This is a genomic window from Streptomyces sp. WAC03905 (genome assembly GCF_057371075.1).
Genome location: NZ_JBXYDZ010000003.1, coordinates 1,477,154 through 1,533,438, shown reverse-complemented (window position 1 = coordinate 1,533,438; position 56,285 = coordinate 1,477,154). Strand labels below are relative to the sequence as shown.

The window sequence follows — 56,285 nt, the reverse complement described above, 5'->3', positions numbered from 1 at the left end:
TCTTCCCGGGCCAGTGCTTGTAGACCGCGCCGACCTCGAACTCTTCGTACGTGCGTCCGAACTGCATGGCCTCAGCCCTCCGGGATCTCGAACTTGGTGGTGCGCTGCATGCCGGCGGCCCGGCCCTTGCCGGCGATGACCAGGGCCATCTTGCGGCTGGCCTCGTCGATCATCTCGTCGCCGAGCATCGCGGAGCCCTTCTTGCCGCCGGCCTCCGAGGTGCACCAGTCGTACGCGTCGAGGATCAGCTCGGCGTGGTCGTAGTCCTCCTGCGAGGGGGAGAAGACCTCGTTGGCCGCGTCGACCTGGCCGGGGTGGAGCACCCACTTGCCGTCGAAGCCCAGCGCCGCCGCCCGGCCGGCCACCTCGCGGTAGGCGTCCACGTCGCGGATCTGGAGGAAGGGGCCGTCGATCGCCTGGAGGTTGTGCATGCGGGCCGCCATCAGGATCCGCATGAGGATGTAGTGGTAGGCGTCCGCCGGGTAGCCGGGCGGCTGCATGCCCACGACGAGGGACTTCATGTTGATGGAGGCCATGAAGTCGGCGGGGCCGAAGATGATCGTCTCCAGCCGGGGGGAGGCGGCGGCGATCTCGTCGACGTTCACCAGGCCCTTGGCGTTCTCGATCTGCGCCTCGATGCCGATCTTGCCGACCTCGAAGCCCATCGTCTTCTCGATCTGCGTGAGCAGCAGGTCCAGGGCGACGACCTGCTGGGCGTCCTGGACCTTCGGCAGCATGATGCAGTCGAGGTTCTGGCCGGCGCCCTCGACGACGGTGACGACGTCGCGGTAGGTCCAGTGGGTGGTCCAGTCGTTGACGCGCACGACGCGGGTCTTGCCGGTCCAGTCGCCGTTGTTGAGCGCGTCCACGATGGTGTGGCGGGCGCCTTCCTTGGCGAGCGGCGCGCAGGCGTCCTCCAGGTCCAGGAAGACCTGGTCGGCCGGCAGGCCCTGGGCCTTCTCCAGGAACCGCGGGTTCGAGCCGGGCACCGCGAGGCAGGAGCGGCGCGGGCGAAGGCGGTTCACCGGGTGGACTGGCGTGGTCATGCGGGGACCTCCGTGCTTGCAATGAGTGCGGCGTTGTCGAGCGGGTCGAGCTTGTTGGCCTTGCGGATCTCGTCGACGATACGGCCGATGATCTCCGTGATGCCGAAGTCCTTCGGCGTGAAGACGGCGGCGACCCCCGCGGCCTTGAGCGCGACGGCGTCGGCGTTGGGAATGATGCCTCCGACGATGACGGGGATGTCACCCGCCCCTGCCGTGCGCAGCCGTTCCAGGACGTCCGGGACGAGGGCGCTGTGCGATCCGGACAGGATGGACAGTCCCACGCAGTGCACGTCCTCGGCCAGCGCGGCGGAGGAGATCTCCTCGGGCGTCAGCCTGATGCCCTGGTAGACCACCTCGAAGCCGGCGTCGCGGGCGCGGACGGCGATCTGCTCCGCGCCGTTGGAGTGCCCGTCCAGGCCCGGCTTGCCGACCAGCAGGCGCAGTCGGCCCGAGCCGAGCTCGTCGGCCGTGCGGGCCACCTTCTCGCGGACCTCGTGCATCGGCGTGCCCGGCTCGGCGGCCACGGCGACGGGGGCCGAGGAGACCCCGGTGGGTGCGCGGAACTCGCCGAAGACCTCGCGCAGCGCGCCCGCCCACTCGCCGGTGGTGACACCGGCCCGGGCGCACTCCAGGGTGGCCTCCATGAGGTTCTCGGTGCCCGCCGCGGCCTCCTTCAGGCGCTCCAGCGCCTGCTGGGTGGTGGGGTAGACGAAGGGGTCGCCGTTCCCCTGGCGGTCCGAGGACTCCTGGCGCTCGGTGCGCCAGCGGCCGATCCGCTCGACGGTGACGGCCTCGACGGCCGCGTCGACCGTCATGATGGCGCCGTCGAGGTCGGCCGTGAGCGGGTTCTCCTCGGTCTGCTCGAAGCAGTTCACGCCGACGATCTTGTCCTCGCCGGCTTCGATCCGCGCGCGCCGTTCGGCGTGCGAGGAGACCAGCTGGGCCTTGAGGTAGCCGGACTCGACGGCGGCCATCGCGCCGCCCATCTCCTGGATCCGGTCGATCTCGGCCAGGCAGTCGGCGACCAGGGAGTCGACTTTGGCTTCGATGACGTGGGATCCGGCGAAGATGTCCTCGTACTCCAGCAGGTCGCTCTCGTGGGCGAGGACCTGCTGGATGCGCAGTGACCACTGCTGGTCCCAGGGCCGGGGCAGGCCCAGCGCCTCGTTCCAGGCGGGCAGCTGCACCGCGCGGGCGCGGGCGTCCTTGGAGAGGGTGACCGCGAGCATTTCCAGCACGATGCGCTGGACGTTGTTCTCGGGCTGCGCCTCGGTGAGTCCCAGGGAGTTGACCTGGACGCCGTAACGGAAGCGGCGCTGCTTCGCGTTCTCGATGCCGTAGCGCTCCTTGGTGACCTTGTCCCAGATGCGGCCGAAGGCGCGCATCTTGCACATCTCCTCGATGAAGCGGACGCCCGCGTTCACGAAGAAGGAGATACGGGCGACCACTTCGCCGAAGCGGTCCTCGGGGACCTGCCCCGAGTCGCGCACCGAGTCGAGGACGGCGATCGCCGTGGACATCGCGTACGAGATCTCCTGGACCGGGGTGGCCCCGGCCTCCTGCAGGTGGTAGCTGCAGATGTTGATCGGGTTCCACTTGGGGATGTGGTTGACCGTGTACGCGATCATGTCGGTCGTCAGCCGCAGGGACGGCCCAGGCGGGAAGACGTGCGTCCCGCGCGAGAGGTACTCCTTGACGATGTCGTTCTGGGTGGTGCCCTGGAGCTGGGCGATGTCCGCGCCCTGCTCCTCGGCGGCCACCTGGTAGAGCGCCAGCAGCCACATGGCGGTGGCGTTGATCGTCATCGAGGTGTTCATCTGTTCCAGGGGGATGTCCTGGAACAGCCTCCGCATGTCGCCCAGGTGGGAGACCGGGACCCCGACCCGGCCCACCTCGCCGCGGGCGAGGATGTGGTCGGGGTCGTAGCCGGTCTGCGTCGGCAGGTCGAACGCGACCGACAGGCCGGTCTGGCCCTTGGCGAGGTTGCGGCGGTACAGCTCGTTGGACGCCTCGGCCGTGGAGTGGCCGGCGTACGTCCGCATGAGCCACGGACGGTCCTTCTGGCGCTCTGTCATCTCAGGCTGTCCCTTAGGCCTTTGAACGGACTCAGACGTTGCGGAAGCGGTTGATGGCGTCGAGGTGCTCGGCGCGCATCTCGTGGTTGCGGACGCCGAGGCCCTCCTCGGGGGCGAGCGCGAGGACGCCGACCTTGCCCTGGTGGAGGTTGCGGTGCACGTCGTAGGCGGCCTGGCCGGTCTCTTCCAGGGAGTAGACCTTCGACAGGGTGGGGTGGATCTTGCCCTTGGCGATCAGGCGGTTGGCCTCCCACGCCTCGCGGTAGTTGGCGAAGTGCGAGCCGACGATCCGCTTCAGCGACATCCACAGGTAGCGGTTGTCGTACTGGTGCATGTAGCCCGAGGTCGAGGCGCAGGTGGTGATGGTGCCGCCCTTGCGGGTGACGTAGACCGAGGCGCCGAAGGTCTCGCGGCCCGGGTGCTCGAAGACGATGTCGATGTCCTCGCCGCCGGTCAGCTCGCGGATCTTCGAGCCGAAGCGCTTCCACTCGCGCGGGTCCTGGGTGTTCTCGTCCTTCCAGAACTTGTAGCCCTCGGCGTTGCGGTCGATGACCGCGGTGGCGCCCATGGAGCGGCAGATGTCGGCCTTCTCGGGGGAGGAGACGACACAGATCGGGTTGGCGCCGCCGGCCAGGGCGAACTGGGTGGCGTAGGAGCCGAGGCCGCCGCTGGCGCCCCAGATCAGGACGTTGTCGCCCTGCTTCATGCCGGCGCCGTTCTGGGAGACCAGCTGGCGGTAGGCGGTGGAGTTGACCAGGCCGGGGGAGGCGGCCTCCTCCCAGCTGAGGTGGTCGGGCTTGGGCATCAGCTGGTTCGACTTGACCAGGGCGATCTCCGCGAGGCCGCCGAAGTTGGTCTCGAAGCCCCAGATGCGCTGCTCGGGGTCGAGCATCGTGTCGTTGTGGCCGTCGGAGGACTCCAGCTCGACGGAGAGGCAGTGCGCGACGACCTCGTCGCCCGGGTTCCAGGCGTTGACGCCGGGGCCGGTGCGCAGGACGACGCCCGCGAGGTCGGAGCCGATGACGTGGTACGGGAGGTCGTGGCGCTTGGTGAGCTCCGACAGGCGCCCGTAGCGCTCCAGGAAGCTGAAGGTGGAGACGGGCTCGAAGATCGAGGTCCACACCGAGTTGTAGTTGACCGAGGAGGCCATGACGGCCACCAGCGCCTCGCCCGGGCCCAGCTCGGGGAGCGGGACGTGGTCCAGGTGCAGGGACTTGCGCGGGTCCTTCTCGCGCGTGGTGAGTCCGGCGAACATCTCCGCCTCGTCCTTGTGCACGGTGACCGCGCGGTAGGAGTCGGGCAGGGGCAGGTTCGCGAAGTCTGCGGCGGTGGCGGACTGCGACTGAATCGCGTCCAGGATGTCCTTCACGGTGAGCCTCCGGCTAGCGCTGATGAGGGTGCGCTGAGGTGAACGGGGTGCGTGGAGCGGTGCGTGTGCCGTCGGTCCGGCTGTGCTGTGGTGCTGGGCGCCGCCCGTGGTGGGGCGTGCGGGTGCCTGGTGACGCAGGCGTCCGGGGCGCGTTCCGTGCCCGGTCGGGCGTGGGTCGCGGGGACATCCGGACGAGATTCAACGTATGGCACCCCGTGTCACCCGGCAAGGCACCGCGTGCCAAAACTTTCTCTCATTTGCCTATTGACCTGCGCAGATGAGCGATGATCGATCAGAGTTACCGCCGAGTAGGGGCAAGCCGGACATACGAAAGCGGCCGCCCCCGGTTCGGGGACGGCCGCTGTGACGAGCATCGCTTCCTGCGGGCTACCTCGGACGCAACGCCTCTTCGATGGTCCGCATGACCTCGTCCAGGGGCGCGTCGGTGCGGGCCACCGCCACCAGCACCTCGCCCTCGGTGCGGACGGCCGCGGGAGCGGACGGCGCCGCCGGGCTCAGGGTCCGGCCCGCGCCGATCCCCGTACCGAAGGTCTTGCGGACGATGGAGAAGGCGTGGTCCAGCTGCGCCTCCACGTCGCCCTGTCCGCCGGCCCGCAGCCAGCGCCGCAGCACGTGGTTGTGGGCCGTGACCACCGCCGAGGCGGCCACCTCGGCCAGCAGCGGGTCGTCGTTGCCGTCGTGGTGGTCGGTCTCGTCGAAGTGCGCCAGCAGGTAGCGCGTGAACAGCCGCTCGTAGCGGGCCACGGAGGCGATCTCCCGCTCCCGCAGCGCCGGGACCTCGCGGGTCAGCCGGTAGCGCTCCACCGACACCGCGGGCGAGGCGGCGTACATCTTCATGACTTCCTTGATCCCGCGGCACACCGTGTCGAGCGGGTGCTCGTGCGCCGGGGCGACGTCCAGGACGGCCTCGGCGCGGATCAGGGTGTCGTCGTGATCGGGGAAGATCGCCTCTTCCTTCGACCGGAAGTGCCGGAAGAAGGTCCGCCGGGCGACCCCGGCCCGCGCGGCGATCTCGTCGACCGTCGTCGCCTCGTACCCCTTGGTCGCGAACAGCTCCATGGCCGCGGTCGCGAGCTCGCGGCGCATCTTGAGCCGCTGGGCGGCAGCCCGGGTGCCGGCCGCGCTCTCCGGCGCGTCGGAGGCAGAGGAGGCGCGGGGCGAGGTCTTGGCGGGCTGGGACATAGAGCGAAAGTACTTCATTCGCGCGGGGGAGCGCGCCTGAGGGGGGTGGGAGAGGGGTGGATGCGGGGGAGAGCCCGCACTGGGCTCGGGAGGGTCAGTCCGCCGTGAGGGTCCGGCGGACCCGAGCAGCCCTCCCCACGCATCCGGCTCGTGGCCCGCTCGGTCAGCGCCGGGCGTACTCACGGAATCCGCGGCCGGTCTTCCGGCCCAGGCAGCCCGCCGCCACCAGGTGCTCCAGCAGCGGGGACGGAGCCAGGCCCGGGTCGCGGAACTCCTGGTGGAGGACCTTCTCGATGGCCAGCGAGACGTCGAGGCCGACCACGTCGAGCAGCTCGAACGGCCCCATCGGGTAGCCGCCGCCGAGCTTCATCGCCGCGTCGATCTGGTCGAGGCTCGCGTAGTGCTCCTCGACCATCTTGATCGCGTTGTTGAGGTACGGGAACAGCAGCGCGTTCACGATGAAGCCGGCCCGGTCCCCGCAGTCCACCGGGTGCTTGCGCACCTTCACGCAGATCTCGCGGACCGTGGCGTGCACGTCGTCGGCCGTCAGGACGGTCCGGACCACCTCGACCAGCTTCATCGCCGGGGCCGGGTTGAAGAAGTGCATGCCGATCACGTCCTGCGGACGCGAGGTCGCCCGGGCCACCGCGATCACCGGCAGCGAGGAGGTGGTGGTGGCCAGCACCGCACCCGGCTTGCAGACCTTGTCCAGCGACGCGAACAGCTCCTGCTTGACCGCCAGGTCCTCGGCGACCGCCTCCACCGCCAGGTCCACCTCGGCGAAGGCGTCCAGCGACCCGGCCGGGGTGATCCGGCCCAGGGTCTCGTCCGCCGCCTCCTGCGTCAGCCTGCCCCTGGACACCGCACGGCCCAGGGACTTGCCGATGGCGGCCTTGGCGGCCTCCGCCTTCTCCTGGCTGCGCGCCGCCAGGACCACGTCGAACCCGGACTGGGCGAAGACCTGCGCGATGCCGCTCGCCATGGTGCCGGAGCCGGCCACGCCGACCGAGCTCACCGGGCGGCCCGCGCCCAGCAGGGACCCGTCCAGCGGGGTCTGCAGGTCACGCACGATCACCGAACTGCCCGGAGCCTCGTACGTGTAGAAGCCGCGCCCGGACTTCTGCCCCGCCAGGCCCGCCTCGGCCAGCTGCCCCAGGATCGGGGCCGGGGCGTGCAGCCGGTCGCCGGAGGAGGCGTACATGGCCTCCAGGACCGTGCGGGCCGTGTCCACGCCGATCAGGTCGAGCAGCGCCAGCGGGCCCATGGGCAGGCCGCAGCCGAGCCGCATCGCCGCGTCGATGTCCTCGCGGGAGGCGTACTTCGCCTCGTACATGGCGGCGGCCTGGTTCAGGTAGCCGAAGAGCAGGCCGTCCGCGACGAATCCGGGCCGGTCGCCGACGGCCACGGGCTCCTTGCCCAGCTCGCGGGCCAGCTCCGTGACCGCCTCCACGGCCGTCGGGGCGGTCAGGACGCAGGAGACGACCTCGACCAGCTTCATCGCCGGGACCGGGTTGAAGAAGTGCAGGCCCAGCACGCGCTCGGGGCGCTGGGACTCGGCGGCCAGCCGGGTCACCGACAGGGCGTTGGTGCCCGTCGCCAGGATCGTGTCGGGCCGCACGACCGCGTCGAGCTCGCGGAAGACCTGCTGCTTGATCTCGTACGACTCCGGCACGACCTCGATGACGAGGTCGGCCTCGGCCGCGGCGGCCAGGTCGGAGAAGGTGCGGAAGCGGGCCAGGACGTCCGCGCGCTCCTGCTCGGTGAGGCGCTCCCGGGCGACGGAACGCGCCGTGGCGGCGGCGAGGGAGGCCGAGGCCCGGCGGGCGGCGGTCTCGCTGATGTCGATGCCGATGACCTCGCGGCCGGCCCGGGCGAGGACCTCGGCGATGCCGGTGCCCATCGTGCCGAGGCCGACGACGGCGATGGTCTGGAGGGTGGGCTGACTGGACTGACGGTCCATCGAGGGACTCCAGTGGAAGAGGGTGACGACTGAGGGGAGCGCGCGGCGCACGGCGCGCGCGGAGGCCGTACGGAAGTGCCGTGCGGTGAGGAGCCCGGGCAGGAGCGGCCCGGACGGGAACCCGGCGGGACCGAGTCCCGGGGGTGGAAGCGGCACGACCCTGTCCCGGGGCCCCGCCGTGCATGCGAAAACGAACCGACCGGCACGAGGCGGCTGCGTCACCAGGCCGCCCTCGTACGTGTTGCAACGACAGTAACTCGCCGGTAACTCGTGCGCCAGAGCGCGGAGATGTGACCTGTACCGCCGAAATGTACCGATCATCGATCATCGATCAGCAGGCACCGGTCATCTCCGCGAACCGGGCGTGGCGACGGCCCCGCCGCCCTAGGGTGGGCCGGGTGAACGACGTGCTGGAGCGCCTGCGGGCGGAGGCGGGCGGCTCGCCCGAGTACGAGGTGCTGCTCGCGGCCGGCCCCGACGCGCTCGCGGGCTCCCTGACCTCCACCGGGCTGCCCCTGTGGGCCCGCGAGCTGGCCGCGTACCGGCTCGGCCTCGCCGGGGACCGGCGTGCCTTCGAGCCGCTCGTCCTGCTCCTCAACCACCGCGACCCGCCTCGCTGCGCGGCCGCCGCCGAGGCCCTGGCGGTCCTGGACGACCCGCGCACCGCCCGCGCCGCCGCGGCCCTCGCCACCAACGCGCTGCGCACGGCCTACGCCCTCCAGCCCGTCCGGCTGCTCACCGCGCTGCGCGCTCCCGAGTCCGTACCGGCCCTGATGGCCACGCTGTCCCGGCTGCTGTCCCCGAACGACCCCTACTGGCGGGTGGCCCTGGCCTGCGTCGAGGGTCTGGGCGCCCTCGCCGATCCCCGGGCCCGCGAACTCCTCGCCCGCGCCCAGTCCCACCCCCGCCTGGCGGTGGCGGCGACGGCCGCCCTGCGCGGCCTGGACGCCTGACCCGACCGGGCGGGCGGGCCCGCCGGACCCCGTCGGGAAGTCCTGCGGGCCCGGAGGGTCAGCCGCGGAAGCCCAGGAGGCCGTGCAGGGCCGCGCCGCCCGACGACGGGGGGACGGCCCGGGTCGCGGACGTCGGCTGCGGGGCCGCCTGCGCCGGGCAGGTGGCGTCCGCTGCCCGCCCGGTCCGCAGGTAGGCGGCCACCTTCTCGTCCAGGCACTTGTTCCCGCTCAGGGCGATGCCGTGGTTGCCGCCGCCCTCCTCGACCACGAGGGCCGAGCCCGCCAGCTTCTCCCGCATGCTGACCGCACCGTCGAAGGGGGTCGCCGCGTCGTCCGTCGCCTGGAGCAGGAGGGCCGGCGGCAGGTCGGCGTTGGTCACGTCCGGCGCCCGCAGCGGCTCCGTCGGCCAGAACGCGCACGGCGCGTTGTACCAGGCGTTGTTCCAGGTCATGAACGGCGCCTTGGCGTGCGTGCGCCACATGTCCGCACGCCATGCGTTCCAGTCCCGCGGCCATGCCGAGTCCCGGCACTGGACCGCCGTGTAGACGCTGTAGCTGTTGCCCGCCGAGGGTTCCACCGCGCCGAACCGCTCGTACGCCGCCACCAGGGGCTTGGGGTCCTTCTTCACCGTGTACGCCGCGAAGGCCTCGGCCAGGCTGGGCCAGTAGCCGTTGTAGTAGCCGCCCGGCATGTAGGTGTCCTCCAGCTCCGCCGGCCCCAGCTTGCCGCCGGCCGGGGTCCGGCGCAGCGCCTGCCGCATCGCGTACCAGCGGGTCTCGACCGCCGCCGGGTCGGTGCCGAGCCGGTAGGTGGCGTCGTGCTGCGCGACCCAGGCCAGGAACGCCTTGTGGCGGGCGTCGAAGGCCAGGTCCTGGGAGAGGTTGTCCCGGTACCAGACGCCGGTCGGGTCGACGACGGAGTCCAGGACGAGCCGGTGGACCCGGCCCGGGTGGAGCTTGGCGTACACCGCGCCCAGATAGGTCCCGTACGAGTAGCCGAAGTAGCTGATCCGCTCCGCGCCGAGGGCGGCCCGCAGCACCTCGATGTCGCGGGCGGCGGACACGGTGCCGATGTGGGGCAGCACGTCCGCGTGCTTGGCCCCGCAGGACCGGGCGAAGGCCCGGACCCGGTCGAGGTTGGCCCGCTCGGTCGCCGCGTCCTGCGGGACGGAGTCGGGGCGGACGGGGTTGAAGTGCCCGGCCCCGCAGTCGAGGGCCGGCTCGCTCCTGCCGACCCCGCGGGGGTCGAAGCCGATCACGTCGTACTGCGCGGCGACGTCCTTGGGCAGGGCGGAGGCGACGAACCCGGCGAGGGCGCGTCCGCTGCCGCCGGGGCCGCCGGGGTTGACGAGGAGGGGGCCCTGGGAGGTCTTGGCGGTGTGCGGGACCCGGGTCAGCGCGAGCGTGATCGTCCGGCCGGCCGGACGGTCGTGGTCGAGGGGCACCGTGAGGGACGCGCACTGGAGCGTCGGGTAGCGGGGGGTCGCGCAGCCGGTCCAGCGCAGTGCGGCGGCCCGCGCGGCCGTCCCCGCCGGGGCGGGCGCGGCCGGGGCGGCCGTCACCGGGGTCGCGAGCGCGGCGGTGACGGTGGAGATCGCCAGCAGGACGGCGGCGCGCTTCTTCAGGGGGTGGAGCATGGGGCCTCCCAGCCGAGTGTTCTGGGCGGAATCGTCCCGGAAACCTCGCCTGGAAGACGGCATTGGACGGCCTATTGGCCCGATGTGATGACCGTTCAGGGCGCGCGGGGCGTCACAGGAGCGTCAGCTGGGTCGCCCCGGCGGGCGCTGACCCGTCCGGACGGTCGGGGGCCGCGATCCGGCGCGACGTGCCGCGCCCGGCCGGGCCGATGCCGAATTCGGCCGCCAGTTCGTGGACTTGGCGGGTGATCATCCGCTGGTACCAGGTGGGCGCGTACGCGCCGCCCGCGTACATCCGCTCGTACCGTTCGACGAGGCGCGGGTGGTGCTCGCCCAGCCAGGCGGTGAACCACTCGCGGGCGCCGGGCCGCAGATGGAGTACCAGGGGTGTCACGGAGGTGGCGCCGGACTCGGCGACGGCCCGGACGGTGGCCCGCAGCTGCGCGGGGGAGTCGCCGAGGAAGGGGATCACCGGCGCCATCAGTACCCCGCACTCGATCCCGGCGTCGGTCAGCGTCCGTACGGCGTTCAGCCGGGCGGCGGGGGAGGGTGTGCCGGGTTCCACGGTCCGCCACAGGGCGGTGTCGGTGAAGCCGACGGACACGGAGATCCCGACCTCGGTGACCTCGGCGGCCTCGCGCAGGAGGGGGAGGTCGCGCAGGATCAGCGTGCCCTTGGTGAGGATGGAGAAGGGGTTGGCGCGGTCGCGCAGGGCCTCGATGATCCCGGGCATCAGCCGGTAGCGGCCCTCGGCCCGCTGGTAGCAGTCCACGTTGGTGCCCATGGCGATGTGCGCGCCGCTCCAGCGGGGCGCGGCGAGCTCGCGGCGCAGCAGCTCCGGGGCGTTGGTCTTCACGACGATCTGGGAGTCGAAGCCGAGGCCGGTGTCGAGGTCCAGGTAGCTGTGCGTCTTGCGGGCGAAGCAGTAGACGCAGGCGTGGCTGCAGCCGCGGTAGGGGTTGACGGTCCATTCGAACGGCATGCGCGAGGCGCCGGGGACCCGGTTGACGATCGAACGGGCCCGCACCTCGTGGAAGGTGATCCCCCTGAACTCGGGGGTGTCGATCGTGCGGGTGACGACGGCGTCGGCCCCGAAGAGCGCGGCCGGCCCCGCGGGGCCCTCGGTCAGGTTCTCCCAGCGCATGGTGCGCCTCCCTCGGTAGCTCTGCCGAAAGAATAGAACAAACGTTCCCATGATCGTGCGGTGCCGGACCCGCCGGGGCGGCGGGCCGCGTGCGTCCGCCGCTCCGTCCGACCCGGATTTGGGCCACCGCCCCGGAGGTGGTTGGCTTCGCCGTGACGAGCGGACACAACTGCTGGAGGAACAGGTATGGCGCAGGTCGAGGCCACCACGGAGCGCATCATCGGGGCCGACGCGGAGACGGTCTTCGACGCGCTGGCCGACTACAGCGGGACCCGGGGCAAGCTGCTGCCCGAGCACTTCAGCGAGTACGAGGTGCGCGAGGGCGGCGACGGCGAGGGCACCCTCGTGCACTGGAAGCTGCAGGCCACCAGCAAGCGCGTGCGCGACTGCCTGCTGGAGGTCACCGAGCCCACCGACGGGCAGCTCGTGGAGAAGGACCGCAACTCCTCCATGGTCACCACCTGGCTGGTCACCCCGGCCGGCGAGGGCAGGTCCAAGGCCGTCGTCACCACCGTGTGGAACGGTGCCGGCGGCATCGGCGGCTTCTTCGAGCGCACCTTCGCCCCCAAGGGCCTCGCCCGGATCTACGACACCCTGCTGGCCAACCTGGCCGCGGAGGTCGAAGGCAAGGCCTGAGCACGGCTGTTGCCCGGGCCCCGGCGGGCCCGGGCCGGGTCGGGCCCCTCACCGGTTCGGGTGGAGTTCGCGCCCCGGCCGCGCCCGCGCGCTGATCCGCCCCGGACGACGGGGCAGCCCTTAGGCTGGGCGCAGTGCGTGCCGTCCGCGTCGCGCGCGACCGCGCAACCGACCGCACGGGGGCCCGATGAAGATCCTCATCTCCGCCGACATGGAAGGCGCCACCGGCGTCACCTGGCCCGCAGACGTGCTGCCGGGCACGCCCCAGTGGGAACGCTGCCGGGCGATGTTCACCTCCGACGTCAACGCCGCCGTACTCGGCTTCTACGACGGCGGCGCCGACCAGGTCGTCATCAACGAGGCGCACTGGACCATGCGCAATCTGCTGCTGGAGCGGCTCGACGCCCGCGCGGAAATGCTCACCGGCCGCCACAAGTCGCTCTCCATGGTCGAGGGCGTCCAGCACGGCGACGTCGACGGCATCGCCTTCGTCGGCTACCACACCGGCGCCGGCTCCGAAGGGGTGCTCGCCCACACCTACCTCGCCAACTCCATCACCGGCGTCTGGCTCAACGGGACCCGCGCGAGCGAGGGGCTGCTGAACGCCCACGTCGTCGCCGAGTACGGCGTCCCGGTCGTCCTGGTCACCGGCGACGACCTGACCTGCGTCGACGCCGCCGGATACGCCCCGGAGGCGATGACCGTCGCGGTCAAGGACCACGTCTCGCGCTACGCCGCCGTCTGCCGGACCCCGGCGCGCACCGCCGCCGACATCCGGACCGCCGCCAAGCAGGCCACCGCCCTCGCCGTCCGGCGCGACCCCGTGCCGGGCCGCGGCCCGTACACCGTGGAGCTGGAGTTCGACGCCGAGCACCTGGCGATGTCCGCGACGGTGGTCCCGGGGGTCCGTCGCAGCGGGGAGCGCAGGGTCGCGTACACCAGCGAGACGATGTACGAGGGGATCCGCACCTTCAAGGCGGTCACGACGGTCGTCTCGGCGGCCGTGGAGGAGCAGTATGGCTGACATGCGCGCAATCGACACCGGGGCTCCCGTCGACGCCGACGATGCCGGCGGCACCGTGGACGGAGTCACCGCGGTGGACGGGGTGGCCCTCGACGAGGCCGTCGCGTTCACCTCGGACCTCATCAGGATCGACACGACCAACCGGGGCGGCGGAGACTGCCGCGAGCGGCCCGCCGCCGAATACGTCGCCGAACGGCTCGCCGCCGCCGGCCTGGAGCCGCTCCTGCTGGAGCGCACCCCGGGCCGTACCAACGTCGTCGCCCGGATCGCGGGCACCGACCCGTCCGCCGACGCCCTGCTCGTCCACGGCCACCTCGACGTGGTCCCCGCCGAAGCCGCCGACTGGAGCGTGGGCCCCTTCTCCGGCGAGGTCCGGGACGGGGTCGTCTGGGGGCGCGGCGCCGTCGACATGAAGAACATGGACGCGATGGTGCTGGCCGTCGTACGGGCCTGGGCCCGCGCGGGGGTCCGCCCGCGCCGGGACATCGTGATCGCCTACACCGCCGACGAGGAGGACAGCGCCGTCGACGGCTCCGGCTTCCTCGCCGACCACCACCCGGAACTCTTCGAGGGCTGCACGGAGGGCCTGAGCGAATCCGGCGCCTTCACCGTCCACACCGGCCCCGGCCGCGCCCTCTACCCGATCGCCGCCGGCGAACGCGGCACCGCCTGGCTGAAGTTGACCGCGCGCGGCACCACCGGTCACGGCTCCAAGCCCAACAAGGCCAATGCCGTCAGCCGGCTGGCCGCCGCCGTCGCCCGGATCGGCGCGTACGAATGGCCGGTCCGGCTCACCGACACGGTGGCCGCCTGCATCACCGAACTGGCCGCCCTCCAGGGCCTGTCGGTCGACCCGCGGCGCCCCGGCCTCGACCTCGACACGGTCCTCGGCAAACTGGGCCCGGCCGCCACCCTCGTCGAGGCGACGATCCGCAACAGCTCCAACCCGACCATGCTCAGCGCCGGTTACAAGCTGAACGTGATCCCCGGGGAGGCCACCGCCTTCGTCGACGGACGCATGCTGCCCGGCGGGGAAGCCGAGTTCACCGCCGCCCTCGACGAGCTCACCGGTCCCGACGTCACCTGGGAGTTCCACCACAGGGAGGTCGCGCTCGAAGCTCCCGTGGACGGGCGGACGTACGCCGTGCTCCGCGAGTCCGTCGAGCGGTTCGACCCGGACGGGCACGTGGTCCCCTTCTGCATGGCGGGCGGCACCGACGCCAAGCAGTTCTCCCGGCTCGGCATCACCGGCTACGGCTACTCCCCGCTGAAGCTGCCACCCGGCTTCGACTACTGGTCCCTCTTCCACGGAGTGGACGAGCGGGTCCCCGTCGAGGCGCTGCACTTCGGCGTCCGCGTCCTCGACCGCGCGCTGCGCGCCCTGTGAGCGGGGCCCGCTGATGTCCGCGACGCCGACCTGTCCCTACGGGAGCTGGCCCTCGCCCATCGACGCGGGCCTCGCCGCCTCGCGCGACGGACGGCCCGAGTACCTCGGCGCGGTCGGCCCCGAAGTGTGGTGGACCGAGCCCCGGCCGCGGGAGGCGGGCCGCCGCGCCCTCGTGCGCCGCCGCCCCGCCGGCAGCGGCAGCGAGGTCAGCGAGCTGCCCGCGCCGTGGGACGTGCGCAGCCGGGTCACCGAGTACGGCGGTCTGCCCTGGGCGGGAGCCGAACGGGCCACCGGCGGGCCCCTGTTGGTGTTCGTGCACTTCGCCGACCAGCGGCTGTACGCGTACGAGCCGGACGCGCCCGGTGCCCCCGGACCCCGGCCCCTGACCCCGGTGTCCGCGACGGGCGGCGGGCTGCGCTGGGCCGACCCGGTGCTGCGCGGCGACGAAGTGTGGTGCGTGCTGGAGGAGTTCACCGGGCCCGCGCCGACCGACGTGCGCCGGGTCCTGGCCGCCGTACCGCTGGACGGGTCGGCGGCCGCGGACCGGACGGCCGTGCGGGAGCTGACCGGCGACCGGCACCGCTTCACCACCGGCCCCAGGATCTCCCCGGACGGCCGGCGGGCGGCCTGGCTGGTGTGGGACCACCCCCTGATGCCCTGGGACGGTACCGAGCTGCAACTGGCCGAGATCACCGCCGACGGGCGACTGGCGGGGCCCCGGACGGTCCTCGGCGGCCCCGACGAGTCCGTGGCCCAGGTCGACTGGACGGCCGACGGAACGCTCCTGGCGGTCAGTGACCGCGGCGGCTGGTGGAACCCGTACCGGGTCGACCCGGACACGGGGTGGGCCGTCAACCTGTGCCTGCGGGAGGAGGAGTTCGGAGGAGCCCTGTGGAAGCCCGGGCTGCGCTGGCTCGCACCGCTGCCCGACGGGCTCGTCGCCGTGCTGCACGGCCAGGGCTCCTCGGTGCTCGGCATCCTCGACCCCGAGAGCGGCGACCTGGTCGACGCGGCCGGGCCGTGGACGGCCTGGCAGCCGACGCTCGCCGTGCACGGCAGCCGGGTCTACGGGGTCGCCGCCAGCCCGCGCAGCGCCTACGAGGTCGTCGAGCTGGACACCGCCACCGGGCACGCCAGGGTCGTCGGCGCGCAGGGCGCGGACCCGGTGGACCCGGCCTACTACCCCGAGCCGCTGAGCCGGACCTTCCTCGGCCCGGACAACCGGCAGATCCACGCGCACGTCTATCCGCCGCACCACCCGTCCTGCCGGGCCGCCGCCGACGAACTGCCCCCGTACGTGGTGTGGGCGCACGGCGGACCCACCGACCACGTGCCGCCCGTACTCGACCTGCACATCGCCTACTTCACCTCCCGCGGGATCGGCGTGGTGGAGGTGAACTACGGCGGCTCCACCGGCTACGGCCGCGCCTATCGGGAGCGGCTGCGCGAACAGTGGGGCGTGGTGGACGTGGAGGACTGCGCGGCGGTGGCCCGGGCGCTGGCCGCCGAGGGCACCGCCGACCCCGTCCGGCTCGCCATCCGCGGCGGCAGCGCGGGCGGCTGGACGGCGGCGGCCTCGCTGGCCGCGACCGACCTGTACGCCTGCGCGGCGATCATCTACCCGGTGCTGGACCTGCGCGGCTTCGCCGAGGAGACCCACGACCTGGAGTCCCGCTACATCGACGGCCTGGCGGGGCCGCCGCAGACCCTCGCCGTCGTGTGCCGCGAGCGTTCCCCGGTGGCCCGGGCCGACCGGATCACGGCGCCGTTCGTCCTGCTGCAGGGGCTGGACGATCCGGTGTGCCCGCCGGCGCAGGCGGAGCGGCTGCTCGCCGCGATGCGGGGCCGGCCGGTGCCGCACGCCTATCTCGCCTTCGAGGGCGAGGGCCACGGCTTCCGCCGGGCGGACACGATGATCCGGGCGCTGGAGGCGGAACTGTCGCTCTACGCGCAGGTCTTCGGGATCGAGCGCAGTGACGTGCCGCGCCTCGCGCTGGACACGACCTGAGGGACGCCCGATCCCGGGCCGGGCGACACCCCCTAGCCTGGGAGGATGACCGTTTCGATCTACGTCCGGGAGGGCGGGCGCGTCGGCCTGCGCCCCTACCGGCAGGCCGACGGGGCCGAGTTCACCGCGCGGGTGCGCGAGAGCCGGGACCTGCACCGCCCCTGGCTGTTCCCGCCCGCCACCGTCGAGGAGTACGAGGCCTACGCGGCACGGCTGACCGGGGGCGAGGACCGCACCGGGTTCCTCGTGTGCGAACTCGCCACCGGCGCCCTGGCCGGCTTCGTCAACGTCAACAACATCGTGCGGGGCGCCTTCGAGTGCGGGGCCCTGGGCTACGGGGCCTTCGCGCACGCCGCGGGCCGCGGGCTCTTCCGCGAAGCCCTCGGCCTGGTACTGGACCACGCCTTCGCCCCCGAGGGGGAGGGCCTCGGCCTGCACCGGCTGGAGGCCAACGTCCAGCCCGGCAACGCCGCCTCGATCGCGCTGGTCCGCGGCGCCGGATTCCGGTTGGAGGGGCTCTCCCCGGAGTTCCTCCGCGTCGACGGCGCCTGGCGCGACCACGAACGCTGGGCCGTCACCGCCGGGATGCGACGCCCGCGATGACACCGCCCGCTCGGCGGATCGCCGCCCGCCACGGCGCCCGATCGCGCAGGATGGGGGGATGCGCACCCTCGTACTGCTCGATGCACCGTCCAACCTGGGTCTGCGGCCACCCGCCCCCGGGACCGTCCCCGGCGTCTACAAACTCGCGGGCGCCCTGCGCGAACAGGGCCTGCTGAGCAGGCTCGGGGCACGTGAGGGAGGCGTCGTGGTGCCTCCCCGCTACGACCGGGGAGACTGGGAGGAGGGCGACGGCGTCTTCAACGCCGGGGCGATCGCCGCGTACACCGTCACCCTCGCCGACCGCATCGAAGCGCACCTGCGGGCCGGGGAGTTCCCCGTGGTCCTCGGCGGGGACTGTTCCATCCAGCTCGGCGCCTCCCTCGCCATGCGCCGCACCGGCCGCTACGGTCTCGCCGCCGTCGACGGTTCCGCGGACTTCCGCCACCCCGGCAACACCGCCGTCAACGGTCCCGTCGGGGCCGCCGGAGGCGAGGAACTGGCCCTGGCCACCGGCCGCGGACAGGCCTCCCTCAGCGACCTGGAGGGCCTCGCGCCGTACCTGCGCGACGAGGACGTACGGCTCTTCGGGCTCCGCGACGGTGACGCGGACCTGCTGGAGCTGGCGGAGGCCGGGATCTTCGCCGCCACCGTCGGCGAGATCCGCCGGCGCGGCGCCGCGGCCGTGGCCCGGTCGGCCCTGGACGGGCTGCATCCGCCCGTCACCGACGGGTTCTGGGTCCACCTGGACGCCGACGTGCTCGACCCGGAGGTGATGCCCGCCGTGGACAGCCCCGACCCCGGGGGACTGCGGCCGCAGGAGGTCGCCGACCTGCTGGCGGTCCTGGTGGGATCCCCGCGGTGCGTGGGGCTGAACGTGACCGTCTACGACCCTGACCTCGATCCGGACGGCCGTGCGGGTGCGCTCCTGGCGGACCTGGTGGCGGGCGCCTTTGCGTAATCCTGACCGGTGGTGATCCGCGGAACCCCTGTGCACCGGCCGCCGTGGCGTGTTCCATTTCCTCATGGCCACCACCGTCCGACGCGCCGTACTGACCCTCCCCGCAGCCCCGTTGGGCTCCGACAACCCGCTGCCCGCCCTGCGCGCGCCCGACGGGGTGCACGACCTGGACGAGCGCTCCCGCGGCGGCCTGCCCCGCGACATGGCCCGGCAGATCGGCTACGAGCCGCTGCGCTCGCTGCTGCCCCTACGGATCCGCGACGGGTACCGGCGCGAGCGCGCGGAGCGGGAGTTCGAGGCCGTCGTCATCGAGAACGAGCACCTGCGGGTCACCGTGCTGCCGGGGCTGGGCGGACGGGTCCACTCGCTCGTCCACCTGCCGACCGGGCGCGAACTGCTGTACCGCAACCCGGTGTTCCAGCCCGCGAACTTCGCGCTGAACGGCGCCTGGTTCTCCGGCGGCATCGAGTGGAACACCGGAGCGACCGGCCACACCACCCTCTCCTGCGCCCCGTTGCACGCCGCGCTGGTCCCGGCCCCGGACGGCGGCGTGATGGTCCGGCTGTGGGAGTGGGAGCGGCTGCGCGACCTGCCGTTCCAGGTGGACCTGTGGCTCCCCGAGGACTCGCCGTTCCTGTACGTCGGCGTCCGCGTCCGCAATCCGCACGAACGGCCCGCCCCCGTGTACTGGTGGTCCAACACCGCCGTTCCCGAGGACCCGGGCAGCCGTGTCCTGGCCCCCGCGGACGAGGCCTGGCACTTCGGGTACGAGCGTTCGCTGCGCCGGATCCCCGTGCCGGAGTGGCAGGCCGCGGACCGTACGTACCCGCTGCGCAGCGAGTACCCGGCGGACTACTTCTACGAGGTCCCCGAGGGGGCGCGGCCCTGGATCGCCTCCCTCGACGCCGCCGGGCACGGCCTCGTGCAGACCTCCACCGGGCGGCTGCGGGGGCGCAAGCTGTTCGTGTGGGGCGCGGGCGGCGGCGGGCGGCGCTGGCAGGAGTGGCTGACGGAACCGGGCACCGGCGGGTACGCGGAGATCCAGGCAGGGTTGGCCCGGACCCAGCTGGAACACGTACGGCTGGAGGGCGGGGCGGAGTTCAGCTGGCTGGAGGCGTACGGGCCGCTGTCGGCGGAGCCGTCGGCGGTGCACGGCGCCGACTGGGCGGCGGCCCGCGGCGCCGCCGAGGACGCGCTGGACGCCGTACTGCCGCGCGAGCGCGTGGACGCGGCGTACGAGGCGTGGCGCGGCCACGCCGACACCGAACCGGGGGAGCGGTTGGCGGCCGGCTCGGGGTGGGGCGCGCTGGAGGTGCTGTGCGCCGGGCACCGGCTGCCGGGCACGCCGTTCGAGGAAGCCACGCTGGGCGACGAGCAGGAGCCGTGGCTGGAGCTGTGGCGCACGGGCGTGCTGCCCGCCCCGCGCCGGGTGGTCCCGCCGGGCCCGAGCCTGGTCGCCGCGCACTGGCGCGACATGCTGGAGACGGCGCCCGCGGACCCCTTGACGGAGTACCACCTGGGGGTGGCCCAGTGGCACGCGGGGGACACCGCCCAGGCGGTGCGCAGCTGGGAGCGCGGGCTGGCGCTCGCCCCCTCGCAGTGGCCGCTGCTGCGCTGCCTGGCGGTGGCGGACGCGCTGGCGGGCGATGCGGCGCGGGCCGCGGACAGGTTCGCGGCGGCCTTCGAGGACCTGGCCGCGGAGAGCCGCGGGGGCGAGCCGTGGACGGCGGCGGAGTCGGCGCTCGGCCAGGAGGCGATGGCCGCGCTGCTGGCTGCGGGCCGGACGGAGCAGGCCCGGTCCGTCTGGGACCGGCTCCGCCCGGCCCTGCGCGAACAGGGCCGCTTCCGGCTGCTGGCGGCCCGGCTGCTCGCGGCGGAGGGCCACGTCCGGGCGGCCCGCCGGGTCTTCGACGAGGGCTTCGAGCTCCCCGATCTGCGCGAGGGCGAGGAAACCCTGTCCGAACTCTGGTCCGCCCTCACGGACTGCCCCCTGCCCGCCCGCTACGACTTCCGCATGCGGCCGGCTGTTTCCTGATGTCGTCGAGGCGGAGGGTGAACTGTTTGCCCGACCGGTGCCGGTTGTTGACGGGTTCCTCGTTGAACTGTCGGGTTCCTCGTTGAAACCGAAGTCCGCCGGGCCCAGGCACCGGCTGACGAACCAGTGCGCCGCACCGGCGCCGAGCGCGAACACGAGGCCGGCGACCACGGCGGTCCTCACGAGGAGCGCCTTCCGGCTCCGGGCCCGGCGGTGCCGGCGGAGCGGACGGCTGCGGCGCTGCGGTCATGGGGCGGTCTCCCGGTCGTGCGTGGTGCGGTGCCGTGCGGTGCGCCGTACGCACGGACGTGGGCACGCCATAGCCCCAGGTGGGAGGCTGCCGCCGTGGCCGCGGCCACCGCTCAGGCGCGGCAGAGGATTTCGGCGTTCAGGACCGCGAACCAGGCGTCCGGGGAGGTGCCCCAGGTGCGCCAGGCGTGCGCGGCGGCGGCCAGGTCGGCGGTGGTCGCGTGGCCGCCCCGGACGGCGACGTCCGCGTACGCGGAGGCCTCCGTGCGGTCGGCCCACAGGGCGGACCACCACGACGTCTCCTCCGGGGTGGCGAAGCACCAGGCGGTGGCCGAGGAGGTCACGTCCGTGAAACCGGCCTGCCGGGCCCAGGACCGCAGGTGGCGGCCCGCGTCGGGCTCGCCGCCGTTGGCGCGGGCCACCCGCCGGTACAGGTCCAGCCACGCGTCCAGTCCCGGCGTCGCCGGGAACCAGGTCATCGCCGCGTAGTCCGCGTCCCGCGCGGCGACGATCCCGCCCGGCCGGCACACCCGCCGCATCTCGCGCAGCGCCCGTACCGGGTCCCCGACGTGCTGCAGCACCTGATGGGCGTGGACCACGTCGAAGGAGTCGTCCGGGAAGTCCAGGGCGTGCACGTCCGCGACGGCGAAGGACACCGCCTCCTCCAGACCGCGCTCGGCCACATGGGCCCGCGCCTGCGCCAGGACGTCCCCGGCCGCGTCGACGGCGGTGACCCGGCCGCCCGGTGCGACCCGCTCGGCCAGGTCCGCCGTGATCGTGCCCGGACCGCAGCCCACGTCCAGCACCGCCTTTCCGGGACGCAGCTCCCCGATCAGGTAGGCGGCCGAGTTCTCTGCCGTGCGCCAGCGGTGCGAGCGCAGGACCGACTCGTGGTGGCCGTGCGTGTAGACGGCGGTCTCCCCGGCGGTGTTCGTGGCTGCGTTCGTGGCTGCGTTCGTGGCGTCCATGGCTGTGCCCCTCCTCGTCGAAGCGTGGACACCACCGTAAGTGATCAGTTCGTCATGTGAGATACGCGTTTTGACATATGGACAGGATGTCGGTGCGGCAAGGGCTCCGGGCGGGTCGGTGGCAGGGCGTGGCGGGGGGCGAGGAGAGGTGCCCCCGGGGGCGTCACCCCCGGCGACGCGGTGCCGGCCGGCGTCCCGCGGGCCGCGGACGCCGGGGCCGGGTTGGTCGCGATGGTGGGCCGCCCGGGCTTGGGGGGTGTCCGGCGGATCAAGGTCGGACACCCCCTAGCCCGGGTCGGCGACCCGAACGGCGACGCCCGACAACGGGCATAGGTGACCGAATAATCGTATAAAGGTCAGGGTCGGCGGAGTGCGGCGCCACGAACGCGGGAGGCGGACAGCGGTGGAGGGGATGCAACGCACGACGGCGCAGGGCCGCGGCCCGGTCCGTTACGGCCCGCCCGCGCCGCAGCCCGGCCTGCCCGTGCTCTCCGAACTGATCTCCGTCCTCGGCGCGGCCGCCGGCCGCTCCTCGCCCCAGCCCCCGGGCGGCGGCCGTTCGCTGCGCCGGGCCGCCTGCCGGTACTGGGGCCGCCGCGGACTGGCCACCACCCCCGAGCATGTGGCGGCGGGCCCCGGCGCCCCGGCGCTGCTCCTGGCCCTCCTCGGGGCGCACGGGGGCGACGTGATGCTGCCCCGGCCCTGCCCCGCCTGGTGGACCCCGCAGGTGCGGCTCCTGGGACGACGGGCCTACCACGTGCCGACCCCGGCCGAGTGCGGCGGCGTACCGGACCCCTACGCCCTGCTGGAGACGGTACGGCGGGTGCGCGCCGAGGGCGGCGACCCGCGGGTCCTGCTGCTGTCGGTCGCCGACGACCCGACCGCGACCGTGCCGCCGCCCGAACTGGTGCGCGAGGCCTGCGAGGCCGCCGAGAGCGCAGGACTGTTCGTCGTCAGCGACGAGAGCTGGCGCGACACCGTCCACCGGCCCCACGACGACCTCGTCCTCAGCCCCGCCGAGATGCTGCCCGAACGGAGCGCCGTCCTCGTCGACCTGTCCGGCGCGCTGCTCCCCGCCGGCTGGCCCGCCGCCGTGGTCCGTTTCCCCGCCACCCCGCAGGGGGCCCGGCTGCACGCCCACACCCTCGACGTCCTCACCGCCACCGGCGCGATGGTCGCCGGGCCCGTCGCCGGCGCGGCGGCCCACGCCCTCGACGAACCCGACGCCGTCGCGGCCCGGGCGTACGCGGCCGCCCGCCTGCACGGCCTGGTGGCCGCCGCCGCGCACCGCGAGATCCGCGCCGCGGGGGCCCTGGCCCGGCCCCCGCAGGCCGGCCGTCACCTCTACGCCGACCTCGACCCGCTGCGCGACGGGCTCGCCCGGCACGGGGTCGGCGACGCCCTGGAGCTGGAGGACTGGCTCGGCGGGCGGCTCGGCGCACCCACCCCCGGCGGGCAGCGGTTCGGGGACGAACTGGGCGCGCTGCGCGTGAGGTTGTCCACCGGCCCGCTGCTGGGCGTCACCCCCGAGGAGCGGCTGGCCGCCCTCACCGCCCCCGATCCGCTCGCACTCGCCCACGTACGGAGCTTCCCTGGACCTCCTCGGATCGGTCCTGGCCGGGCTGGCCTGACCCCCGGGAGGCCCGCGCCCCCGCCCCCCCCGACCCCGCGACCAAGGTGAACGGAGACCCCCGATGAGCGACCGGACGGACGCCGCCCCCGCACCCGCCCCGGCCGCCCCCGCCGCGGGGCCCGCCCGCCCGGCCGCCGCCACCGCGCGGGAACCCGGCCCGTCCGCGCCGCGCCCCATCGGCGAACACCGCCGCTGGCCCCGCTCGTTCGCCGACCGGCTGACCACCCCGCTGCCCGGGGTCCGTGCCTTCGCCCGGCTCGCCCGCGAGGGCGCCTTCCGGCCCGGGCCCGAAGGGCTGCGCGGCATCCCGGACCTGCCCTACGCGCCGGGCCCGCTGCCCGCGACGGCCCCCGGCTCGGTGTCCGTCACCTGGGCCGGGCACGCCAGCTGGATCGTGCGGACCGGCGGACTGACCGTGCTCACCGACCCCGTCTGGTCCCGGCGGATCCTCGGCACCCCGGCCCGGATCACGCCCGTCGGGGTGCGCTGGGAGGACCTCCCGCCCGTCGACGCGGTCGTGATCAGCCACAACCACTACGACCACCTCGACGCCCCCACCCTCAGGCGCCTGCCCCGCGACACCGCCCTGTTCGTCCCGGCGGGCCTCGCGGGCTGGTTCCGCCGCCGCGGCTTCACCCGGGTCACCGACCTCGACTGGTGGGAGGCGGCCGAACTGGACGGCGTACGCTTCGAGTTCGTCCCCGCCCACCACTGGTCGAAGCGGTCCCTGACCGACACCTGCCGGTCCCTGTGGGGAGGCTGGGTCCTCACCGACACCCTGAGCCCGGTCCCGAGGAAGGTCTACTTCGCCGGGGACACGGGCTACGGCCGGTGGTTCCGGGAGATCGGCCGCCGCCACCCCGGCATCGACCTCGCGCTGCTGCCCGTCGGCGCGTACGCACCGCGCTGGTGGCTCGGCGACGTGCACGCCGACCCGGAGGAGGCCGTGCAGGCCTGCCTCGACCTCGGGGCCCGGCGGATGGCCCCCATGCACTGGGCGGCCTTCGTCCTCTCCGCCGAACCGGTGATGGAACCCCTGCACCGCACGCTGGCGGCCTGGGCCCGCGCGGACCTGCCCCGGGAGGACCTCTGGGACCTCCCGGTCGGAGCCTCCCGCACCCTCCCGGACCCGGCTACCGCCCGAAGGCCGTAGCGGAGGGTCCGTCCTGCGGGAGGAACCGGGACTGCCCTCGCGGCCGGTCGGGTCTGCCCTCGGGTACCTGGCGTCCACCGGGTCGCCCGGCGTATGCAGGACCAGGACGTACGCGAGACGCAGGCAGGACACGGGCATCACGTACGGCTCCGGTTCCCCGACGAAGGAAGCGCCAGTGCATAACCACGCGAAGGCCAGGTCGAACGCCACCGAGGACGCCCGGTCGACGGTCCGCGGGCCGGTCACCGCACCCCCCGTACGGGCCTCCGGGCTCCTCGGGCTGCAGGCGACGGTGGGGAACGCGGCGGTCGTACAGCGTCTGAAGCAGCAGCACCGGCACGGTGCCGGGTGCGGCCACGAGGCGGAGGAGGCGCCGGTCCAGCGCTCGGCCGTGCACGACGTGGTGCGGGGCGGCGGCAGGCCGCTGGACGGCAGAACGCGCGCGGACATGGAGAGCCGGCTGGGCGCCGACTTCTCCGACGTCCGCATCCACGACGACAGCGCGGCGAAGGCGTCGGCGGCCGAGGTGGGCGCCCGGGCCTACACCAGCGGGAACCACGTGGTGATCGGGGAGGGCGGCGCCGACAGGCTCACGCTCGCCCACGAACTCACCCACGTGATCCAGCAGCGCCGGGGCCCCGTGGCCGGTACGGACAACGGAGCGGGCCTGCGGGTCTCCGACCCCTCCGACCGCTTCGAGCGGGAGGCGGAGAGCAACGCGCGCCGCGCCATGAGCGGAGCGGCGCCGAGGACCGAGCTGCACGCACAGGAGACGGGCCGGGCCGACCGGGGGGCGGCCCACGACTCGGTCCAGCGCTGGGCGGTGCAGGCCGGCGCGAACCAGCAGCACATGACGGTCTCGGCGAACGGCGTCTTCGCCGTCCCGAGCGACGACGCCACGTCGATCTGGATCCGCGTCAGCGCGCCCGCGGGGTCCTACTCCCCGGCCCTGCGCCCGACCGGCACGGCGCAGCAGGCCCTCTTCGGCGGCACGGAGCTGTACCAGGAGCACGAGCTTGCGCGGAACATCCTGGACGACTGCCTCCACACGGCCGAGGAGATCATGCACAACGCCGTCGGAGAGCTGGCCGACGGCGCGAACAGCAACGTCCGTACGAGCGCCGGGCTCAAGGCCTTCGGCATGTCGGACGAGCAGAACCGCGACCGCGCGGGCGACTTCCAGGGGGCGACGGACCGCGACGCCAGCCCGGTGGTGGGACAGGCCTACCTGATGCTCGCCATGAACCCCGGGGAGCAGATCATGTCGCAGTACCACGCCGCGGCGGTGGTGGGCATGGACGGCCAGGACACGGTGACGATGGAGGCCTTCGCCGGAAGCGGCCAGACCGCCGCGAACCCGATGACGTACACGATCGGCACGGTGGCCTCCTTCCACGACTACTGGACGGGCGCGTACTACACCCCGAACTACCCGGGGGTCACCATGAAGACCGTGGTCATCGTCAAGCGCGGCAAGGGCCGCCGGGTGGCGACGGGCTCGGAACAGCCGGCCAACCCGAACGTCGCCTAGGTCCTGTCGTCGAAGTGGCGCCGCGGGCCAGGTGCAACTTTGACGACAGGGCCCGGGCGGCGGACACCCTCTGAGCAGGGGGAGAGCGCCGGGGGCGGGTGACGGCCGCGTCGGCGCGGCCCCGCGGCGGCGGGCATTGGAGTGGCCGGGGCGGGCTGCGGTGGCGTGGCTCCCGCGTCCTCGGGCGGGGGTTCCTAGGGTCGGCGGGGGTACGGCACCGGGCCGACCGTCCAGATCAGGTGGGTGAGTCGTGGAACGCATGACGGACCAGGCGCGAACGATCGGTCCCCCGGCCCCCGCGGGACGCACCGCCGCCCGGTGGTGGACCGGCCGGCTGGCCGCCGCCGTAGGGCTGCTGGTGCTGTGCGCCCTCCCGGCGGGGGCGGCGGGCGCCGCGCAGCCGGGAGACGCGGGATCCCCCGCCGGACCGCCGCTGTACGTGTCCGACTACGGCAACAACCGCGTGGTCTCCCTGCCCGCGGACGGCGGCGCCGACGACCAGAGCACCGTGCCCCTCGACGGCCTCGTGCGGCCGACCGGCCTCGCCTGGGACGCCGCGGGCCGGCTCTACGTCTCCGACACCGGCAACAACAGGGTGGTCGTCCTGCCGCCGGACGGCGGGGAACAGTCCGTCGTTCCCGCCACGGACCTGTCGCGCCCGCTGGGGCTCGCCGTCGACGCGGCCGGGAACCTCTTCATCGCCGACAGCTTCAACGACCGGGTCGTGGAGGTCGCCGCGGACGGGAGCGGCCAGAGCACCGTCCCCACCACCGGGCTGCTACACCCCTGGGGGCTGGCCATCGCGCCCGACGGGAGCCTGTACGTCTCCGACTTCGTCAACGACCGGGTCGTGAAGGTGGCCGCGGACGGCAGCGGCCAGAGCACCGTGGCGACCACCGGACTCTCCCAGCCGACCGGACTGGCCCGCAACGCCGTCGGCGACCTCTACATCGCGGACAGCGGCAACAACCGGGTCGTGAAGGTGCCGGCGGACGGCGGCCCGCAGACCACGGTGCCCGTCACCGGCCTGAACTCCCCGCTGGGCCTCGCGCTCGACGGCTCCGGCGGGCTGTACGTGGCCGACGGCTTCAACAACCGTGTCGTGCGGGTCCGCGAGAGCGGCGGCGGCCAGATCACCCTCGCCTTCACCGGCCTCAACACCCCCACCGGCCTCGCCTTCCCCCCGACGGCCGCCCGCCCGAAGGACTAGGGGGTGTCCGGGCGCAGGCGGCGCCAGGCCGCCGGGCCGGCGCTGACCAGCAGCGCCAGGGCGACCGCCACGGCCACGCCCTTCCACGGCTCCGAGAACAGCGAACCGCCCAGGATGCCGATCAGGCAGTACGTGGCCGCCCAGGCCAGGCACGCGGGACCGTCCCCGCGGGCGAACCGGCGCAGCGGCAGCTCGGCCAGCAGACAGGCCAGCATCACCGGGATCCGGCCCGCCGGGACCAGCCGGGACAGCACCAGCACCATGACCCCGTGCTCGTCCAGCTTGGTCTGCGCCTGCTCCAGCCGCTCGGGCGCGGCGCGGTCGCGCAGCGCCCTCAGCCACCGCGACCCGCCCCGGGAACGCACCCCGCGCTGCCCGAGCCAGTACAGGGCCAGGTCCCCCGTGAAGGCGGCCAGCGCCGACACCGCGAACACCGGCAACACCCCGTACGGCGGCGACTGGTGGTGGAACGCCACCACCGCCGCCGAACTCACCAGCGCCCCGGTGGGGATCACCGGCACCAGCGCGCCCAGCGCCACCAGCACGAACAGCGCCGGGTAGCCCACCGCCTGCTGGGTGGTCTCCGGCGGCACCTGGCCGGTCCCCGCCGCCGCGGAGGCCGCCACCGCCGCAGCAGCCGTCAGGTCCCGGAGCGTCACGGCAGCCGCACCCGCTCGCCGTGCACCGGCACCCGTACGGCCGTCCGGGGCGCCAGCCGCCGCGCGAACCGCTCGAACTCCTCGCCCGGCGCGTGGAACTCGTGCGGGCGCACCGCGTCCATCCCCACCGGCCAGTACGTCCCGTAGTGCACCGGCACCGCGGCCGCCGGCGACAGCTGCGCCAGCGCCCGCGCCGCCCGCCCGGCGTCCAGGTGCCCCGGCCCCAGGTACGGGCCCCAGCCGCCCACCGGCAGCAGCGCCACGTCCACCGGTCCGACCTCCTCGGCCATCGTGTCGAACAGGCCGGTGTCCCCGGCGAAGTAGGTCCGCGCCGCGCCCTGGACCACGTATCCGAGGGCGGGCGCGAGCTGCGGTCCGAACGGCAGCCGCCGCCCGTCGTGCCGGGCGCTGACCGCGCGGACCCGTACGCCCGGCCCGACGTCGGTCTCCTCGCCCGGCGCCGTCTCCGTCACCGCCAGCCCGCGCCGCCCGGCGAGCCGGGCCAGTCCCGGGACCGCCCGCCGCGCCCCGCGCGGCACCAGGAGCCGGGTCCCGTGCGCGAGCCGCCCCAGCGACGGCAGGTGCAGGTGGTCCGCGTGCAGGTGCGAGACCAGCACCACGTCCGCCACCGCAGCCTCGGGCGGCGGGAGCGCCCCGCGGCGCCGCCGCAGGTGCGCGAGCCGCCGCGTGAACAGCGGGTCCGTCAGCAGCCGCACCCCGGAATCCTCGACGGTGCACGCCGCATGGCCCCACCAGGTGATCTCCACCGGCACCAGGCCCTCCCTCCCTCGACGTCCCACCGGCTCGGACTCTCCTACCCATCATGCCGGGCCGCAGGCTCCCGCCACCGCTCCGCAACCGGAACCCGGCAGCCCCTCCTCTCGGGCGGCGGATCGGAGTAGGGTCCGGCGGCATGGAAGAGTTGCGCGTGGCCGCGATCGCCAGCCTGGCCCCGCTCGAAGACCTGGACGCCGACCCCTTCGCCGTGGACACCCGCGGCCAGTACGCCGTGTGCGCCCGCTGGGCGGCCGACCGGGGCTACGTCGTGACCAAGCAGCTGCTCGTCTACGGGCTGCGCGCCGACCACTGCGGCTTCTGGTCCGACATCGACGCCGGCCGGGTCGACCTGTTCGTCGCCGCCAACGAGCGGGTCCTGGCCCGCGCCCTGGGCTGCGTCGAGGAGTTCACCGCCGAGTGCGAGCGGCGCGGTGTGCGCCTGGAGACCGCCGGGGACGAAGAGCCCCGCTACACCTCCGAGATGAAGGCCGAGGTGCACCGCCGGCTGTCCATGCCGACCGCCGGATACGACGGGACCTGACCGGCGCTCCCGGCTCCGCACCACCTCGGCCGCGACCCTCCCGTCACCACCCTTCCCGGTCGCCCGGCCGGTCCGCCGCCGCTGTGCGAGCCTGGAGTCGGACGACGAACCCCGGGGGTGGTGGCACGGTGCGGCGACGAAGGTGGCGGACGACGGGCAACGCCCTGGTGCGGGTGCTCATCGTCTGGGCGGTGTCCACCCTCACCATGCTGGCCCTGGCCGGGATCCTGCCGGACTTCCGGCTCCAGTCCGACGACGGCGACAGCATCACGCAGATCGGCCTCACCGCCGCCTGGGGCGCCGGCGCCTTCGGCCTGCTGACCGCCCTGGTCTGGCCCGCGGTCGTCCGGGCCCTGCTGCTCGTCCCGGCCCTCGTGCTCGGGCTGCTCGTCTTCTTCCTGAACGGCTCGCTCCTGCTGCTCGCGCTCCGGCTGATCCCCGACGGGCGGGGTGAGGCGGCACCCGAGACGGCCGTCGTCGTGGCCGCGGTGATGTCGGCGGTGGCCTCGGCGACCTCCACCGCGCTCGCGGTGCGCGACGACGAGGCGTACCGGCGCCGGCTCTACCGGCTCGCCGACCGCCGCCGCCGGCGGCAGGGCCGCGGGGGCGTGCCCCGCACCGGGGCGCCCGCGCCCGGGCTGCTGGTCGTCCAACTCGACGGGGTCGGACACGAGGTGCTGCGCGACGCCTGCAACAGCGCGCTGATGCCCACCGTCGCCGGCTGGCTGGAGCGCGGCCACCGCCTCACGCCCTGGCGCACGGACTGGTCCAGCCAGACCGGCGCCAGCCAGCTCGGCATCCTGCACGGCTCCACCTTCGACGTGCCCGCCTTCCGCTGGTACGAGAAGGAGACCGGCGAGGTGATGGTCTGCAACCGGCCCACCAGCGCCGCGGAACTCCAGCGGCGGGCCGTCGAACGCACCGGGGACGGCGGGCTGCTCACCCTCGACGGGGCCAGCCGCGGCAACCTGTTCAGCGGGGGCGCGGACCAGCTGGCGCTCGTGCTCTCGGTCTCGGCCCGGCGCGGCCGCGCCAACCGGTCCCGCGCGGGCTACTTCGCGTACTTCTCCGATCCGGCGAATGCCGTCCGCACCGCCCTGTCCTTCGTCTCCGACGCGGTCCGGGAGATCGTCCAGTCCCTGCGGGCGCGGATCCGCGGCGACCGGCCCCGGGTCTCGCGCGGCGGGCTCTATCCGCTGATCCGAGCCTTCGCGACCGTCGTCGAGCGGGACGTGGTCGTGGCGGCGGTGATCGGCGACATGCTCGCCGGACGCGCCGTGGTCTACGCCGACCTCGTCGCCTACGACGAGGTCGCGCACCATTCCGGCCCGCGCGGCCGGGACACCGACCAGGTGCTGGAGCGCCTCGACCGCAGCCTCGCGCTGATCGCCCGCGTGGCCGAGCACGCGCCGCGCCCGTACCGGATCGTGCTGCTGTCCGACCACGGCCAGAGCCCGGGAGAGACCTTCCTGGCGCGGTACGGGCTCACCCTGAAGGACCTGGTGCGGGCGGGCTGCGGGCTGCCCGTCTCCCGCAAGGCGGGCCGTACCCGCAGCGGGGCCGAGGCGCGCGCCGCCGTCCTTGCGGCGCTGCACCGGCCGGTGGAGGAGGACGAGGAGGCCCGTCCGGGCCCCGGCTCCGACCCGGTGGTGCTGGCCTCCGGCAACCTCGCCCTGATCTCCTTCCCCGACATCCCCGGCCGGGCCTCCCTGGCCCGCGTCGAGCGCACGCACCCCGCGCTGCTGGCGACCCTGGCGAACCACCCGGGCGTGGGCTTCCTGCTGGTGGACGGCGTGGTGCTGGGCCCGCACGGGGCGCGGGCCCGGCTGGACGTGCCCGGCGAGGCGGAGGAACTGCTCGCCGCCTTCGGTCCCGGCGCGGCCGCGGCCGTACGGCGCACCAACGCCTTCCCGCACGTGGCCGACATCATGGTCAACTCGGCGTACGACCCGGACACGGGCGCGGTGCACGCCTTCGAGGAGCAGATCGGCTCGCACGGCGGACTCGGCGGGGAGCAGGGCCGCCCCTTCCTGATGTGGCCCGCCGAGCTGTCGGACCCGGGGGCGGAGCCGGTCGGCGCGGAGGCGGTGCACCGCGTCCTGCGGCGCTGGCTCAGGGAAGCGGACGGGCCGCAGGTGCCGGTCGCGCCGACGGGGGAGGGGTGGGCGCGGGCGTCGGCGTCCCGCGCGGCGGGGCAGTACGCCGCCGCCCCGCCGGCGGAGGGCGGCCGGGGGGCCTGCGAGGACGGGCCGCAGAATCGCCCGCCGGGCGGCCCCCCGAGCGGAATCTTTCCTTCCGATGGGCTGCCCGCACGGGACGAAACCCGCTGATTTGGTACGACCCGCACGGTGGCCGACCATGTGTCGACCCGCCCACCATGTGAGACGACCCGAGGCGCACCACCGATGACCAGCACCGCAGCCCTACCCGCCGAGGCCACCGCACCCCCCGAGCCGGGCCGCGACCCCCACGCCCGACGCTTCGGCCTCCCCATCGCGACCTGCCTGGTCATGGGCAACATCATCGGCGGCGGGATCTTCCTCCTCCCTGCCTCGGTCGCCCCCTTCGGCACCATCAGCCTCGTCGCGTTCGCGGTGCTCACCCTCGGAGCGATCGCCCTCGCACTCGTCTTCGGGCGCCTCGCCCACCGGCACCCGCAGACCGGCGGCCCGTACGTCTACGCCCGCGCGGCCTTCGGCGACTTCGCCGGCTTCCTCGCCGCCTGGAGCTACTGGATCACCTCCTGGGTGTCGAACGCGGCCCTCGCCGTCGCCTCGGTCGGCTACCTCTGCGTCCTCTTCCCGGCCATCGGCGCGCACCAGTGGTCGATGTGCCTGGCGGCCCTGGCCATGCAGTGGCTGCCCGCGCTCGCCAACCTGGCCGGCACGCGCTACGTGGGTGCCGTCCAACTCGTCGCCACCGTGCTGAAGTTCGCCCCGCTGATGCTGGTCGCCGTGGGCGGCCTGTTCTTCTTCGACCCCGCCAACCTCGGCCCGTTCCAGGCGACCGGACAGAGCCCCGCCGGTGCGCTCTCCGCCTCCGCGGCGATCCTGCTCTTCAGCTACCTCGGCGTCGAGTCGGCCGCCGTCAGCGCCGGTGAGGTCCGCGACCCCGCCCGCAACGTCGGCCGGGCCACGATCCTCGGTACCGCCGGCGCGGCCGCCGTCTACCTGCTCGGCACCCTGTCCGTCTTCGGGCTCGTCGCCCACGACAGCCTGGTATCCTCCGAGGCCCCCTTCACCGACGCCGTCAACGCCATGTTCGGCGGCACCTGGGGCGGCACCCTCGTCGCCTGCGCCGCCGTCGTCTCGATGGCCGGCGCCCTCAACGGCTGGACACTGCTCAGCGCCCAGACCCCGTACGCCGCCGCCAAGGACGGCCTCTTCCCCCGCGCCTTCGAGACGAAGCGGCGCGGCGTCCCGGTCGTCGGCGTCGTCGTCACGACCTCCCTCGCCTCGGCCCTGACCGTCTACAACTACACGGCGGGCTCCGACGGCGTCTTCGAGATCCTGGTCCTCGTCACCACCTTCACCGCGACCGTCCCCTACCTGCTCTCCACCGCCGCGCAGATCTACTTCCTGCTCTCCGGCCAGGGCGAGCGCGTCCGGCGCGGACGCCTGGCCCGCGACGGCGCCCTCGCCGTCCTCGCCTTCGGCTTCTCCCTCTGGCTGGTGGCCGGCTCCGGATACGCCGCCGTCTACCAGGGCGTGCTCTTCCTCTTCGCGGGCGTCGCCGTCTACGCCGTGATGGCCGCACGCAGGCAGCGGACAGCCGCCTGACCTGCGCGGTAGCGTGGAAGGACAGGGCCTTTCAGGGGGCGTGAAAGGGTCGCCATGTCCGCGATCAGGGAAAGCATCGAAATCGACCGGAGTCCCGAAGAGGTCTTCGCCTACCTGTCGGACGCCTCCCACCTGCCCGAGTGGCAGAAGAGCGCCGTGTCCGTCAGGGGCGCCGACCACCCGGCCGTCGGATCGCTCATCGCCGTACGGCGGCGCATCGGCCGCCGCGAGTTCCCGACGACCATGGAAGTCACCGAGTACGACCCGCCCAGGACCTGGCACCTCCACGGCACCGACGGCCCGGTCCGCGGCGACGTCCGCGGCACCGTCGAGCCCCTGGGCGACGGGACGCGCTCCCGGCTGACGCTGAGCCTCGACTTCGAGGGCCACGGCATCGGCAGGGTCCTCGTACCGCTCGTCGTGAAGCCGCACGCGCGCAAGGAGATGCCGCTGAACGAGGAGAAGCTCAAGCACCTCCTCGAAACCTGAACCGTGCGGACGCGCCGGAAACAGGATGCCGGGCGACGTGCGGTGTGACCGGACGATGAACGCCGCCCTGCTCGGCACGGCGCTGGGTGCGGTCGCCTCGTACGCCGAGGCCCGCGCCGTACCGCCCCGGCGCGTGGTGTTCTGCGACGCGGCGGCACCGTGCTCCAGGCGGGCGTCGACCTGCTCCAGCGGGCCGCGGACTTCCCGCCCGGAGCGCCGCTGCTGGTGATCACCGACGGCTGGTGCGACACCCTGCGCATCCGCCGCGAACACGCCTTCCTCGTGCCCCGGGGCGCCACCCTGCCGTTCACCCCCCGGGGCCCGGTCTTCCGCCTGTCCTGACGGCCGTCACGGCCGCTGCCTGCGGCCGAGCCGGTAGACGCCGTAGGTGGTGGCGAGGATGACGTCCACGGCCGCCCAGAGGGCGACCAGCAGCCATATGCCGAGCGCGGTGCCGACGTCCCCCGCGTCGCGGCACACTTGCAGGGCGTCCCCCGTCAGCCCCGCACAGGCCTCGGGGTCGGTGTCGGCGCCGTTCAACGCCGCGATGATCCAGACCAGGAAGAACAACTGCACAGCGAGGAAGACCCAGAAGAAGACCCGGTGCGGCCTCCTCGGGCCGGGAGCGGGGCGCACCGCCGGGCCCTCGGGACGCGGACCCCACGTCGGGGGCTGCGCAGGAGGGGGCGGGAGCGGGGTGTCGGCCATGGGCGGAACCTCCTCACGCCACGATCCCACGGCGCGACGCAGCACGCCCCCGGCCCGCACGTGCGCGGGTCGGGGGCGTGCCGGGGGAGATCGACTCAGTCGAGGTAGTCGCGCAGCACCTGCGAACGCGACGGGTGGCGCAGCTTCGACATGGTCTTCGACTCGATCTGGCGGATGCGCTCACGGGTCACCCCGTAGACGCGGCCGATCTCGTCCAGCGTCTTCGGCTGGCCGTCGTTGAGGCCGTAACGCATGGAGACCACGCCCGCCTCGCGCTCCGACAGGGTGCCCAGGATCGACTGGAGCTGCTCCTGCAGGAACGTGAAGGACACCGCGTCCGCGGGCACGACGGCCTCGGAGTCCTCGATGAGGTCACCGAACTCGCTGTCGCCCTCCTCACCCAGCGGGGTGTGCAGGGAGATCGGCTCGCGGCCGTACTTCTGGACCTCGATGACCTTCTCGGGGGTCATGTCGAGTTCCTTGCCCAGCTCCTCCGGGGTGGGCTCGCGGCCCAGGTCCTGGAGCATCTGGCGCTGCACGCGGGCGAGCTTGTTGATGATCTCGACCATGTGCACGGGGATGCGGATCGTGCGCGACTGGTCGGCCATGGCGCGGGTGATCGCCTGCCGGATCCACCAGGTCGCGTACGTGGAGAACTTGAAGCCCTTGGTGTAGTCGAACTTCTCCACGGCGCGGATCAGGCCGACGTTGCCCTCCTGGATCAGGTCCAGGAAGAGCATGCCGCGGCCGGTGTAGCGCTTGGCGAGGGAGACCACGAGACGGAGGTTGGCCTCCAGCAGGTGGTTCTTCGCACGGCGGCCGTCCTCGACGAGGATCTCCAGCTCGCGCTTGAAGGCGGGCTTGTGGTCCTCCTCCTCTTCGAGCTTGTACTCGGAGAAGAGACCGGCCTCGATGCGCTTGGCGAGCTCGACCTCCTGCTCGGCGTTGAGGAGCGGCACCTTGCCGATGAGCTTGAGGTAGTCCTTGACCGGGTCGGCGGTGGCGCCGGCCACCATGACCGTCTGGGCCGGGGCGTCGTCCTCGTCGTCGTCGGACAGCACGAAGCCCTGGGCGCCGGCCTTGGGAGCCTCCTCCTCGGCCTCGTCGACGAGGTCCTCGGCGGCCCAGTCCTCGCCCTCGACGGCCGGGGTCTCGCCCTCGTCGGAGTCCTTGGCGCTCGTCTTCTTCGCCGCGGCGGTCTTCTTCACGGCGGTCTTCTTGGCGGCGGTCTTCTTGACCGTGCGCTTCTTGGGCTCGGCGGCGGCCTCGGCCGGCGCCGCCTCCGCAGCCGCGGCGGCCGACGGAGCGGATATCGCCGAAGCCGTGGACGTGACCGTGGTGGCCGCGGGGGCGGCCGCGGTCTTGCGCGCACCGATGGGCCGGGGCGCGGCGGTGGCCTTCTTGGCCACCGTACGGGCGGGGGCGGCGGCAGCCTTGCGGGGCTTCTTCGCGGCAGCCTTGGTGGCCGGGGCCGCGCTGACGTGAAGGGCGACACCCTCCTCGTCGAGGACCTGGTTCAGGCTGCGCAGGACCCGCTTCCACTGGTCCACCGGGATGCGGCCGGCCTCGAAGGCCTGGCGCACGTCGTCACCGTTGATGTGACCCTGCTCGCGGCCGCGCTCGACGAGCGCTACCAGGGCCTCGGATTCGGCGATCTCCGGAGGGAACGTACGGGACGGGCTGAGCGACACAAGGAGCCTCTCGTTGCGAACAGATAAGGGGTGGGCGGGACATCATCGCGCGAACTCGGGAAACAGACCCGAGGGGGGTCTGTATTCCGGGCCGCGCGAGGACACCTGTCGGTTCATCGCATGCCCGAGTCGATTCGTTACGCGCTGAATTGAGTGACCTGCGCCACGCTGCGACGGGGCAACCGGATCCGGCGTGGATCCGTCCGCCCTCCGCGTCAGCCCGTTTTGCGGGCTTCGATCAGGAAACGGGCGGTATGCGCGACGAAGGGGCCGTCGTGCTCGATCCGTTCGTGCAGCTCACGCAACCGGTCCCGGTACTGCCCGACCGTGAAGCCCGGCACCATCCAGATCACCTTCCGCAGGAAGTAGATCACGGCCCCGATGTCGTGGAACTCGGTGCGCAGTCGTTCGGAGCGCAGGTCGAGCACCTCCAGTCCCGCCTTCGTGGCGTCCGCGACCGCGTCGTCGGGGTGCCGGGCGCGCCGCACCTCCTCCGGCTGCGGCCCGAGAAAATATTCGACGAGTTCGAAGACGCTCGCCGGGCCGACCTGCTGCGAGAGGTACGTGCCGCCGGGCGCCAGCACCCGGGCGATCTCGTCCCACCAGATCGTCACCGGATGCCGGCTGGTGACCAGCTCGAAGGCGTCGTCGCCGAAGGGCAGGGGCGGCTCGTCGGAGTCCGCGACCACCACCGCGCCCAGCGGGTGCAGCAGTCTCGTCGCCCGCTCGACGTTGGGCGGCCAGGACTCCGTGGCCACCGTGAGCCGGGGCAGGGGGCCGCATCCGGCGAGGACCTCGCCGCCGCCGGTCTGGATGTCCAGGGCGGACCGGACCCGGGCCAGCCGTTCCGCCATCAGACGCTGGTATCCCCAGGAAGGACGCTGCTCGGTGGCGCGGCCGTCGAGCCAGGAGAAGTCCCAGCCGTCCACGGAGACGGACTCCGCCTCGGCGACAAGATGGTCGAAAGTACGCGTCATGCATTGATCGTCGCAGGTCGGGCGCCGGGCGACCACCGGTTTGGTCGACTACAGTGGTCGGCGGGCCGTGACTGGCGTTCGGGTGGATCACCACCGGGGAGCGACCCGGCGTACCTCGGCACTTCCCGTACGTCGACTGCCGCGCGCCTGGGCGAACCGCGATCCGCAGCGACGTTCAGGAGACCCCGTGACGACTGCCCAGACTGCCCCTGCCGCCGGGACCGCCCGGCTGATGGACGGCACCGCCCTCGCCCGCCGCATCTCGGAGCAGACCGCCGCCCTCGCGGCGAAGATCACCGAGCGCACCGGCACCGCGCCCTGCCTGGCGACCGTGCTGGTCGGCGAGGACCCCGCCTCGGTCACCTACGTCCGCATGAAGCAGAACCGCTGCGCCAAGGCCGGCATCACCTCCCGCCACGTGGAGCTGCCCGCGTCGACCACCACGGAGGAGCTGGTCGCGGCGATCACGGCGCTCTCCGAGGACCCGGAGATCAGCGGCATCCTGCTCCAGCACCCCGTCCCGCACCACATCGACGAGCGCGCCGCCTTCGAGGCCATCGCCCCCGGCAAGGACGTCGACGGCGTCACCATGCACTCGTTCGCGGCCATGGGCTTCGGCCTGCCGGGCTTCGTCTCCTGCACCCCGGGCGGCATCATGCGCCTGCTGGCCGAGTACGACGTGGACCTGACCGGCAAGCACGCCGTGGTCGTCGGCCGCAGCGCGATCCTGGGCAAGCCCGCCGGGATGCTGCTGCTGGAGCAGAACGCCACCGTCACCTACTGCCACTCCCGTACGCGGGACCTCTCCGCGCTCGTGCGCCAGGCGGACGTGCTCGTCGCCGCCGTCGGCAAGGCGGAGTTCATCCGGGGCGAGGACATCAAGCCGGGCGCCGTGGTCCTGGACGCCGGCTACAACGAGGGCAACGTCGGCGACGTGCACTTCGCGTCGGCGGCCGAGCGGGCCTCGCTGATCACGCCGGTTCCGGGCGGTGTCGGCCCGATGACCATCGCCGTCCTGCTGGAGCAGACGGTGCGCGCCGCGGCCGCGCAGGCCGGTCTGGACCTCGCGGAGCTCTGATCCGCCCGCCGGCCCCGGCCCGCGCCCGGCCGGCCCCGCTGTCGCGACGCCCCGGACCCCGGTCCGGGGCGTCGCGCGTCCGCCGCCGCTCAGGCGGCGGCGTACGCGCGGAACTCGTGGGCCAGCGCGGTCAGCGGGCGGCGGCCCAGGCGGTGCGGGTCGGGGAGCGGCGCCGGCGCCGGCCCGGATCCGCGGGCGGCGGCCTCCTTGAGGCGGCACGCGGCGGCCACGACGGCGGCGTCCGCGACCGCGCCGGCCCGCGCCTCGTCCAGGCCCCGGCCGCGGGCCGTCTCGTACGCGGCGGCGTGCACCCGGGGGTCGAACCAGCCGGCCAGCGCCAGGATGCCGTCGTCGATGACGGACTCGCGGTGGACGAGCCGGATCGCCACCGGGGACCACCACGCCAGCGGGACGGTCCGGCCCTGCGCCGCGGCGAAGCCGCGCAGCGCCTTCCACAGCGGGCGCAGCCGCCGGTACTCGCTGAAGGCGGTCCAGGTCGCCGACCCGCCGATCAGCGGCACGACGAATCCGGCGCCGAGCAGCAGCGCGGAGGCGGAGGCCAGGGGCGGCGCCACGTCCGTGGACAGGACGACCCAGTCGCGGCCGGCCCAGCGGGCGGCCACCGAGGCCCATTTGGCGGCGAGGTAGGCCAGGTCGAGCAGCCCCGCGAGGACGATCAGGGCCAGCCCGGTGCGCAGCGGACGCAGCGAGCGGTCCGCGCGCGCGAACCACTTGGCGCACAGCCAGGTCAGGGCCGAGGTGCCCAGGGTGTGCGCCACCAGGAAGCAGACGATCATCTCGCGGATCCACGGCGTCGTCGCGTAGTAGGTGTCGAGGTCCCTGAGCCGTTCCACCGGCGCGTCCCCGATCACGAACAGGACGACGATCGCGGCGGTCGCCGTGCCGAACACCGCCGCGGTCAGCCGGGTGGCCCGCCGCACGGCGGCGGGCGGCCCGCCGCGCCACCGCAGGACGAGGACGACGCACAGCCCGGAGAAGACCGTGAGCAGGCCGAACACCAGCGGCGCGGAGAAGTTGACCACGCCGGTACGGCGGTTGACCGCGGCGATCGTCGGCGGCGACGCCAGGAAGGTGATGGGGGCGCCGACGACGAGCAGTGCGCACGCGGTCCGGTTCAGCGGCTGGTCCCAGTCGCGGCGCAGCTTCGGAGCTTTGATCAGCAGGGCCAGGACCATCAAGGAGCCGGGGAGGAGCAGGGGGATCTCGCGGCTCATCGGGCCTGACCGACGGGGTCGGCGGGGCCGACCGGATCGCTTTCCGGACCACTCGCCCCATGGCTTTCCGGACCGCTCGCCGGACGGACGGCACCGGTTCTCGTGCCGGGCGCCGGGGCCAGCCCGGCGACGGCCCGCTCCGCGGCGGTGAGCGGCGGCGCCTTCAGCGCGCCCCGGTCGGACGCACGCGCCACGTGCCAGACCACCGACGGGCGGAGCCAGTGGGTGGGCTCGATGCTCATGGTGAGGACGTTGAACAGGGCGGCGGTGAGCGCCTCGTCGGTGGTGGCGCCCGTCATCAGCCGGTTGACGTAGCCGTTGAGCAGGCCGGTTCCGGCGCGCGGCTTCATCCCGGTGGCGCCCGGATACAGGATGTCCTGCGAGGTGGCGAGCTCCCAGGCGGTGGCGACCTGGGGTGCGATGACGCGCTGCGCCTCGCGGCCGATCCCGGGATGGGCCAGGCCCTTGGCCCGCAGCAGGGTGCGTACGGCCAGCAGGCCCTGGGCTGCGACGGTCATGCCCTGCCCGTAGAGCGGGTTAAAGGTGGCGACGGAGTCGCCGACGGCGAAGAAGCCGTCGGGCAGTTCGGCCTTCTCGAAGTAGACACGACGGTTGGCGGTGCCCTGGGTGACGGCGACGTCCGTGAGGGGCTTGCGGTGCTCCAGGAGCTCGCCGACGATCGGGTCGCGCACGGACTTGGCGAACGCGATGAACGCGTCGGGGTCGCCGGTCGGCTGACCGCCGCGGGTGCCGGACAGCGTGGCCTGCCACTGGCCGTTCTCGATGGGCACGATCGTGGCGGTCTGCCCGGGCACCGGCACCCGGGGGTCGGACTGCACGTTGACGATGGGGAAGCCCATCTCGTGCGCACCGGCCGGGGCCTCGAAGATCCGGGTCGCGTAGACGAGGCCCGAGTCGACCTCGGCCTGCCGGATGCCGCTCACGCCGAGGGCCTGGAGCCAGGTCCGCGCGCGCGATCCGCGGCCGCTGGCGTCGACCACCAGGTCGGCCGTCACCAGCCGGTCCTCTTCCTCGGGGGTGTCGACGCGGACACCGGTGACCCGGGAGGCCGTGCCCTCCAGGCCCCGGACCCGGCTCTGCTGGAGGGTGGTGACCGCGTCGAGGCCGGTGACCCGGGCGCGGACCACGGAGTCCAGGAGGTCGCGGCTGCACGAGATGTTGAACTGCTTCTCGCCGCAGCGCGGGATCCAGCCCTGGGCGGTCTTGGTGACCAGGTCGGTGGGCAGGCTGCGGCGGATCGCGCCGGCCTTCGTCCAGTCGTCGGTGATGCCGGGCAGGATCCGCTCGATGGCGCGGGCACCGCCCGACCACAGCAGATGGGTGTGCCGGGCCTGCGGGAGCCCGCGGCGCGGCGCCGGCCCCTCGGGCAGCGGGTCGGCGTCGATGACGGTGACCGTGGCGTGCTCGGCGAGGACAGCGGCCGCGAGGAGGCCGGCCAGACTGCCGCCTATGACGACGGCGTGGCGGGGCGGGGAGGACTGGTTCATCGTGGCGGGCTCTCTGTCAGGGCCGTGCTGAGGGCATCGGCGTGAGGGATGCGGCGACTGGCTGGTGCTGGTCACGGCGTGGCACGGGGCTTCCCCAGCCGAGTGAGGACTTGATGCGCTCGATCGCCTCGGGGAACTGCTGCTCCCGGGGCGACGGCAGGTGGGACCGCAGGACGTTGCCGAGGTACAGGCCGAAGGTCTCGGCCCGGATCTCCGCCGGGTCCCCCTGGTCGGCGCGGGCGGCGGCCTGGCGGACCACCGCGTCCAGCCCGGCGCCGGGGGCCAGCAGGTCGGCGAGGCTGCCGCGGCGTGCCGCCAGCCGGGCGGCCACCAGCATGCCGGGGCCGACGCTGTCGCAGGTGCCCTCGTCGAGGTGCCACAGTTCGTGGCAGGCGATGACGAGCTGGTGCTCGGGCCGGGTGTGCTGCTCGACGACGATCAGGTCGACGTCGTCCAGCTCCAGCCACAGCCCGCTCGCGGTGTCGGGCGGGAACGAGGTGAAGTGGAAGTCCACCTGCCGCCCTGTGCCGCGCCGTTGGGCATAGGCGGCGCAGAGCGCACCGATGATCTCCCCGACATCGGCCGGTGCCGTCAGGCGTGCGCCCTCCAGCAGTTCGGAGCCCAGCTTGCGCATGGCCCGTGTGGTCCTCATGGTGTTTCTCCCTCGGCGGCGGCGCCCTCGGTCGGCGCCCCGCCCTTCGTGCCGGTGCCCGGAAGTCCGAGCTGCCCCTCGCGCGCGAGGAGGTCGTCCAAGTGGTCGGCCAGTGACTTCCAGCCCTGGGGCGACAGCCGCCCGGCCCGCGTGACGATGCTGCGTACGTCGTGCGCACGCAGCACGGCCAGCATCGGATTCTCCCGCTCCCGTTCCACGCACTCCAGTTCGGCCTCGATCAGCGCGAGCGCCGTGGCCAGCGACTCGGTGTCGTCGGCGAGCAGGAAGCCGCCGTCGACGCCGTAGAAGCGCTGGATCCCCGCGGCCGCGGCGAGGTTCGGCATGCCCTCGCCCTGGGCCAGGCGGGTCAGCGACTGCCCGGACGCGTCGAAGGACCTGGCGATGGCCGTCAGCGAATGGGCCTGGCCGTCCTCCCGGGGCCGGGTCCGCCGCAGGTGCTCGAACCTCTGGTGCACCTGCTCCTTCAGGGGCAGCCTGGGCGGCCTGCCGTCGAGGGTCTGGCGGACGGCCTGGGGCGTGATGCCGGTCAGGTACGAGAGGTGTTCCAGGTCGTCCCGGCCGTCGGAGACGGTGGTGACGGACAGGGCGAGGGCGCGTTCCACCGCGCTCTTGCAGTCGGCCAGCAGGAAACCGGCGTAGACCCCGAAGAACCGCTGCACACCCGCCGCGTGGCCCAGCCGCAGCAGTCCGGTACCCGCGTTGAGGGGGCCGAGGGAGGCGCCGGGGGCGTCGAAGTCGTGGGCGATGGCGGCGAGCGGCCATACCCGGCCGTGCTTGTCGCGGCGGGTCGCGCGCAGCAGCCGGAACCGCTGGTGCACGCGCCGCTCCAGCGGCAGTTCGGCGGCCGTGCCCGCCACCACCGGCGGTATGCGCACGGGTTCGACGCCGGACAGATGACTCAGCCGCCCCACCGCCAGCACCTCGGCCGGGTCCCGGCCGCACCGCTCGGCGAGTGCCCCGACGCGCCGCCAGATCGCGGCGAGGTCGGGTCGGGCGGCGGCTCGCACCGGCTGATTCTCCATATGTCGACAAGGCGTTCGAGTGGATCGGGCTGCGTGAAGCCTAGCCCCCCACCTCGGGCCGAACCACGGGAACCCCAATGTTTCCTGCCGCCCACCTCAAAAAGCGTTGGCATGACCTCCGAGGTAATCGACCCCCGGCGAGGCCGCCCGGCACAGTGGAAGGCGTCGGGTTCCGGGGCCGCGCACTCGGTTCCGGGATCCGGCCCCCACCTGGCCGTTCGACCTCGACGGAGGCTGATTCCCCATGTCCGCGACCCTGCTCGCCGGTTTCGCGCGTACCGCCGTCCCGCAGCTCGCGCTGCGCCGGTTCCTCGCCCTCGACGCCGTCGTCACCACTGCCAACGGCCTCGCCTACGCCGCCTTCTCCGCACCCCTGGGGCGGCTGCTCGGGGTAGGGCCGGGGCTGCTCCTGGCCCTCGGTGTCCTGCTGGCGCTGTACGGTGCGGGCGTGGGGCTGCTGGCCTCGCGCCGCCGGCCGCCGGTGCTCGCCGTGAAGGCCGTCGTCGAGACGAACTACGCCTGGGCGGCGCTGAGCCTGGTAGCGCTCGCCGTGTGGTTCGCGCCCACCTTCGCCGGGACCGTGTGGATCCCGGCGCAGGCCCTCGCCGTCGCCGGTTTCGCCCTCCTCCAGCAGCTCGCCCTGCGCTCAGTCTCCGAGTGAGCGCAGGTACTTCACCGTCGCCGGATCGGCCGGGAGCATCGTCTCGATGGCCAGTTCGGCGACGGTCACGTCCATCGGGGTGTTGAAGGTCGCGATGGACGACACGAAGGACAGCAGGTGGCCGTCGTGCTCGATGACCAGGGGGAGCGCGACGGAGGGGACCGGCTCCTGCGGTCCGCCGTAGCCGGGGCGTTCGACCACCGGATAGGCGCTGACCTCCTCGTACAGCGCGCGCAGCGGCTCGGAACGGACCAGCGCGATCTGGCGCTCCATCTGGGCGAGCAGGTGCCCGCGCCACTGCGCGAGGTTGCGGATCCTGGGGGCCAGGCCCTCGGGGTGCAGGGTGGTGCGCATCGCGTTGAGCGGCGGGGTCAGCAGGTGCTCGGGCAGGCCGTCCAGCAGCATCAGGACGCCCCGGTTGGCGGCGACCACGTCGTACACGGCGTCCACCACCAGCGCCGGATAGGGCTCGTACCCGGTCAGCAGCCGCTCGATGCCCTCGCGCAGGGACTCCATCGACGGGTCGTCCAGCGCGGTCTGCGCGTACCGCGGGGCGTAACCCGCAGCCAGCAGGAGGGAGTTGCGCTTCCGCATGGGGACGTCGAGGCGGTCAGCCAGCCTCAGCACCATCTCCTCGCTCGGCCGGGACCGCCCCGTCTCGATGAAGCTGATGTGCCGGGAGGAGGAGCCGGCGCGGCCCGCCAGCTCCAGCTGGCTGAACCCGCGCCGCTCGCGCCATGTGCGCAGCAGGGCGCCGACCGTGGGTGTCGAGGTGGTCATGCCCCCGACGGTAGCCGAGCCCGCCGGGCCGGGGACCCCCGCCGCGGTCAGCCGACATCGAAGACGTTGCGCAGGCCCAGGCGGTGGCGCCACAGGTCGTGGCGCTTGGCGGACTCCATCTCCGGCGCCCGGTACAGCGGCCGGACGGTGCACCGCCGGGCCGTCGATCCGTCCCGGTCCAGCAGGCTGTTGACCGCCGCGCGGGCCGACGCGTTGGCGCCCTCCATCGTCGCGAGGTCGATGTCGACGGCGACGTAGTCCCCGCTGAGGAAGAAGTTCGGGACGCGGGTGTCCGCGGTCGGCCGGTTGGCGAGGGTGCCGACCGGGTGGATCAGCAGCTCGTCCTCGTTGGTGGGGTTCGGGGTGCCGAGCCCGTCCACCCCGGGGTCCAGGAACCACGAGTGCAGCTTCGCGTCGGACAGCACGGTCCTTCCGGTGTCGTTGAGGGAGGCCTTCAGCTGGGCCCACACTTCGCGCGCCACCTCGTCGCGCGTGCACTGCTTGGCCGTCTTCCCGTACAGGATCCCCGGCCTGTCCCACTCCGAGATGTCCACCGACAGGCAGTCGACGGCCAGCCCGTCGCCGTAGTCGGCGGGGAAGTCCCGCGCCGGCCAGTGCTCGGCCTGCTGGATCGCCGTCAAGGACCAGGGTGAGTCGATGCAGTTGAGATGGCCGTGCACCAGCGGGGCCCGTTCGGTCAGGTAGAACTGGATGCCGGTCATCCAGTCCGTCCGGAGCCGGTCGCAGCGCCCCAGCATGGGGTCGGCGGCCCGCAGCCCCGCGCTCCAGGTGCGCCGGGCGTGCTCGACGGGCAGGGCGCTGACGTAGTGGTCGGCGGACACGGTCCGGCGGGCCCCGTCGGGGCCCTCGACCGCGACGCCGCTGACCCGGCCGCCGGCGTACTGCACCTCCCGTACGGTCCACCCGATCCTGAAGTCCACGCCGAGGGAGCGCAGATGGGCCTCCCACGGGTCGATCCACGCCTCGTTGGTCGGCAGGTCGAGGATCCGGTCCGGCGGGCCGTCCGCCCCGCGGCCCAGCAGGTTGAGGACGAAGGCCTCGCCGAGGGTGCCGACGGTACGGGTGGAGGCCTCCTCCGCCTTGGTCGCCACGATGTTGCGGGTGACGCCGACCGCCAGGATGCGCTGGTACTCGGTCGACATCCGCGCGGCCCGGGTGAACTCCCACCATGGGGTGTGCTCCCAGACCTCGGCCCGCCGTTCGTCGCAGCTGGTGAGGAACACCAGGACGCGGTCGACGAAGTACGCCGTCTCGTGCGGCGGCAGCCGCAGCAGGGTCTGCAGGATGCCGGACAGGGCGCGCCGCACCTCCTCGGGTGTGAGCGCGGCGGGGGAGTGGCCCGGCCAGGGGATCGGGCCGCGCAGGTCCTCGCGGCCCCCGGAGCGCGCGAACATCATCTCCGGCGGGGCCACCAGGTTGTCCCACACGCCGTTGGCGTTGCCCGCGAAAGGGATGCGCCGCATGGTGTCGGGCAGGTTGTGGTAGATGCCGGGGATGAAACGGAAGCCGTGCTCCGCGGGCAGGGGCCTGCGACCGCCCCGGGCGCTGCCCGGCACGTCCATGCTGCGGGCCTTGCCGCCGAGCGCCCGGCGCTCGTACACGGTGACGGCGTAGCCGCGCTCGGCGAGTTCGTGCGCCGCGGTCATCCCCGCCACTCCGCCGCCGAGTACGGCGACGCTCCGGCCGTTCCGCGCGGCCGGCGCTGCGGCCGGGGCCGCGGGTGCGGCGGCCGCCGGAGCCGCCAGACCCGTCAGCGCCGGGGCCGACAAGGCCGCGGCGCCCGTGCCCGCGATGAACGTACGCCTGGAACTCCCGGCGCCGGCCATGGTGATCGCCCCCTCGTTACCGCTGGTAACACTCCGGTCCGGCGCAGGAGCCTAGGGGGCGGCCGCCGGAGGCGGAAGGTGCAGGAGTACCCGGGCGCACTATGGCGCGAAAGGTTCGTTCCGGCGTGCGCTGTGGGAAACTTGACCCGACGTCACGGGAAAAGGAGCCGGTGCATGCCGAGTGAGCCGCTGTCGCAGAAGGAGATCGAGGACCGGTTGCGGGAACTGCCCGGCTGGTCCTTCGAGGACGACCGGATCATCCGCACCTACCGCCTGGGCACGCATTTCGCGGCGAGCGCCCTGGTCGCCCACATCGCCTCCGTCCAGGAGGAGTTGAACCACCACTCCGACCTGACCCTCGGCTACAACACGGTGCGGCTCTCCGTGAACAGCCACGACGCCGGAGGCGTGGTGACGGAGAACGACTTCGCCCTCGCCGAGCGCGTCGAGTCCCTCGCCCCCGCCCACGGCGCGAGCTGATGACCACGCACATACCCCCCGCGAGGACCCTGCTCGACTACGACGCCGAGGCCGAGGTCTACGACGCCTCCCGCGGCGGCATCCCGCGCGCCGAGGCCGCGGCGGCGGCCGTCCTCGGCCTCCTCCCGGCCGAGACGGGCACCCTCCTCGACCTCGGCTGCGGCACGGGCATCGTCACCGCCCGGCTGCGGCGCCCCGGGCTGCGGGTCCTGGGCGCCGACGCCTCCCACGGCATGGCCGGCGCGGCCCTGCGCCGCGGCGTCCCCGTGACCCTCGCCGATGCCGCCCGGCTGCCCGTGCGCTCGGCCTCGCTGGACGCGGTGTGCGCGGTGTGGCTGCTCCACCTGCTGCGGGAGCCGGGACTGGTGCCCGAGGTGATCGCCGAGACCGCCCGGGTGCTGCGCCCCGGCGGCGTCCTGGTCACCACCGTGGACAAGGACTCCGCGCACGACGTCGGCAGCGACATCGACGCCGTCTTCGCCGCGCACCTCACCCCCACCCCCTCCGACGCCTCCGGGGAGGTCGAGGCCCACGCGTCCCGGGCGGGCCTGCGCCCCTCCGGCGAGGCCCGCTTCACCGGCCACGGCCAGGGCCGCACTCCGCGAGGTTCCGCCGAGGCACTGCTCGCGGGGCGGTACGCGTCCCGCGTCGTCCCGCGCGGCATCACCGCCGCCGAGCTGGCGGCCAGGCTGGAACTGCTGCCCGACCAGGACACCCCGCGCGCGGAGCCGACGTACCGCCTGCGGAGCTTCGTACGCCTCTGACGGCCCCTCCGCGTCACTTCTCCACGCCGGTTCCAGCCGCCACCACTGGGACGGGGAGTCGGTGTCCTCGCCCTGCCGGACCCGGCCCTCCCCGTCGGCCTCCAGCGGCAGGCCGCTGATGCAGGCGATCAGCGACACCACACCGGGATCGTCGAGGTGTTCCTCGACGATCCACTCCTGCGCGCCGAAGGCATTGGCCCGCCACACCTGTACCCGGGCGCCGGCGTCCGTCGACGCGTTCGCCACGTCCAGGCGCCGCTCGTTGTCCTCGCTCACCACATGGAAGATCCCGCCGCCACTGTGCACCGGCGCGATCAGCCACCGGCGGGCGGCCGCCGGAGCGGGCGGCCCGTCCGGGCCGACCCGCACCCGGGAGGCGCCCTCCAGCTGGAGCACCAGCCCGCTGTGCACGTTGCGGATCCGGTAGAGCCCTTGGGGAAGGTTCACCCGCCCGGCCTCACACGTCGAATTCGGCCGGGTCCGGCCCGATCCGGCGGCCCGCGGCACCCGCGCCCAGAGCGTCGAGCGCGGCCATCTCGGCGGAGTCCAGCTCGAAGCCGAAGACGTCCAGGTTCTCCCGGATGCGCGCGGGGGTCACCGACTTCGGGATCACGACGTTCCCGTGCTGGAGGTGCCAGCGCAGCACGACCTGCGCGGCGCTGCGCCCGTGCGCCTCGGCGACCGCGGTCACGGCCGGCAGCGTCAGGAGCTCCTTGCCCTGGCCCAGCGGCGACCACGCCTCCGTGACGATCCCGCGGGCGGCGTGCTCGGCGCGCAGCCCGGCCTGCGGGTGCAGCGGGTGCAGCTCGACCTGGTTGACGGCCGGCACCAGCGCACTCTCGGCGGCGATCCGGTCCAGGTCCTCGGTGCGGAAGTTCGACACGCCGACCGCCTTGGCGCGGCCGCCCGCCGCGATCTCCTCGAAGGCCTTCCAGATCGCCACGAAGTCGTCGCGCATCGGGCGCGGCCAGTGGATCAGGTACAGGTCGACGTGGTCGAGACCCAGCTTGGTGAGCGAGTCGTCGAAGGCGCGCAGCACCGCGTCGCGGTCCCACGTCTGCTTCGGGCCGTTCCACAGCTTGGTGGTGACGAACAGTTCCTCGCGCGGCAGCCCGGAGGCGGCGACGGCCTTGCCCGTACCGCGCTCGTTGCCGTAGATCGCGGCCGTGTCGATGCTGCGGTATCCGGCCTCCAGGGCCGTCCCCACGGCGTGCTCCGCCTCCGCGTCCGGCACCTGCCAGACGCCGAAACCGAGCTGGGGCATGAGCGTGCCGTTGTTGAGCTTGATGGCCGGGACCTGGTTCACGTCGGGTCGTTCCCTCACGTCGGCGCGTTGCTGCGCGGTGGTACAGCGTCGTACGAGGGGCGACAACCGGCCCCTCGTGCGGCGTATTCCCGCCAGCGCGGCCCGATCACCCGGTGCCCAGGTACGCCTCCCGCACCAGCGGGTCCGCCCGCACCTCGGCCGGCGTGCCCTCGGCCAGCACCGTGCCGAGGTCCAGGACGACCACCCGTGTGCAGAGGTCCATCACGAAGGCCACGTCGTGCTCGACCAGCAGCACCGCACAGCCGTCCTCCACCGCGAGGCGCTGCACCACCGCCGCGAGCTGCCCCCGTTCGGACGCCGACGTCCCGGACGCCGGTTCGTCCAGCAGCAGCACCCGCGGTGGATCGGCCACCGCGCGCGCCAGCTCGACCATCCGGGCCTGCCCGACCGGCAGCCCGGCCGCGTACGACGTACCCAGCGCGCCGATCCCGCAGTCGGCCAGCACGCGCTCGCCGCGCACCCGGCGGGCCCGCTCCACGGCGCGCCGGGAGGGCAGCGCGAGCAGGTCGGCGGCGGGGCCGCCCCCGCCGCCCCGCCACTCCTGCGCCACCAGCACGTTGTCGGCCACGCTGAGCTGGCCGAACAGCTGCTGGCGCTGGAAGGTACGGCGCATCCCGTGCCGGGCCCGCCAGACCGGGGAGCGGCGCGTGATGTCCGCGCCGTCCAGCAGGACCCGCCCCCGGTCCGGCCGGCGGATCCCCGACAGGACGTCGAAGAGCGTGGTCTTCCCGGCCCCGTTCGGTCCGATCAGCCCGCAGACCTCGCCCGCCCGGATCCCGAGGTCCACCCCGTCCAGTGCCCGGACACCGCCGAAGCGCACACCGACACCGCCCGCGTGGAGCACGTAGCCGCTCATGTCCCCCTCCCCAGGTAGGCCTCGGTGAGCCGGTCGGACTCCACCTCGTCGCGCGGGCCGCACCAGGCCACCCGGCCCCGGGAGAGGTAGGCCACGGTGTCCGCGACGCCCAGGACCCCGGCGGCCTTCTCCTCCACCAGGAGCAGCGCGGTGCCGGCGTCGCGGAGCTCGGTGAGCAGCGCGTACACCTCCTGCGCCACCCGCGGCGCCAGCCCCAGGGAGGGCTCGTCGGCGATCAGCACCGAGGGCGGCCGTTGCAGCAGCGGGGCCAGGGCCAGCATCTGCTGTTCCCCGCCGGACAGCGCGCCCGCGCTCACCGAGCGGCGCTCGGCCAGCCGGGGGAAGCGGTCGTAGACGGCGGCCCGTGCGTCGGGCTCCTTGAGGTACAGGGCCAGGTTCTCCTCGATCGTGAGCGCGGGGAAGATCCCCCGCCCCTCGGGGGCGAGCAGCACTCCGGCCCGCGACCGGCGCACGGGCCCGTCGCCGGTGGCGTCCCGGCCGCCCATCCGTACCTCTCCGCCGGTGACGGGCAGCAGCCCCGCCGCGACCTTGCACGCCGTGCTCTTCCCGGCTCCGTTCGGTCCGAGCACCGCGAGGATCTCGCCGCGCCGCACGGCGAGATCGACCCCGTGCAGCACGAGCCCGCCGTCGTACCCGGCCGTCACTCCGCGCAGTTCGAGCGCGGGCCCGTCCGGCCCGGCGGCGGCCGGGGCGCCGGATGCGGGGCGCATCCCGGCTCCCGGCAGCGGTGGTGCGGGGGAGCGCCCCGAGGGCCCCGCGGGGGCGGCGGCGGCCCGCCGCCGCGCCCGCCGCACCGGCACGGCCGCGCAGTACCCGTCCGGGTCGTTGGCCAGGGCCAGCCCGGCCAGGCCGAACAGGATCACCGGCAGGTGCGCGGACTCCGTCACCCAGTCGGACAGCAGCCGCGGGGCCACGGCGTACACCAGCCCGGCCACCACCGCGTACTGCGGGCGCCGAACTCCCGCCGCCACCACGACCGCCAGCCACACCAGGCCCGTCATCGTCGTGAAGTCCGTCGCCGTGATCCGGGTGTTGTACGAGGCGTACAGCACGCCCCCGAAGCCGGCCAGACCCGCCGACAGCGTAAACAGCAGCAGCTTGGTGCGCAGGACGGACACCCCGGAGGCGACGGCCGCCGCGGGGGCCGAGCGCACCGCGAGCATCGCCCGTCCCGACGGGGACCCGCGCAGCGCCGTCAGACCGGCGGCGACCAGCGCGACCAGCACCACCAGGGCCACCCCCAGGGCCCGGTCGTCGGACAGGTCGACCGGCCCGGCCGCCGGCTGCGGGACCGACCAGCCCGTGTCGCCGTTGCGCAGCCACCGCAGCTGGAACAGCACCTGGTCGGCCAGGAACGCCAGGGCCAGCGTGGCCAGCGCCAGCGACCTGCCGCCCAGCCGCAGGGCGGGCAGCGCCACCAGCGCCCCCAGCAGTGCCGCCGCGCACGTACCCACCGCCAGCGCGGCCACGAAGGGCCAGCCCCGGCTCATCAGCAGACCGGCCACGAGCGCGGCCCCCGTCACGAAGGTGCCCTGGGCCAGGGACACCATCGCCCCCAGCCCGGTCACCACGGTGAAGGACATGAACACCAGTGCCACGGCCAGCCCCTGGGCCAGCAGCCCGCTCCAGAAGGGGGTCGTCACCGTGTAGAGGGCGACGCACAGCAGCCCGGCGCCCGCTGCCCACCCGCCCCACCGCCGTCCCCAGGAGGCCCCGGCCAGATGGTCCGCCGGCGGGGCCTCCACGGCCGCGACCCCCGCCGTCCGCGATCCGCGGGTCAGCACCAGCAGCCCGCCGAACAGGATCAGGAAGGGCACCGCCGTACGGAAACCGGTGACGGACTCGGCGAAGGAGGCGTACCCCGCCACCAGGTTCTGCAGGACCCCCAGCCCCAGCCCGCCCGCGAAGGCGAGCGGCACGGACGCGAACCGTCCGATGACGGCCGCCGTGGCCGAGACGAACAGGAACAGGGTGAAGTCGTGGGCCGACAGCCCCAGCAGCGGGGTCGCCAGGACCCCCGCCAGGCCGGCCAGCACCGACGCGATCATCCACGCCACCGACGACAGCCGGTCGGCGCTGATGCCGCGCAGCTCGGTCAGCGAGCGGTCGTCGACGGCCGCCCGCAGCAGCAGGCCGGTCCGGGTGTGCCGCATCAACACCCACAGGGCCACCGCCACCAGCGCCGTGACCACCCAGGTGATCAGCTGGTCGGAGTCGATGCCGACCCCGTCCATGAGCTGCCAGGACTTCGCCGGGCTCGGTCCCACCCCCGGCAGCCCGAACCGGTTCTCCGCCGGCTTCACCGGGGCGCCCGCGTCCGCCAGCAGCTCGACCGCCCACAGCCCGGCGGCGGGCAGTGCCACCAGCAGCCCGATGGTCGCCACGATCTGCGCCGTCTCGCCGACCCGCGCGAGCCGCCGGAACATCAGCCGGTCCAGCCCCCAGCCGAGGCCGGGCGCGAGGACGCACACCACCAGCAGCGCGGCCGGGACGGCCGGCCAGCCCAGCCCGGAGTGCAGCTCGTAGAAGGTGAGCGCGCACACGTAGGCGGTGGCCCCGTGCGCGAAGTTGAACAGTCCGGACGCCGAGTACGACAGCACCAGCCCGGTGGCGAGCAGCGCGTACAGGGCGCCGGAGACCAGACCGCTCAGGACGAAGACGAGCAGATCCCCCATGCCGCGGCCCTACTTGAAGGGGATGGGCTCGTGGCACGTGAACGGGACGGAGACCTCGTACGCGCCGTTCTTCAGCTGCACCAGCGCCCCGCAGCCGAAGCTGTCCCTCTGCCCCTTGGGCAGTGCGCGGTCGCCGACGAGCGTGCCGGTGTCGGAGAAGCCCTGCGCGGCGGCCTGGAAGGACTCGACGGTCAGGTCCTTGCCGGCCTTCTGCGCGATGGACAGGAAGAGGTCGGCCGACATGTAGCCGGTGAGCATGTGCATGCTCAACGGGACGTCCTTGCCGCCCGCGGCCGCCTTGATGTCGGCCCTGAACTGCGCCATCTTCGGATCGTCCGACTCGAACGGCTGGAACTGCAGCAGCACGTGGACCCCGTCGAGGGCCTGCCGGGTGGCGTCCTGGGTGAGCAGCCCGGGGTCGTAGTCGGTGGGGTCGGAGAGCAGCCCCTGGTACCCGCCGCGCTTGAGCGCGGTGAAGAGGCCGATGTTGTTCGGCGTCTGCATGACGGACACCACCGCGTCCGGGGCCTTGCCGTCGTTGCTGGAAAGGATCTCCTTCACGTACGCGGACCAGTCGCTGGGGACGGCCGTGCCGGGCACGGAGGCCTTGGCGTAGGCGACTTTGAAGCCGGCGCCGGCGAAGCCCTGCTGGAAGGTCCGGATGCCGAACTTCCCTGCGTCGCTGTCGTTCGCGATGACCGCGACCGACTTGCCCTGCGCCCCGCCGAGGATACGGGCGATGCCCTCGGGCCAGGTCTGGTTCAGGGTGCCGCCGGGGCTGGGCACCAGGCAGCCGTTGAAGCCGTAGATGTGCCGGGGTCCGCAGAAGGAGGGCAGGGTGCCCCAGCCGAAGGTGGGCACCTTCTCCCGCTCCAGGAAGTCGGCGCCGGAGAAGGTCACCGAGCTCATCGGGGACACGGCGAAGACCTTGTCCTGCTGGACGAGCTTGCGGGCGGCCGCCAGGTTCTTCGCGGGGTCCTGGCCGTCGTCCTCCGCCCCCAGGTACTCGATCGTGCGGCCGTTGACGCCGCCCTCGGCGTTGGCCCTCAGGTACCGGGCCCTGGCGCCGAGGTCGGTGTCCTTCTTGCTGTAGCCGCTGGCGGTGGTCATCGACACGATCCCGCCGACCTTGATCGAGGCGTCCGTCACGCCGCGCGTGTTCCCGGACGCGTCGCCGGGTCCTCCCGGAGAGGTGCCGTCGGTGGCGGCGGAGTTGCAGGCGGAGACGAGGGCAATGGCCGCCGCCGCGGTGGCCAGGGTGCGGATCGGGCGCAACATGTCGGGGATCCCCTCCCGTCGGAATCCCCGCATTCTGTGGGTGACCTGACGGATCGTCAATATCGGTGACCGGCTGAAATGACGAACCGTCAGATCGTTGGGTGAGGTGCGCCGGATCCCCGCTCACGGCCGGTAGAGCGCGGCGACCTCCTTCTCGTACGCCTTCTCGATCGCCCGGCGCTTGAGCTTCAGCGAGGGGGTCAGCAGCCCCCGCTCCTCCGTGAACTGCTCGGCGAGGACCCGGAAGGTGCGGATCGCCTCCGCCTGCGAGACCAGGGTGTTCGCGGCCACCACCGCCCGGCGGACCTCCGCCGTCAGCTCCGGGTCGCTCACCAGGTCCGCGGCCGGCATCTGCGGCCTGCCGCGCATCGACAGCCAGTGCGCTATCCCCTCCATGTCCAGCGTGAGCAGCGCCGCGATGTACGGCCGGTCGTTGCCCACCAGCACGCACTGCGCCACCAGCGGATGCGACCGGACCCGCTCCTCCAGCGCCGCCGGGGCGACGCTCTTGCCGTTGGACGTCACCAGGATGTCCTTCTTGCGCCCGGTGATGACCAGGTAGCCGTCCTCGTCCAGCCGCCCCAGGTCCCCGGTCGCCAGCCATCCGCCCCGCAGCACCGCCTCCGTGGACCGGGGGTCGCCCAGGTACCCGGAGAAGACGTGCCCGCCGTGCAGCCAGACCTCACCGTCGTCCGCGATGTGCACGGTGCTGCCCGGGATCGGCAGGCCCACCGTCCCGTACTTGGTCGCCTCCGGCGGGTTCGCCGTGGCCGCAGCGCAGGACTCGGTCAGCCCGTAGCCCTCGAACACCGTGATCCCGGCACCGTCGAAGAACAGCCCCAGGCGGCGCGACATCGCCGACCCGCCCGACATGGCGTACCGGACCCGCCCGCCCATCGCCTCGCGGACCTTCCCGTACACGAGCTTCTCGAACAGCTGGTGCTCCATCCGCAGCGCAGCCGACGGGCCCGGCCCGGTCCCGAAGGCCTTGCGTTCGCGCGCCTCGGCGTACCGCACGGCCGTCTCCACCGCCCGGTCGAAGGCCCCCGTACGCCCCTCCGACTCGGCCTTGCGGCGGGCGGCGGCGAAGACCTTCTCGAAGACGTGCGGGACGCCCAGCACGAAGGTCGGCCGGAACGCCGCGAGGTCCGGCATCAGCTCGGCCGCCGCCAGCACCGGCTGGTGGCCGAGCTTGACCCGCGCCCGGACGGCCGCCACCTCCACCATCCGCCCGAACACGTGCGCCAGCGGCAGGAAGAGCAGGGTCGACGGCTGCTCGCCCTGCCTGCCCCGGAACACGGACTCCCACCGCGCCACCAGCGTGTCCGTCTCGTACATGAAGTTGGCGTGCGTCAGCACGCACCCCTTGGGGCGGCCGGTGGTCCCCGAGGTGTAGATGACCGTGGCCGTCGCGTCGGGCGTCACCGCGCTGCGATGACGGTGCACGACGTCGTCGGCGACCGAGCGGCCGTCCTCGACGAGCGCGTCCACGGCCCCGGCGTCCAGTTGCCACAGCCGTCTCAGGTGCGGGAGCCGGTCGATGACCGAACCCACCGTCATGGCCTGGTCCTCGTTCTCCACGACACAGGCCGTGCAGTCGGTGTCGTACAGGATCCAGTGCACCTGCTCGGTGGAGGACGTGGGGTAGACCGGTACCGGCTGAGCGCCGATCGCCCACAGGGCGAAGTCGAACAGCGTCCACTCGTACCGGGTACGGGACATCACGGCCACCCGGTCCCCGAACCGCACGCCCTGGGCCAGCAGTCCCTTCGCGAGGGCCACGACCTCGGCCGCCAGCTCGCCGGAGGTCACGTCCCGCCACACCCCGTCGGTCTTCCGGCCCAGGACCACCCGGTCCGGATCCTCCCGGGCGTGCTGGAAGACGACGTCGGCCAGGCCGCCGACGGGCGCGCCCGTGACGACGGGTGGGACGGTGATCTCGCGCAAGGCCCCGCTCCTCTCCGCGCGCCGCGGTGAACGTACCCCAGCGTCAAGGGGGGCGGATCGGCGGCCGGATACCTCCACAAGACCTCCCCAGTGATCACGCCTTTCACGCCGCTGACGTGCGGGTCGTCGCCGCGGGCGGCCTCAGCCGGTGCGCGTGAGCCGGTCCGCGCCCGAGAGGACCGCCGCCGCCAGCGCCTCCGCCGCGGGTGACGCGCGCGGCCCGCGCAGCAGCGCGAACTCCACCGGCCCCAGTTCCGGCAGTCCGCCGACCCGCACCAGGCCCGGCGGGATCAGTCCGCGCGTGTGCGCCATCACGCCCAGGCCGGCCCGGGCGGCCGCCACCAGACCGCTCAGGCTCCCGCTCGTGCACGCGATCCGCCAGGCCCGGCCGTCCCGTTCGAGCACCTCCAGGGCCCGCGCCCGGGTGATGCCCGGCGGCGGGAAGACGATCAGCGGAACCGGTCGCTCGGGATCCACCCGCACTCCCTCCGCGCCGATCCACACCATCCGGTCCCGCCACACCAGCCGGCCCCGCTCGTCGCCCGGCCCGCGCCGCTTCGCCAGCACCAGGTCCAGGCGCCCCGCGTCCAGCCGCTCGTGCAGCGTCCCCGACAGTTCCACCGACAGTTCGAGATCCACCTCGGGGTGCTCGTGCCGGAAACCCTCCAGGATCTCCGGGAGCCGGGACAGCACGAAGTCCTCCGAGGCCCCGAACCGCAGCCGCCCCCGCAGCCGCGTCCCGGTGAAGAAGGCCGCCGCCCGCTCGTGCGCCTCCAGGATCGTCCGCGCGAAACCGAGCATCGCCTCGCCGTCCTCCGTCAGCTCCACGCTGTGCGTGTCGCGCACGAACAGCGGTCGCCCGGCCGCCTCCTCCAGTCGCCGCACGTGCTGGCTCACCGTGGACTGCCGTACGCCGAGACGCCCCGCGGCCTGCGTGAAGCTCAGCGTCTGGGCCACCGTGAGGAACGTCCGCAACTGCACCGGCTCGTACATCCCCCCATCGTAGGGCGGGCCATCGCATTCCGTGATGACAGTGAGTGCGGTGTACGGGTTTCCCGATCACCGCCCTGGCCCGACCATGAAGGGACGAAGAGCTTCCGGTCCCACCGGGCCCGGGGCCCGCCCGTTTCCCCCCGTTCCCCCGTTCTCCCGTTCCCGACAGCAAGTGAGCACCCCTGCGCATGCGCCGCCCCTTCCTGCCCGCCCGGCTCCCCCTGGACCCCTACGTCCTGACCCTGCTCGCCACCGTCGGCCTCGCCGCCCTCCTCCCGGCCCGCGGCGCGGCGGCCACGGCGGCCGGCGCAGCCTCCACCGCGGCCGTGGCCCTGCTCTTCTTCCTGTACGGCGCGCGGCTCTCCACCCGCGAGGCGCTCGACGGACTGCGCCACTGGCGGCACCACCTCACCGTCCTCACCTGCACCTTCCTGCTCTTCCCGGTCCTCGGCCTGGGCCTGCGCGCCCTCACCCCCGGCCTCCTGCCGCCCCCGCTCCAGACCGGCCTGCTCTTCCTCTGCCTGGTCCCCTCGACCGTCCAGTCGTCGATCGCCTTCACCTCGATCGCCCGCGGCAACGTCCCCGCCGCCATCTGCGCCGGCTCCTTCTCCAGCCTGGCCGGCATCGTCCTCACCCCGCTGCTGGCGGCCGTCCTGCTCGGCGGCGACACGGGCGGCTTCTCCCTCGACACCCTCCTCAAGATCACCCTGCAGCTCCTGGCGCCCTTCCTCCTGGGCC

Annotated in this window: 47 protein-coding genes, 2 pseudogenes and 1 riboswitch (2 of these 50 running past the window's edge); of the genes and pseudogenes, 22 read left to right on the top strand and 27 right to left on the bottom strand. The window is 73.7% G+C overall.

Features of this window, described 5'->3' with window-relative positions; translation table 11 throughout:
* The 6 genes from AC2RP6_RS09615 to AC2RP6_RS09590 form a co-directional block, all read right to left on the bottom strand.
* Positions 1-67: the 5' end (the start) of a MaoC family dehydratase gene (locus AC2RP6_RS09615; protein WP_486445831.1), read on the bottom strand. The gene continues 446 nt to the left of window position 1, outside the view; 67 of the gene's 513 nt are visible here — the first part of the coding sequence; its start codon is at positions 65-67; its stop codon lies beyond the left edge, outside the window.
* Between the two features lie 4 nt (positions 68-71).
* A complete protein-coding gene (locus AC2RP6_RS09610; protein WP_326476081.1) occupies positions 72-1,046 on the bottom strand; it encodes an HpcH/HpaI aldolase/citrate lyase family protein in 975 nt (324 codons plus the stop codon).
* Positions 1,043-3,121 (bottom strand): protein meaA, encoded by a 2,079-nt coding sequence (locus AC2RP6_RS09605; protein WP_486445830.1) that lies wholly within the window; start codon positions 3,119-3,121, stop codon positions 1,043-1,045. Before AC2RP6_RS09605 ends, AC2RP6_RS09610 begins: the two co-directional genes overlap by 4 nt.
* A gap of 31 nt (positions 3,122-3,152) precedes the next feature.
* Positions 3,153-4,490: a crotonyl-CoA carboxylase/reductase gene (ccrA, locus tag AC2RP6_RS09600; protein WP_486445829.1), complete on the bottom strand. Its 1,338-nt coding sequence runs from the start codon at positions 4,488-4,490 to the stop codon at positions 3,153-3,155.
* A 387-nt stretch (positions 4,491-4,877) separates the two neighbouring features.
* Positions 4,878-5,693 carry a TetR family transcriptional regulator gene (locus AC2RP6_RS09595; protein WP_486445828.1) on the bottom strand — a complete coding sequence of 272 codons (816 nt, stop codon included), beginning with the start codon at positions 5,691-5,693 and terminating at the stop codon, positions 4,878-4,880.
* A gap of 163 nt (positions 5,694-5,856) precedes the next feature.
* Positions 5,857-7,653, bottom strand: a complete 1,797-nt coding sequence (locus AC2RP6_RS09590; protein WP_486450274.1) for a 3-hydroxyacyl-CoA dehydrogenase family protein — start codon at positions 7,651-7,653, stop codon at positions 5,857-5,859.
* Positions 7,654-8,051: 398 nt separating this feature from the next.
* On the opposite strand from AC2RP6_RS09590, the gene AC2RP6_RS09585 reads away from it, so the two are divergent.
* On the top strand, positions 8,052-8,606 hold the full coding sequence (locus tag AC2RP6_RS09585; protein WP_486445827.1) for a HEAT repeat domain-containing protein: 555 nt from the start codon (positions 8,052-8,054) through the stop codon (positions 8,604-8,606).
* Positions 8,607-8,664: 58 nt separating this feature from the next.
* On the opposite strand, the gene AC2RP6_RS09580 is transcribed toward AC2RP6_RS09585, so the two are convergent.
* Both AC2RP6_RS09580 and AC2RP6_RS09575 read right to left on the bottom strand, forming a co-directional pair.
* The gene (locus tag AC2RP6_RS09580; RefSeq protein ID WP_486445826.1) at positions 8,665-10,242 is read right to left on the bottom strand and encodes an alpha/beta hydrolase; all 1,578 of its coding nucleotides are present in this window, start codon (positions 10,240-10,242) and stop codon (positions 8,665-8,667) included.
* 112 nt (positions 10,243-10,354) lie between these two features.
* The gene (locus AC2RP6_RS09575) at positions 10,355-11,386 is read right to left on the bottom strand and encodes an Rv2578c family radical SAM protein (protein WP_486445825.1); all 1,032 of its coding nucleotides are present in this window, start codon (positions 11,384-11,386) and stop codon (positions 10,355-10,357) included.
* A gap of 186 nt (positions 11,387-11,572) precedes the next feature.
* Between AC2RP6_RS09575 and AC2RP6_RS09570 the strand changes: the two genes are divergently transcribed.
* From AC2RP6_RS09570 to AC2RP6_RS09540, 7 genes are all read left to right on the top strand, one after another.
* Positions 11,573-12,022, top strand: coding sequence for an SRPBCC family protein (locus AC2RP6_RS09570; RefSeq protein ID WP_486445824.1), 450 nt, complete (start codon positions 11,573-11,575; stop codon positions 12,020-12,022).
* 187 nt (positions 12,023-12,209) lie between these two features.
* A complete protein-coding gene (locus tag AC2RP6_RS09565; RefSeq protein ID WP_486445823.1) occupies positions 12,210-13,046 on the top strand; it encodes a M55 family metallopeptidase in 837 nt (278 codons plus the stop codon).
* On the top strand, positions 13,039-14,433 hold the full coding sequence (locus AC2RP6_RS09560) for a M20/M25/M40 family metallo-hydrolase (RefSeq protein WP_486445822.1): 1,395 nt from the start codon (positions 13,039-13,041) through the stop codon (positions 14,431-14,433). Before AC2RP6_RS09565 ends, AC2RP6_RS09560 begins: the two co-directional genes overlap by 8 nt.
* 13 nt (positions 14,434-14,446) lie before the next feature.
* Complete coding sequence (locus AC2RP6_RS09555; protein WP_486445821.1) at positions 14,447-16,441, top strand: prolyl oligopeptidase family serine peptidase; 1,995 nt, start codon at positions 14,447-14,449, stop codon at positions 16,439-16,441.
* 45 nt (positions 16,442-16,486) lie between these two features.
* Positions 16,487-17,044, top strand: coding sequence for a GNAT family N-acetyltransferase (locus tag AC2RP6_RS09550; protein WP_486445820.1), 558 nt, complete (start codon positions 16,487-16,489; stop codon positions 17,042-17,044).
* Between the two features lie 58 nt (positions 17,045-17,102).
* Positions 17,103-18,002, top strand: a complete 900-nt coding sequence (locus tag AC2RP6_RS09545; RefSeq protein WP_486445819.1) for an arginase family protein — start codon at positions 17,103-17,105, stop codon at positions 18,000-18,002.
* 64 nt (positions 18,003-18,066) lie between these two features.
* Positions 18,067-20,037: a DUF5107 domain-containing protein gene (locus AC2RP6_RS09540; RefSeq protein WP_486445818.1), complete on the top strand. Its 1,971-nt coding sequence runs from the start codon at positions 18,067-18,069 to the stop codon at positions 20,035-20,037.
* Positions 20,038-20,399: 362 nt separating this feature from the next.
* Here AC2RP6_RS09540 and AC2RP6_RS09535 read toward each other — a convergent pair whose 3' ends face one another.
* The gene (locus AC2RP6_RS09535) at positions 20,400-21,254 is read right to left on the bottom strand and encodes a methyltransferase domain-containing protein (RefSeq protein ID WP_486445817.1); all 855 of its coding nucleotides are present in this window, start codon (positions 21,252-21,254) and stop codon (positions 20,400-20,402) included.
* Between the two features lie 412 nt (positions 21,255-21,666).
* Between AC2RP6_RS09535 and AC2RP6_RS09530 the strand changes: the two genes are divergently transcribed.
* The 4 genes from AC2RP6_RS09530 (at position 21,667) to AC2RP6_RS09515 (ending at position 26,781) form a co-directional block, all read left to right on the top strand.
* Positions 21,667-22,935 carry an aminotransferase class I/II-fold pyridoxal phosphate-dependent enzyme gene (locus AC2RP6_RS09530; protein ID WP_486445816.1) on the top strand — a complete coding sequence of 423 codons (1,269 nt, stop codon included), beginning with the start codon at positions 21,667-21,669 and terminating at the stop codon, positions 22,933-22,935.
* A 13-nt stretch (positions 22,936-22,948) separates the two neighbouring features.
* Positions 22,949-24,040, top strand: coding sequence for an MBL fold metallo-hydrolase (locus AC2RP6_RS09525; RefSeq protein WP_486445815.1), 1,092 nt, complete (start codon positions 22,949-22,951; stop codon positions 24,038-24,040).
* A 175-nt stretch (positions 24,041-24,215) separates the two neighbouring features.
* Positions 24,216-25,571, top strand: a complete 1,356-nt coding sequence (locus tag AC2RP6_RS09520) for an eCIS core domain-containing protein (protein WP_486445814.1) — start codon at positions 24,216-24,218, stop codon at positions 25,569-25,571.
* A 259-nt stretch (positions 25,572-25,830) separates the two neighbouring features.
* Positions 25,831-26,781, top strand: coding sequence for a virginiamycin B lyase family protein (locus AC2RP6_RS09515; RefSeq protein WP_486450273.1), 951 nt, complete (start codon positions 25,831-25,833; stop codon positions 26,779-26,781).
* On the opposite strand, the gene AC2RP6_RS09510 is transcribed toward AC2RP6_RS09515, so the two are convergent.
* Together AC2RP6_RS09510 and AC2RP6_RS09505 are read right to left on the bottom strand one after the other, a co-directional pair.
* Positions 26,778-27,407, bottom strand: a complete 630-nt coding sequence (locus tag AC2RP6_RS09510; protein WP_486450272.1) for a DedA family protein — start codon at positions 27,405-27,407, stop codon at positions 26,778-26,780. The two genes, AC2RP6_RS09515 and AC2RP6_RS09510, sit on opposite strands and share 4 nt — an antisense overlap.
* 29 nt (positions 27,408-27,436) lie before the next feature.
* A complete protein-coding gene (locus tag AC2RP6_RS09505; protein ID WP_486445813.1) occupies positions 27,437-28,213 on the bottom strand; it encodes an MBL fold metallo-hydrolase in 777 nt (258 codons plus the stop codon).
* A gap of 140 nt (positions 28,214-28,353) precedes the next feature.
* Between AC2RP6_RS09505 and AC2RP6_RS09500 the strand changes: the two genes are divergently transcribed.
* The 5 genes and pseudogenes from AC2RP6_RS09500 to AC2RP6_RS09480 all read left to right on the top strand — a co-directional run.
* Entirely contained in the window at positions 28,354-28,758 is a 405-nt protein-coding gene (locus AC2RP6_RS09500) for a hypothetical protein (RefSeq protein ID WP_486445812.1), read from the top strand.
* Between the two features lie 128 nt (positions 28,759-28,886).
* Positions 28,887-31,088, top strand: a complete 2,202-nt coding sequence (locus AC2RP6_RS09495; protein ID WP_486445811.1) for a phage holin family protein — start codon at positions 28,887-28,889, stop codon at positions 31,086-31,088.
* Positions 31,089-31,163: 75 nt separating this feature from the next.
* Positions 31,164-32,537, top strand: a complete 1,374-nt coding sequence (locus AC2RP6_RS09490) for an amino acid permease (RefSeq protein ID WP_486445810.1) — start codon at positions 31,164-31,166, stop codon at positions 32,535-32,537.
* Between the two features lie 54 nt (positions 32,538-32,591).
* On the top strand, positions 32,592-33,026 hold the full coding sequence (locus AC2RP6_RS09485; protein WP_486445809.1) for an SRPBCC family protein: 435 nt from the start codon (positions 32,592-32,594) through the stop codon (positions 33,024-33,026).
* Positions 32,995-33,368 (top strand): annotated as a pseudogene (locus AC2RP6_RS09480) (DUF2201 family putative metallopeptidase); the annotation flags it as partial. The gene AC2RP6_RS09485 and the pseudogene AC2RP6_RS09480, both read left to right, overlap by 32 nt.
* A 6-nt stretch (positions 33,369-33,374) precedes the next feature.
* Here AC2RP6_RS09480 and AC2RP6_RS09475 read toward each other — a convergent pair.
* The 3 genes from AC2RP6_RS09475 to AC2RP6_RS09465 form a co-directional block, all read right to left on the bottom strand.
* Positions 33,375-33,734 carry a hypothetical protein gene (locus AC2RP6_RS09475; RefSeq protein ID WP_486445808.1) on the bottom strand — a complete coding sequence of 120 codons (360 nt, stop codon included), beginning with the start codon at positions 33,732-33,734 and terminating at the stop codon, positions 33,375-33,377.
* 95 nt (positions 33,735-33,829) lie between these two features.
* A complete protein-coding gene (locus AC2RP6_RS09470; protein WP_486445807.1) occupies positions 33,830-35,425 on the bottom strand; it encodes an RNA polymerase sigma factor in 1,596 nt (531 codons plus the stop codon).
* A 215-nt stretch (positions 35,426-35,640) separates the two neighbouring features.
* Complete coding sequence (locus AC2RP6_RS09465) at positions 35,641-36,402, bottom strand: methyltransferase domain-containing protein (RefSeq protein WP_486445806.1); 762 nt, start codon at positions 36,400-36,402, stop codon at positions 35,641-35,643.
* 57 nt (positions 36,403-36,459) lie between these two features.
* Positions 36,460-36,562: riboswitch (ZMP/ZTP riboswitch) on the top strand.
* 72 nt (positions 36,563-36,634) lie between these two features.
* Here AC2RP6_RS09465 and AC2RP6_RS09460 point away from each other — a divergent pair.
* Entirely contained in the window at positions 36,635-37,480 is an 846-nt protein-coding gene (locus tag AC2RP6_RS09460) for a bifunctional 5,10-methylenetetrahydrofolate dehydrogenase/5,10-methenyltetrahydrofolate cyclohydrolase (protein ID WP_486450271.1), read from the top strand.
* An 89-nt stretch (positions 37,481-37,569) separates the two neighbouring features.
* On the opposite strand, the gene AC2RP6_RS09455 is transcribed toward AC2RP6_RS09460, so the two are convergent.
* From AC2RP6_RS09455 to AC2RP6_RS09440, 4 genes are read right to left on the bottom strand one after another with little or no spacing between them, the layout of a single operon-like run.
* Positions 37,570-38,715: an MAB_1171c family putative transporter gene (locus AC2RP6_RS09455; RefSeq protein WP_486445805.1), complete on the bottom strand. Its 1,146-nt coding sequence runs from the start codon at positions 38,713-38,715 to the stop codon at positions 37,570-37,572.
* Positions 38,712-40,223: an NAD(P)/FAD-dependent oxidoreductase gene (locus AC2RP6_RS09450; protein ID WP_486445804.1), complete on the bottom strand. Its 1,512-nt coding sequence runs from the start codon at positions 40,221-40,223 to the stop codon at positions 38,712-38,714. The genes AC2RP6_RS09455 and AC2RP6_RS09450 overlap by 4 nt, the downstream gene beginning before the upstream one ends.
* 16 nt (positions 40,224-40,239) lie before the next feature.
* Positions 40,240-40,875: a toxin-antitoxin system, toxin component gene (locus tag AC2RP6_RS09445; protein ID WP_486445803.1), complete on the bottom strand. Its 636-nt coding sequence runs from the start codon at positions 40,873-40,875 to the stop codon at positions 40,240-40,242.
* A complete protein-coding gene (locus tag AC2RP6_RS09440) occupies positions 40,872-41,903 on the bottom strand; it encodes a hypothetical protein (RefSeq protein WP_486445802.1) in 1,032 nt (343 codons plus the stop codon). Before AC2RP6_RS09440 ends, AC2RP6_RS09445 begins: the two co-directional genes overlap by 4 nt.
* Before the next feature lie 259 nt (positions 41,904-42,162).
* Between AC2RP6_RS09440 and AC2RP6_RS09435 the strand changes: the two genes are divergently transcribed.
* A complete protein-coding gene (locus tag AC2RP6_RS09435) occupies positions 42,163-42,579 on the top strand; it encodes a hypothetical protein (RefSeq protein ID WP_486445801.1) in 417 nt (138 codons plus the stop codon).
* Here the strand turns inward: AC2RP6_RS09435 and AC2RP6_RS09430 are convergent.
* Positions 42,565-43,359 carry a helix-turn-helix domain-containing protein gene (locus AC2RP6_RS09430; RefSeq protein WP_486445800.1) on the bottom strand — a complete coding sequence of 265 codons (795 nt, stop codon included), beginning with the start codon at positions 43,357-43,359 and terminating at the stop codon, positions 42,565-42,567. The genes AC2RP6_RS09435 and AC2RP6_RS09430 overlap by 15 nt on opposite strands.
* A gap of 47 nt (positions 43,360-43,406) precedes the next feature.
* Positions 43,407-45,206, bottom strand: coding sequence for a hydroxysqualene dehydroxylase (locus AC2RP6_RS09425; RefSeq protein ID WP_486445799.1), 1,800 nt, complete (start codon positions 45,204-45,206; stop codon positions 43,407-43,409).
* A gap of 174 nt (positions 45,207-45,380) precedes the next feature.
* On the opposite strand from AC2RP6_RS09425, the gene AC2RP6_RS09420 reads away from it, so the two are divergent.
* Entirely contained in the window at positions 45,381-45,686 is a 306-nt protein-coding gene (locus tag AC2RP6_RS09420) for a 4a-hydroxytetrahydrobiopterin dehydratase (RefSeq protein ID WP_486445798.1), read from the top strand.
* A gap of 29 nt (positions 45,687-45,715) precedes the next feature.
* A complete protein-coding gene (locus AC2RP6_RS09415) occupies positions 45,716-46,450 on the top strand; it encodes a class I SAM-dependent methyltransferase (protein WP_486450270.1) in 735 nt (244 codons plus the stop codon).
* Positions 46,451-46,663: 213 nt separating this feature from the next.
* Here AC2RP6_RS09415 and AC2RP6_RS09410 read toward each other — a convergent pair.
* The 7 genes and pseudogenes from AC2RP6_RS09410 to AC2RP6_RS09380 form a co-directional block, all read right to left on the bottom strand.
* Positions 46,664-46,897 (bottom strand): annotated as a pseudogene (locus tag AC2RP6_RS09410) (RICIN domain-containing protein); the annotation flags it as partial.
* Positions 46,898-46,907: 10 nt separating this feature from the next.
* On the bottom strand, positions 46,908-47,756 hold the full coding sequence (locus AC2RP6_RS09405) for an aldo/keto reductase (RefSeq protein ID WP_486445797.1): 849 nt from the start codon (positions 47,754-47,756) through the stop codon (positions 46,908-46,910).
* Between the two features lie 106 nt (positions 47,757-47,862).
* Positions 47,863-48,633 (bottom strand): ABC transporter ATP-binding protein, encoded by a 771-nt coding sequence (locus AC2RP6_RS09400; protein WP_486445796.1) that lies wholly within the window; start codon positions 48,631-48,633, stop codon positions 47,863-47,865.
* Positions 48,630-51,329, bottom strand: coding sequence for an ABC transporter permease subunit (locus AC2RP6_RS09395; RefSeq protein ID WP_486445795.1), 2,700 nt, complete (start codon positions 51,327-51,329; stop codon positions 48,630-48,632). The genes AC2RP6_RS09400 and AC2RP6_RS09395 overlap by 4 nt, the downstream gene beginning before the upstream one ends.
* 9 nt (positions 51,330-51,338) lie before the next feature.
* Positions 51,339-52,607: an ABC transporter substrate-binding protein gene (locus AC2RP6_RS09390; RefSeq protein ID WP_486445794.1), complete on the bottom strand. Its 1,269-nt coding sequence runs from the start codon at positions 52,605-52,607 to the stop codon at positions 51,339-51,341.
* 123 nt (positions 52,608-52,730) lie between these two features.
* Positions 52,731-54,554, bottom strand: a complete 1,824-nt coding sequence (locus AC2RP6_RS09385; RefSeq protein ID WP_486445793.1) for an AMP-dependent synthetase/ligase — start codon at positions 54,552-54,554, stop codon at positions 52,731-52,733.
* Positions 54,555-54,695: 141 nt separating this feature from the next.
* On the bottom strand, positions 54,696-55,547 hold the full coding sequence (locus tag AC2RP6_RS09380; RefSeq protein ID WP_486445792.1) for a LysR substrate-binding domain-containing protein: 852 nt from the start codon (positions 55,545-55,547) through the stop codon (positions 54,696-54,698).
* A 188-nt stretch (positions 55,548-55,735) separates the two neighbouring features.
* Between AC2RP6_RS09380 and AC2RP6_RS09375 the strand changes: the two genes are divergently transcribed.
* On the top strand, positions 55,736-56,285 hold the 5' portion of the coding sequence (locus AC2RP6_RS09375) for a bile acid:sodium symporter family protein (protein ID WP_486445791.1). The gene runs 491 nt beyond the window's last position; the window shows 550 of its 1,041 coding nt (coding positions 1-550); the start codon lies at positions 55,736-55,738; its stop codon lies beyond the right edge, outside the window.

Excerpts from the sequence above, each read along its gene's own strand:
- AC2RP6_RS09580 (WP_486445826.1), bottom strand. The coding sequence starts at position 10,242 with ATGCTCCACCCCCTGAAGAAGCGCGCCGCCGTCCTGCTGGCGATCTCC.
- AC2RP6_RS09610 (WP_326476081.1), bottom strand. The coding sequence starts at position 1,046 with ATGACCACGCCAGTCCACCCGGTGAACCGCCTTCGCCCGCGCCGCTCC.
- AC2RP6_RS09485 (WP_486445809.1), top strand. The coding sequence starts at position 32,592 with ATGTCCGCGATCAGGGAAAGCATCGAAATCGACCGGAGTCCCGAAGAG.
- AC2RP6_RS09540 (WP_486445818.1), top strand. The coding sequence starts at position 18,067 with ATGGCCACCACCGTCCGACGCGCCGTACTGACCCTCCCCGCAGCCCCG.
- AC2RP6_RS09490 (WP_486445810.1), top strand. The coding sequence starts at position 31,164 with ATGACCAGCACCGCAGCCCTACCCGCCGAGGCCACCGCACCCCCCGAG.
- AC2RP6_RS09465 (WP_486445806.1), bottom strand. The coding sequence starts at position 36,402 with ATGACGCGTACTTTCGACCATCTTGTCGCCGAGGCGGAGTCCGTCTCC.
- AC2RP6_RS09545 (WP_486445819.1), top strand. The coding sequence starts at position 17,103 with ATGCGCACCCTCGTACTGCTCGATGCACCGTCCAACCTGGGTCTGCGG.
- AC2RP6_RS09515 (WP_486450273.1), top strand. The coding sequence starts at position 25,831 with ATGACGGACCAGGCGCGAACGATCGGTCCCCCGGCCCCCGCGGGACGC.
- AC2RP6_RS09460 (WP_486450271.1), top strand. The coding sequence starts at position 36,635 with ATGGACGGCACCGCCCTCGCCCGCCGCATCTCGGAGCAGACCGCCGCC.
- AC2RP6_RS09390 (WP_486445794.1), bottom strand. The coding sequence starts at position 52,607 with ATGTTGCGCCCGATCCGCACCCTGGCCACCGCGGCGGCGGCCATTGCC.
- AC2RP6_RS09525 (WP_486445815.1), top strand. The coding sequence starts at position 22,949 with ATGAGCGACCGGACGGACGCCGCCCCCGCACCCGCCCCGGCCGCCCCC.
- AC2RP6_RS09555 (WP_486445821.1), top strand. The coding sequence starts at position 14,447 with ATGTCCGCGACGCCGACCTGTCCCTACGGGAGCTGGCCCTCGCCCATC.
- AC2RP6_RS09400 (WP_486445796.1), bottom strand. The coding sequence starts at position 48,633 with ATGAGCGGCTACGTGCTCCACGCGGGCGGTGTCGGTGTGCGCTTCGGC.
- AC2RP6_RS09380 (WP_486445792.1), bottom strand. The coding sequence starts at position 55,547 with ATGTACGAGCCGGTGCAGTTGCGGACGTTCCTCACGGTGGCCCAGACG.
- AC2RP6_RS09445 (WP_486445803.1), bottom strand. The coding sequence starts at position 40,875 with ATGAGGACCACACGGGCCATGCGCAAGCTGGGCTCCGAACTGCTGGAG.
- AC2RP6_RS09455 (WP_486445805.1), bottom strand. The coding sequence starts at position 38,715 with ATGAGCCGCGAGATCCCCCTGCTCCTCCCCGGCTCCTTGATGGTCCTG.
- AC2RP6_RS09530 (WP_486445816.1), top strand. The coding sequence starts at position 21,667 with ATGCAACGCACGACGGCGCAGGGCCGCGGCCCGGTCCGTTACGGCCCG.
- AC2RP6_RS09590 (WP_486450274.1), bottom strand. The coding sequence starts at position 7,653 with ATGGACCGTCAGTCCAGTCAGCCCACCCTCCAGACCATCGCCGTCGTC.
- AC2RP6_RS09420 (WP_486445798.1), top strand. The coding sequence starts at position 45,381 with ATGCCGAGTGAGCCGCTGTCGCAGAAGGAGATCGAGGACCGGTTGCGG.
- AC2RP6_RS09560 (WP_486445822.1), top strand. The coding sequence starts at position 13,039 with ATGGCTGACATGCGCGCAATCGACACCGGGGCTCCCGTCGACGCCGAC.
- AC2RP6_RS09395 (WP_486445795.1), bottom strand. The coding sequence starts at position 51,329 with ATGGGGGATCTGCTCGTCTTCGTCCTGAGCGGTCTGGTCTCCGGCGCC.
- AC2RP6_RS09500 (WP_486445812.1), top strand. The coding sequence starts at position 28,354 with ATGGAAGAGTTGCGCGTGGCCGCGATCGCCAGCCTGGCCCCGCTCGAA.
- AC2RP6_RS09430 (WP_486445800.1), bottom strand. The coding sequence starts at position 43,359 with ATGACCACCTCGACACCCACGGTCGGCGCCCTGCTGCGCACATGGCGC.
- AC2RP6_RS09565 (WP_486445823.1), top strand. The coding sequence starts at position 12,210 with ATGAAGATCCTCATCTCCGCCGACATGGAAGGCGCCACCGGCGTCACC.
- AC2RP6_RS09570 (WP_486445824.1), top strand. The coding sequence starts at position 11,573 with ATGGCGCAGGTCGAGGCCACCACGGAGCGCATCATCGGGGCCGACGCG.
- AC2RP6_RS09475 (WP_486445808.1), bottom strand. The coding sequence starts at position 33,734 with ATGGCCGACACCCCGCTCCCGCCCCCTCCTGCGCAGCCCCCGACGTGG.
- AC2RP6_RS09425 (WP_486445799.1), bottom strand. The coding sequence starts at position 45,206 with ATGGCCGGCGCCGGGAGTTCCAGGCGTACGTTCATCGCGGGCACGGGC.
- AC2RP6_RS09595 (WP_486445828.1), bottom strand. The coding sequence starts at position 5,693 with ATGTCCCAGCCCGCCAAGACCTCGCCCCGCGCCTCCTCTGCCTCCGAC.
- AC2RP6_RS09435 (WP_486445801.1), top strand. The coding sequence starts at position 42,163 with ATGTCCGCGACCCTGCTCGCCGGTTTCGCGCGTACCGCCGTCCCGCAG.
- AC2RP6_RS09535 (WP_486445817.1), bottom strand. The coding sequence starts at position 21,254 with ATGGACGCCACGAACGCAGCCACGAACGCAGCCACGAACACCGCCGGG.
- AC2RP6_RS09605 (WP_486445830.1), bottom strand. The coding sequence starts at position 3,121 with ATGACAGAGCGCCAGAAGGACCGTCCGTGGCTCATGCGGACGTACGCC.
- AC2RP6_RS09575 (WP_486445825.1), bottom strand. The coding sequence starts at position 11,386 with ATGCGCTGGGAGAACCTGACCGAGGGCCCCGCGGGGCCGGCCGCGCTC.
- AC2RP6_RS09550 (WP_486445820.1), top strand. The coding sequence starts at position 16,487 with ATGACCGTTTCGATCTACGTCCGGGAGGGCGGGCGCGTCGGCCTGCGC.
- AC2RP6_RS09450 (WP_486445804.1), bottom strand. The coding sequence starts at position 40,223 with ATGAACCAGTCCTCCCCGCCCCGCCACGCCGTCGTCATAGGCGGCAGT.